General features: G+C 59.7%; 52 protein-coding genes, 1 tRNA gene and 4 pseudogenes (2 of these 57 running past the window's edge). 28 read left to right on the top strand and 29 right to left on the bottom strand.

All coding sequences use genetic code 11. The annotated features are described in order from the left end of the window. Positions 1–979 carry the 5' portion of an FAD-dependent monooxygenase gene (locus A4G99_RS03985; RefSeq protein WP_066142283.1) on the bottom strand. 188 nt of this gene lie to the left of the window's left edge, so 979 of the gene's 1,167 nt are visible here — the first part of the coding sequence; the start codon lies at positions 977–979; its stop codon lies beyond the left edge, outside the window. A gap of 117 nt (positions 980–1,096) precedes the next feature. Between A4G99_RS03985 and A4G99_RS03990 the strand changes: the two genes are divergently transcribed. The 6 genes from A4G99_RS03990 (at position 1,097) to A4G99_RS04015 (ending at position 6,949) form a co-directional block, all read left to right on the top strand. Then, positions 1,097–1,762, top strand: a complete 666-nt coding sequence (locus A4G99_RS03990; RefSeq protein ID WP_066139723.1) for a helix-turn-helix domain-containing protein — start codon at positions 1,097–1,099, stop codon at positions 1,760–1,762. A 123-nt stretch (positions 1,763–1,885) separates the two neighbouring features. Continuing rightward, positions 1,886–1,958, top strand: a tRNA-Gln gene (locus tag A4G99_RS03995). Between the two features lie 379 nt (positions 1,959–2,337). Beyond that, the gene (locus A4G99_RS04000; protein WP_066139726.1) at positions 2,338–3,588 is read left to right on the top strand and encodes a glycosyltransferase family 2 protein; all 1,251 of its coding nucleotides are present in this window, start codon (positions 2,338–2,340) and stop codon (positions 3,586–3,588) included. After that, positions 3,585–4,754 (top strand): glycosyltransferase family 4 protein, encoded by a 1,170-nt coding sequence (locus A4G99_RS04005; protein WP_082837698.1) that lies wholly within the window; start codon positions 3,585–3,587, stop codon positions 4,752–4,754. Before A4G99_RS04000 ends, A4G99_RS04005 begins: the two co-directional genes overlap by 4 nt. Continuing rightward, on the top strand, positions 4,729–5,778 hold the full coding sequence (locus A4G99_RS04010) for an NAD(P)-dependent oxidoreductase (RefSeq protein ID WP_066139729.1): 1,050 nt from the start codon (positions 4,729–4,731) through the stop codon (positions 5,776–5,778). The genes A4G99_RS04005 and A4G99_RS04010 overlap by 26 nt, the downstream gene beginning before the upstream one ends. A gap of 4 nt (positions 5,779–5,782) precedes the next feature. After that, complete coding sequence (locus A4G99_RS04015) at positions 5,783–6,949, top strand: glycosyltransferase (protein ID WP_066139732.1); 1,167 nt, start codon at positions 5,783–5,785, stop codon at positions 6,947–6,949. Here the strand turns inward: A4G99_RS04015 and A4G99_RS04020 are convergent. The 7 genes from A4G99_RS04020 to A4G99_RS04050 form a co-directional block, all read right to left on the bottom strand. Further along, complete coding sequence (locus tag A4G99_RS04020) at positions 6,919–8,700, bottom strand: hypothetical protein (protein ID WP_066139735.1); 1,782 nt, start codon at positions 8,698–8,700, stop codon at positions 6,919–6,921. The genes A4G99_RS04015 and A4G99_RS04020 overlap by 31 nt on opposite strands. Positions 8,701–8,846: 146 nt before the next feature. Then, a complete protein-coding gene (locus A4G99_RS04025; RefSeq protein ID WP_066139736.1) occupies positions 8,847–10,373 on the bottom strand; it encodes a flippase in 1,527 nt (508 codons plus the stop codon). Next, positions 10,370–11,791 carry a right-handed parallel beta-helix repeat-containing protein gene (locus tag A4G99_RS04030; RefSeq protein ID WP_066139740.1) on the bottom strand — a complete coding sequence of 474 codons (1,422 nt, stop codon included), beginning with the start codon at positions 11,789–11,791 and terminating at the stop codon, positions 10,370–10,372. Before A4G99_RS04030 ends, A4G99_RS04025 begins: the two co-directional genes overlap by 4 nt. Before the next feature lie 372 nt (positions 11,792–12,163). After that, on the bottom strand, positions 12,164–13,789 hold the full coding sequence (locus A4G99_RS04035; protein WP_066139743.1) for a right-handed parallel beta-helix repeat-containing protein: 1,626 nt from the start codon (positions 13,787–13,789) through the stop codon (positions 12,164–12,166). 333 nt (positions 13,790–14,122) lie between these two features. Continuing rightward, entirely contained in the window at positions 14,123–14,500 is a 378-nt protein-coding gene (locus tag A4G99_RS04040; RefSeq protein WP_066139746.1) for a hypothetical protein, read from the bottom strand. Positions 14,501–14,562: 62 nt separating this feature from the next. Beyond that, entirely contained in the window at positions 14,563–15,051 is a 489-nt protein-coding gene (gene cgi121 / locus A4G99_RS04045; protein WP_066139749.1) for a KEOPS complex subunit Cgi121, read from the bottom strand. Next, positions 15,048–17,306, bottom strand: coding sequence for an ATP-dependent DNA helicase (locus tag A4G99_RS04050; protein WP_066139752.1), 2,259 nt, complete (start codon positions 17,304–17,306; stop codon positions 15,048–15,050). The genes cgi121 and A4G99_RS04050 overlap by 4 nt, the downstream gene beginning before the upstream one ends. A gap of 123 nt (positions 17,307–17,429) precedes the next feature. Between A4G99_RS04050 and A4G99_RS04055 the strand changes: the two genes are divergently transcribed. Then, a complete protein-coding gene (locus A4G99_RS04055; protein ID WP_066139754.1) occupies positions 17,430–18,182 on the top strand; it encodes a nucleoside phosphorylase in 753 nt (250 codons plus the stop codon). A gap of 67 nt (positions 18,183–18,249) precedes the next feature. Continuing rightward, positions 18,250–18,492 (top strand): ferredoxin, encoded by a 243-nt coding sequence (locus tag A4G99_RS04060; RefSeq protein WP_066139756.1) that lies wholly within the window; start codon positions 18,250–18,252, stop codon positions 18,490–18,492. A 137-nt stretch (positions 18,493–18,629) separates the two neighbouring features. Here A4G99_RS04060 and A4G99_RS04065 read toward each other — a convergent pair whose 3' ends face one another. Further along, a complete protein-coding gene (locus A4G99_RS04065; RefSeq protein WP_066139759.1) occupies positions 18,630–20,126 on the bottom strand; it encodes a Cdc6/Cdc18 family protein in 1,497 nt (498 codons plus the stop codon). Between the two features lie 1,771 nt (positions 20,127–21,897). On the opposite strand from A4G99_RS04065, the gene A4G99_RS04070 reads away from it, so the two are divergent. The 6 genes and pseudogenes from A4G99_RS04070 (at position 21,898) to A4G99_RS04090 (ending at position 25,480) form a co-directional block, all read left to right on the top strand. Beyond that, on the top strand, positions 21,898–22,539 hold the full coding sequence (locus tag A4G99_RS04070; protein WP_007982151.1) for an Era-like GTP-binding protein: 642 nt from the start codon (positions 21,898–21,900) through the stop codon (positions 22,537–22,539). 5 nt (positions 22,540–22,544) lie between these two features. Then, the gene (locus A4G99_RS04075) at positions 22,545–22,931 is read left to right on the top strand and encodes a DUF2073 domain-containing protein (RefSeq protein ID WP_066139761.1); all 387 of its coding nucleotides are present in this window, start codon (positions 22,545–22,547) and stop codon (positions 22,929–22,931) included. 53 nt (positions 22,932–22,984) lie between these two features. Then, a pseudogene (locus A4G99_RS29755) lies at positions 22,985–23,092 on the top strand (hypothetical protein); the annotation flags it as partial. A gap of 285 nt (positions 23,093–23,377) precedes the next feature. After that, the gene (locus A4G99_RS29760; RefSeq protein ID WP_394337444.1) at positions 23,378–23,809 is read left to right on the top strand and encodes a Zn-ribbon containing protein; all 432 of its coding nucleotides are present in this window, start codon (positions 23,378–23,380) and stop codon (positions 23,807–23,809) included. Between the two features lie 65 nt (positions 23,810–23,874). Continuing rightward, on the top strand, positions 23,875–24,321 hold the full coding sequence (locus A4G99_RS04085; protein ID WP_082837699.1) for a hypothetical protein: 447 nt from the start codon (positions 23,875–23,877) through the stop codon (positions 24,319–24,321). A gap of 382 nt (positions 24,322–24,703) precedes the next feature. Then, positions 24,704–25,480 (top strand): hypothetical protein, encoded by a 777-nt coding sequence (locus tag A4G99_RS04090; protein ID WP_066139767.1) that lies wholly within the window; start codon positions 24,704–24,706, stop codon positions 25,478–25,480. A gap of 133 nt (positions 25,481–25,613) precedes the next feature. Here the strand turns inward: A4G99_RS04090 and A4G99_RS04095 are convergent, their stop codons facing one another. Continuing rightward, positions 25,614–27,293 (bottom strand): ammonium transporter, encoded by a 1,680-nt coding sequence (locus tag A4G99_RS04095; RefSeq protein WP_066139770.1) that lies wholly within the window; start codon positions 27,291–27,293, stop codon positions 25,614–25,616. Positions 27,294–27,671: 378 nt separating this feature from the next. Next, positions 27,672–28,655 carry a porphobilinogen synthase gene (gene hemB, locus A4G99_RS04100; RefSeq protein WP_066142290.1) on the bottom strand — a complete coding sequence of 328 codons (984 nt, stop codon included), beginning with the start codon at positions 28,653–28,655 and terminating at the stop codon, positions 27,672–27,674. Between the two features lie 156 nt (positions 28,656–28,811). On the opposite strand from hemB, the gene A4G99_RS04105 reads away from it, so the two are divergent. Together A4G99_RS04105 and A4G99_RS29765 are read left to right on the top strand one after the other, a co-directional pair. Continuing rightward, the gene (locus tag A4G99_RS04105) at positions 28,812–29,462 is read left to right on the top strand and encodes a DedA family protein (protein ID WP_223301790.1); all 651 of its coding nucleotides are present in this window, start codon (positions 28,812–28,814) and stop codon (positions 29,460–29,462) included. 333 nt (positions 29,463–29,795) lie between these two features. After that, positions 29,796–31,860: pseudogene (locus A4G99_RS29765) on the top strand (S9 family peptidase). Between the two features lie 302 nt (positions 31,861–32,162). Here A4G99_RS29765 and A4G99_RS29770 read toward each other — a convergent pair. Both A4G99_RS29770 and A4G99_RS04120 read right to left on the bottom strand, forming a co-directional pair. Further along, positions 32,163–32,378, bottom strand: a pseudogene (locus A4G99_RS29770) (hypothetical protein). A gap of 53 nt (positions 32,379–32,431) precedes the next feature. Next, a complete protein-coding gene (locus A4G99_RS04120) occupies positions 32,432–33,223 on the bottom strand; it encodes a S26 family signal peptidase (protein ID WP_223301714.1) in 792 nt (263 codons plus the stop codon). 83 nt (positions 33,224–33,306) lie between these two features. Here A4G99_RS04120 and A4G99_RS04125 point away from each other — a divergent pair, with 83 nt between their 5' ends. Together A4G99_RS04125 and A4G99_RS26970 are read left to right on the top strand one after the other, a co-directional pair. Further along, a complete protein-coding gene (locus tag A4G99_RS04125) occupies positions 33,307–34,818 on the top strand; it encodes a DNA-directed DNA polymerase II small subunit (RefSeq protein WP_066139775.1) in 1,512 nt (503 codons plus the stop codon). A gap of 274 nt (positions 34,819–35,092) precedes the next feature. After that, complete coding sequence (locus A4G99_RS26970) at positions 35,093–36,400, top strand: twin-arginine translocation signal domain-containing protein (RefSeq protein ID WP_150123035.1); 1,308 nt, start codon at positions 35,093–35,095, stop codon at positions 36,398–36,400. 94 nt (positions 36,401–36,494) lie between these two features. Here A4G99_RS26970 and lpdA read toward each other — a convergent pair whose 3' ends face one another. Beyond that, positions 36,495–37,919, bottom strand: coding sequence for a dihydrolipoyl dehydrogenase (gene lpdA / locus A4G99_RS04140; RefSeq protein ID WP_066139778.1), 1,425 nt, complete (start codon positions 37,917–37,919; stop codon positions 36,495–36,497). A gap of 140 nt (positions 37,920–38,059) precedes the next feature. Here lpdA and A4G99_RS04145 point away from each other — a divergent pair, with 140 nt between their 5' ends. Further along, on the top strand, positions 38,060–38,416 hold the full coding sequence (locus A4G99_RS04145; RefSeq protein WP_066139781.1) for a hypothetical protein: 357 nt from the start codon (positions 38,060–38,062) through the stop codon (positions 38,414–38,416). A gap of 43 nt (positions 38,417–38,459) precedes the next feature. Here A4G99_RS04145 and A4G99_RS04150 read toward each other — a convergent pair whose 3' ends face one another. The 4 genes from A4G99_RS04150 to lipA form a co-directional block, all read right to left on the bottom strand. Continuing rightward, on the bottom strand, positions 38,460–40,022 hold the full coding sequence (locus tag A4G99_RS04150) for a 2-oxo acid dehydrogenase subunit E2 (protein WP_066139784.1): 1,563 nt from the start codon (positions 40,020–40,022) through the stop codon (positions 38,460–38,462). Between the two features lies 1 nt (position 40,023). Continuing rightward, positions 40,024–41,019: an alpha-ketoacid dehydrogenase subunit beta gene (locus A4G99_RS04155; RefSeq protein WP_066139787.1), complete on the bottom strand. Its 996-nt coding sequence runs from the start codon at positions 41,017–41,019 to the stop codon at positions 40,024–40,026. A 3-nt stretch (positions 41,020–41,022) separates the two neighbouring features. Then, positions 41,023–42,144: a pyruvate dehydrogenase (acetyl-transferring) E1 component subunit alpha gene (pdhA, locus tag A4G99_RS04160; RefSeq protein ID WP_394337439.1), complete on the bottom strand. Its 1,122-nt coding sequence runs from the start codon at positions 42,142–42,144 to the stop codon at positions 41,023–41,025. A 411-nt stretch (positions 42,145–42,555) separates the two neighbouring features. Next, positions 42,556–43,494, bottom strand: a complete 939-nt coding sequence (gene lipA / locus A4G99_RS04165) for a lipoyl synthase (protein WP_066139791.1) — start codon at positions 43,492–43,494, stop codon at positions 42,556–42,558. Between the two features lie 177 nt (positions 43,495–43,671). Between lipA and A4G99_RS04170 the strand changes: the two genes are divergently transcribed. Then, complete coding sequence (locus A4G99_RS04170; protein ID WP_066139794.1) at positions 43,672–43,998, top strand: DUF378 domain-containing protein; 327 nt, start codon at positions 43,672–43,674, stop codon at positions 43,996–43,998. A 94-nt stretch (positions 43,999–44,092) separates the two neighbouring features. Continuing rightward, entirely contained in the window at positions 44,093–45,499 is a 1,407-nt protein-coding gene (locus A4G99_RS04175; protein WP_066139797.1) for an MATE family efflux transporter, read from the top strand. Positions 45,500–45,737: 238 nt separating this feature from the next. Here A4G99_RS04175 and A4G99_RS04180 read toward each other — a convergent pair whose 3' ends face one another. Further along, entirely contained in the window at positions 45,738–46,115 is a 378-nt protein-coding gene (locus A4G99_RS04180; RefSeq protein WP_066142297.1) for a gamma-glutamylcyclotransferase, read from the bottom strand. Positions 46,116–46,236: 121 nt separating this feature from the next. Between A4G99_RS04180 and A4G99_RS04185 the strand changes: the two genes are divergently transcribed. Next, the gene (locus A4G99_RS04185; protein ID WP_066139800.1) at positions 46,237–46,908 is read left to right on the top strand and encodes an alpha/beta hydrolase; all 672 of its coding nucleotides are present in this window, start codon (positions 46,237–46,239) and stop codon (positions 46,906–46,908) included. Between the two features lie 148 nt (positions 46,909–47,056). On the opposite strand, the gene citZ is transcribed toward A4G99_RS04185, so the two are convergent. The 5 genes from citZ to A4G99_RS04205 all read right to left on the bottom strand — a co-directional run bounded on the left by citZ (position 47,057) and on the right by A4G99_RS04205 (position 50,398). Continuing rightward, positions 47,057–48,196, bottom strand: a complete 1,140-nt coding sequence (citZ, locus tag A4G99_RS04190; RefSeq protein ID WP_066139803.1) for a citrate synthase — start codon at positions 48,194–48,196, stop codon at positions 47,057–47,059. A gap of 171 nt (positions 48,197–48,367) precedes the next feature. Next, positions 48,368–48,829 carry a RidA family protein gene (locus tag A4G99_RS04195; RefSeq protein WP_066139806.1) on the bottom strand — a complete coding sequence of 154 codons (462 nt, stop codon included), beginning with the start codon at positions 48,827–48,829 and terminating at the stop codon, positions 48,368–48,370. A gap of 95 nt (positions 48,830–48,924) precedes the next feature. Beyond that, positions 48,925–49,074, bottom strand: coding sequence for a hypothetical protein (locus A4G99_RS25685; protein ID WP_190303682.1), 150 nt, complete (start codon positions 49,072–49,074; stop codon positions 48,925–48,927). 116 nt (positions 49,075–49,190) lie between these two features. Further along, positions 49,191–49,724, bottom strand: a complete 534-nt coding sequence (pyrE, locus tag A4G99_RS04200) for an orotate phosphoribosyltransferase (RefSeq protein ID WP_066139809.1) — start codon at positions 49,722–49,724, stop codon at positions 49,191–49,193. A gap of 110 nt (positions 49,725–49,834) precedes the next feature. Beyond that, on the bottom strand, positions 49,835–50,398 hold the full coding sequence (locus tag A4G99_RS04205) for a CDP-2,3-bis-(O-geranylgeranyl)-sn-glycerol synthase (protein ID WP_066139811.1): 564 nt from the start codon (positions 50,396–50,398) through the stop codon (positions 49,835–49,837). A gap of 126 nt (positions 50,399–50,524) precedes the next feature. Here A4G99_RS04205 and A4G99_RS04210 point away from each other — a divergent pair. The 5 genes and pseudogenes from A4G99_RS04210 (at position 50,525) to A4G99_RS04230 (ending at position 53,839) form a co-directional block, all read left to right on the top strand. Then, a pseudogene (locus tag A4G99_RS04210) lies at positions 50,525–51,354 on the top strand (proline dehydrogenase family protein). A 51-nt stretch (positions 51,355–51,405) separates the two neighbouring features. Then, positions 51,406–52,059 carry a DUF502 domain-containing protein gene (locus tag A4G99_RS04215; RefSeq protein WP_066139814.1) on the top strand — a complete coding sequence of 218 codons (654 nt, stop codon included), beginning with the start codon at positions 51,406–51,408 and terminating at the stop codon, positions 52,057–52,059. Positions 52,060–52,151: 92 nt separating this feature from the next. Continuing rightward, complete coding sequence (locus tag A4G99_RS04220) at positions 52,152–52,544, top strand: DUF6276 family protein (protein ID WP_066139816.1); 393 nt, start codon at positions 52,152–52,154, stop codon at positions 52,542–52,544. A 48-nt stretch (positions 52,545–52,592) separates the two neighbouring features. Beyond that, positions 52,593–53,018, top strand: coding sequence for an HIT family protein (locus A4G99_RS04225; RefSeq protein WP_066139820.1), 426 nt, complete (start codon positions 52,593–52,595; stop codon positions 53,016–53,018). 44 nt (positions 53,019–53,062) lie between these two features. After that, positions 53,063–53,839, top strand: coding sequence for a ParA family protein (locus A4G99_RS04230; RefSeq protein WP_066139823.1), 777 nt, complete (start codon positions 53,063–53,065; stop codon positions 53,837–53,839). A 33-nt stretch (positions 53,840–53,872) separates the two neighbouring features. On the opposite strand, the gene A4G99_RS04235 is transcribed toward A4G99_RS04230, so the two are convergent. After that, positions 53,873–54,388 (bottom strand): hypothetical protein, encoded by a 516-nt coding sequence (locus tag A4G99_RS04235; protein ID WP_066139826.1) that lies wholly within the window; start codon positions 54,386–54,388, stop codon positions 53,873–53,875. 168 nt (positions 54,389–54,556) lie between these two features. On the opposite strand from A4G99_RS04235, the gene A4G99_RS04240 reads away from it, so the two are divergent. After that, positions 54,557–55,435: a transcription initiation factor IIB family protein gene (locus A4G99_RS04240; RefSeq protein ID WP_066142300.1), complete on the top strand. Its 879-nt coding sequence runs from the start codon at positions 54,557–54,559 to the stop codon at positions 55,433–55,435. Here the strand turns inward: A4G99_RS04240 and A4G99_RS04245 are convergent. The 4 genes in view from A4G99_RS04245 to A4G99_RS04260 are tightly spaced (at most 26 nt apart) and all read right to left on the bottom strand, a layout consistent with a single transcriptional unit that may run on beyond the window. Further along, complete coding sequence (locus tag A4G99_RS04245) at positions 55,417–56,079, bottom strand: P-loop NTPase (protein ID WP_066139829.1); 663 nt, start codon at positions 56,077–56,079, stop codon at positions 55,417–55,419. The genes A4G99_RS04240 and A4G99_RS04245 overlap by 19 nt on opposite strands. Further along, positions 56,076–56,753, bottom strand: coding sequence for a hypothetical protein (locus tag A4G99_RS04250; RefSeq protein ID WP_066139832.1), 678 nt, complete (start codon positions 56,751–56,753; stop codon positions 56,076–56,078). Before A4G99_RS04250 ends, A4G99_RS04245 begins: the two co-directional genes overlap by 4 nt. 26 nt (positions 56,754–56,779) lie before the next feature. Next, the gene (locus A4G99_RS04255; RefSeq protein ID WP_066139835.1) at positions 56,780–57,610 is read right to left on the bottom strand and encodes a hypothetical protein; all 831 of its coding nucleotides are present in this window, start codon (positions 57,608–57,610) and stop codon (positions 56,780–56,782) included. Continuing rightward, positions 57,607–57,671: the 3' end of a hypothetical protein gene (locus A4G99_RS04260; RefSeq protein ID WP_066142302.1), read on the bottom strand. Its footprint extends 274 nt past the window's final position; the window shows 65 of its 339 coding nt (coding positions 275–339); its start codon lies off the right edge, out of view — the gene reads right to left on this strand; the stop codon is at positions 57,607–57,609. Before A4G99_RS04260 ends, A4G99_RS04255 begins: the two co-directional genes overlap by 4 nt.

Consider the following 57,671-nt stretch of genomic DNA (forward strand, 5'->3'; position numbering starts at 1 on the left):
CCTGTTCGATAAACTTCGAGTCGGTGCGGGTCAACTCGTCCGCGAGAACCGCCGCCGATTCCATCGCCATCGACGCACCGACGCCAGCGGTCGGCAGGATTGCATGTCCGGCATCGCCGATCAGGACGACACGTCCCTTGGTCCACTCGTCCATGTGGAGGTCGTAGAAATCGTCGTGCCACATCGTCGCCGGATCGTCTATCTCGTCGAGAATATCCGGAACCAGGCCGCTCATATCGTCGAAAGTCGTTCGAATCCTCTCGATTCGTTCGTCGACCGGATCCGGTGTTCCTTCCGGCGCGGTGGCGGCGAGGAAGCACGCCAACTTGTCTTCGGTCGGATACAGTCCGACGAACCGTCCCGCGCCCCAGTGTTCCTGTACCTCGCCCGTCGTCGCCATCGAGGGATCGACCCAGAACGCCCACCCGGTCATGTCGTGGTAGGTCAACTCCACGTCGCCGAACACCAGTTCCCGAACTGTCGAGTGAATACCGTCGGCACCGACGACGAGGTCGTACGTTCCAGTCGTGCCATCGGTGAAGGTGACGTCTACTCCGTCGGCGTGTTGGGCGACGTCCGTGACGGTCGTCCCCATCCTGATAGTCCCCTCCGAAACGGTCGTCTGTAACACGTCGATGAGGTTTGGTCGCCAAACGAGGAACGTCTCACCGTACTCGTCCGCGAGGCTCCCCATATCGTACTCGTGTAGCTGTTCTCCGTTGTGATTGAATACGTGGTACTCCTCGAACTGGTCGGCGTCCCCGAGGAGTTCGTCGTATTTACCGAGTCCCTTCAACACGTTCGACCCTGCGGGCCACAGGCTGAGCGTGTAGCCGAGGCCGCCGTAGTTTTCGGACTTCTCCACGACGTCGGGCGAAAATCCTCTCCCTTCCAACAGTCCCGCCAGCGTCAGCCCGGCGATTCCACCACCAACGACGAGAACTCGCATGTCGGTACCGTATCGTACATCTGTTGTCATCGTAACGACGGGTACGAACTTGGGAATCGTCGGTCTGTTCTCTAGCATGCCACCGATCTTTATAAGAGATAGTCGTCGATATCGAACCGTCACGGGGAACGAATAGATGAGGGAGACATGAGGTATGCAACAGTCGTCGTTCGGTGGGATGCGGGCGACCTCCATCCGCTCGACGATGCGGTGGCAAACGCATCGGACGTTACCATCGAGACGACCTACTACATCAACCCGGTTCGTGGCGGGACGTACGCCGAGCTGAGCCGACTTCGGGGGGACTCAGCGCGGATACGCGAACTGTTACGGAAAACACCGGAGGTGTTGGACTTCGACGTTCCACCCGGAAGCGACGGCATCACGTACACCCACTACGAGTCCTCGCCGCTCATGGACGCACTGTTGGGTGTGCTGTTCGATCACGAAATCGTCCTCGAATGGCCGGTCGAATTCGTCGATACCGGCACCGACCGAGGCGTCCGGGTCACGTTCTTGGGAACGGAACGCGCACTGAGTGCCGCACTGAACGACGTTCCTCCCGACTTCGGAATCGAACTCGAACGGATGGGCGAGTACTCGCCATCGATTTCCGATCCGGTCGCAACGCTCACCGACCGCCAACAGGAGGTGTTGGCGGTGGCAGTCCGAGAGGGCTACTACGAGATGCCACGGGAAACGACGCATCGAGAGATAGCAGACGAACTCTCGGTCGCTCCTGGAACGATCAGCAAACAGTTACAACGTATCGAGATGACGTTGATTTCGTCGCTCGTGGCCGCGAGTCGGTAGATTCGTTGCCGAATCGACGTCCATGATAGCAGGATGCAACGCTCGGCCGGGTTCGAAACACTGAAATACGGAACTGTGCTACCGTTGAATGCAGATTCAGCGACCAAGTCGCTGGACGACAGCAGTCCCATGGGGTAGTGGCCAATCCTGTTGCCTTCTGGGGGCAACGACCGCGGTTCGAATCCGTGTGGGACTACTCGAAATTTTACGATTTCCTTTGTAAGAGCGACCGCTGTATCGTCGATAGGATTTCAAACACGTCCGATCTACGGTTTCGACTGGCGAATATCGAAACCGCCGTCAGAGAGCCGGTATCACGCCGGATAATACCATTATTAACCGATTTCTTCTCGGCAACAGCTAAAAGCAGGGTCGGAAGCGCGGTTTCACGTTTGACTCCCTACGGAAAGCGAACCTTATCCGCACCGCTTCCAGCCTAAGTCGAAACAACATAGAGGGAAACCGATGTTTCTATGATAGACGATACTACACGTTTATACGCCGTTCTGTTGGGTTACTCACTGCTCATCGCAAGCAGGCGTCAGTTCGTACTTCGTGATAGCGATGGAGGAAGAATGACAACTGATGTAGAAGATAATTCGACAAGTTTTGGAGAGGAAGATATCGGAGAGGATTCCGACGAGCGGACGGAGAGCAACGAGACGGTGCCCGTTCTCAGCGTCGTTCTGCCGACGAAAAACGAGGAGGACGGTATCGCGGAGAGCATCGCGCAAGCGAGGGAGGCCATCGCGGAAAGCGGACTACCCGGCGAAATCATCGTCAGCGACAGTTCGACCGATAGAACGCCGCAGATAGCCCACGAGATGGGTGCGACCGTCATCAGTCCGGACAAACCGGGATACGGCTACGCCTATCGATACGCGTTCGACCGCGCTCGTGGTGAGTACATCGTCATCGGCGACGCTGATAACACGTACGACTTCACGGAGTTGTCGAATCTGCTCCCGCACGCCGTGAACGGAAGCGCGGACATCGTTTTCGGAAGCCGTCTCTCGGGGACGATAGAGGACGGTGCGATGCCCTGGCTCCATCAACACATCGGTAACCCCGTGTTGACGAAGTTCGTGAACACCTTCTACGATGCGGGGATTTCCGACTCACACAGCGGATTTCGCGTCATTTCGCGTGATGCGCTCGAACAGCTCGAACTGAAAACCGACGGCATGGAGTTCGCCACCGAGATGGTCGTCGATGCGGGGTCGAAAGGGCTGAAGATGAAGGACGTACCGATAACGTATCACCGGCGAACCGGCGAGACGACGCTCAACACGTTCCGCGACGGCTGGCGGCACGTCAAGTTCATGTTGCTGTACGCGCCCGGCTATCTACTGTCCATTCCCGCGCTCATCATCGCTCTCTTTGGAGTCGTAATCACCGGATTTTCGCTGTCCAACACTCACTTCGTTGGCACTGTTCTCGGTCGATCGATCGACCTCTTCTTCGGCCTACAGATGCTGTTGGTCGGGAGCGTGCTGACGGTCGCCGGAACGCAGATCGGGACGCTCGGAATATTCCTCGCCGCGACTACTGTCGGGGACAGGTTTCCAAAGGATACTGCGACACAGTGGATGAGCCAACGGTTAGACCCGGATTACGGGATCTATTCGGGACTCGTTCTCACGCTCGTCGGAATTGGACTACTTTGGAACGCCGTCCTCGGCCGAAATGTAGGAGATCCGAACAGTCTCGCCATCAGTGAGATACAAGTCGTGTGGTTGCTAGTCACCATCATCGGCGTCCAGATGCTCGCAACGGGGTTTTACGCTCGAACGCTGCTGGCGAGGGAGGGGGTGTTCGAGACGTGAGTTCGACCGCCAGCGAGGACGGCCTGAAAATCGCGTACGTGTACGACGCCGTCTACCCCTGGGTGAAAGGTGGCGCACAAAAGCGAGTCTGGGAGATTGCACGGCGGATGGCCGACGACCACGACGTCCACCTCTACGGCATGCAGTACTGGGACGGACCGTCGATCATCGAACGGGACGGAGTGACTCTGCACGGCGTCTGCGAGCCAGCGGACCTGTACGCCGGGGAGCGGCGCTCGATTCCACAAGCCCTGTACTTCGCGGGACATCTGACCGTTCCGCTGCTCCGCGAATCGTTCGACGTCATCGACTGCCAGTCGTTTCCGTACTTTCCGTGCTTCTCGGCGAAGGCCCACCAACTCCTTCGGCGCTCGGCGTTCGTCGTGACGTGGTACGAAGTGTGGGACGACTACTGGTACGAGTACCTCGGTCGGAAGGGGGTGTTCGGCAAAACGGTCGAGCAGGCGACCACGAGGCTCCCGCCGACGATAATCGCCATCTCGGAGTTCGTTCGCGGGAACTTGGCGACCATCGGGAGAGACGAGGGAGTCAACGTCGTTCCGAACGGTATCGACTTCTACGGCGTGGACGCCGTCGAACCGGCCGGAAACGACTGGGATATCCTGTACGTCGGTCGATTATCGAGCCACAAAAACGTCGATCTGTTACTCGACGCCGTTCTCGACGCCGAAGCACGGCTCGGTCGGCAGCTCGATTGTGGCATCATCGGTGACGGACCGGAGAGCGAGCGGTTGCGGGCCTACGCCCGTGAATTGGGTCTCTCGGGGAGTGTCACGTTTCTCGGATCGGTCGAGTCCGACGAGGAGGTTATCGGGAACTTCAAGGATGCGCGCCTGTTCGTCCTGCCGTCCACGCGGGAAGGCTTCCCGAACACGATTCTGGAGGCCAACGCCTGCGGTGTGCCGTCGATCGTCGTCGATCACGAAGACAACGGGGGGACAGCAGTCGTCGAAGACGGGGTTACCGGAAGTATCGTCGATTTCTCCGCCGACGCGCTGGGAAGGGAAGTGGCGACGCTCGTTGCGGACGACGAACTGCGTCGCCGGATGAGCGAGGACGCTCGCGAGTTCGCCCGTCGGCACGACTGGGATCGAATCGTCGCGGAAATGGAGACAGTGTATGACAGAACAATCGCCAAACAGTGAAGGGGGAACAGGGGAAGAAAACAGCGTACTGGTAACGGGAGGTGCGGGATTCATCGGGTCACACGTCGCCGAACGCCTGCTCGAATCGGGGTGGGACGTCCACGTCGTGGACAACTGCTTTGCGGGAAGCAGGGACCTCGTTCCCGACCGGGCAACGTTGTACGAGGTAGATATCCGCTCCGACGAATTCCGTCGTCTCGTGCGGGGGGTCGGACCGCGACGGATCGTACACCTCGCCGCGCTCCACTACATTCCGTACTGCAACGAGCATCCCGAGGAGGCGTTCGACGTGAACGTCATTGGGTCGCGGAACGTCTATCGCGTCGCTCGCGAAATCGACGACCTCGAATCCGTGGTCTTCGCGTCGTCGGCTGCAGTGTACCCGCCGGGCGACGCGCCGAACCGGGAAGAGGACGAGGTCGAGCCGATAGACATCTACGGCCAAACGAAGCTCGTCGGCGAGGACCTCCTCGAACTGTTTGCGAACGATATGGAAGACGAGAATGTTTCCTGCGTCGCGGCACGGTTGTTCAACGTCTTCGGTGACGACGAGACGAACCCGCACCTCATTCCGGCAATTCTCGATCAGCTACGGGAGGGGGACCGGACGCTGACCCTCGGAAATCTCACGCCGAAGCGTGACTTCGTCCACGTGAGCGACGTTGCGAACGCGCTCGTCGCGCTCTCGGACGGATTCGATGGGACCTATCGTGCGTTCAACGTCGGTACGGGAACCGAATGCTCGGTCCGTGAGGTCGTCGGCTACGTCGGCGGGCTACTCGGCGAGGACATCGAAATCACCCAAACCGAGCAACGAACTCGCAAATCCGACCGTCAGCATCTCTGTGCGAACGTCGAGCGTATCCGGACCGAAATCGGATGGGAACCACGGCTGTCGTTCGTGGACGGGCTGGACGACTTGCTGGAACGCGAACCGATACCGGCCGGAGCGGGAGAGCCTGTCGAGCGGGAGGGAGAAGAAAAGACGGCACCCGATATCGAACCAACTGAAAGAGAGCGATAGCGGAATGCGAATACTACAGACTCCGCCGCGATATCATCCGTTTATCGGAGGTGTCGAGGAGTACGTCGCCACGCTCTCACACCAGTTGGTCGAGCGTGGACACGACGTGACCGTGCTCTGTGCGCGGTCGGATTCGAAGACTCCGGTCGAGGAGGTCAAAAATTCGGTTCGAATCCGACGGCTACCGGTGGCTGGCCATCTGGCAAACACGCCGATAACGCCACACTTTCCGCGTGCGGTGTACGAGGAGGCGGCCCGAGCGGACGTGATACACACCCACATGCCGACGCCGTGGAGTGCCGATTTGAGCGCGTTGGTCGGTGCCGTCACCCGAACGCCGACGGTGCTCACGTACCACAACAACGTCATTGGAACCGGAGTCGCGAGTGTGATGGCAAGCGCGTACAACAACATTCCGCTCCCGACGACGCTTCACCTAACCGACAGCGTCATCACTACACAGCAGTCGTACCTTCGGCGGGCACGCCCGTTGAAATCGGTTCGTTCGAAAGTCGAGTGCATCCCCAACGGCGTCGATATTCGTCGGTTCCGACCGATGTCCGTCTCATCGGAAGCGAAGCGGTCGCTCGGATTCGCGTCCGATCGTGACAACGTGCTCTTTCTCAGCGCGCTGGACGAATATCATCGGTACAAGGGTCTCGACGTGTTGTTAGCGGCGATGGCGTCGCTCGCTGAAACCACGGAAATGCCACCGAAACTCGTCGTCGGCGGTGACGGTGTTCTTCGGGCCGAGTACCAAGCCGAGGCACGGCAACTCGGCATCGACGATCACGTTCGATTCGTCGGACGTATTCCGGATGCCGAACTGGTGACAGCGTACAACGCGGCGGATACGTTCGTCCTCCCGTCGACCGATCCCGATCAAGAAGGGTTCGGCCTCGTCCTCTTGGAGGCGCTTGCGACCGGAACGCCGGTCGTCTCGACGGACATCGTCGGTGTAGCGAACGACATCGAATCTGTTGGTGTCGGGAAAGTCGTCACACGTCACGACCCGAACGCGCTTGCCGAGGGAATTCGGGATGTACTCGACTGGGAAGACGATCCGCTGTCCGATCGTTGTCGGTCGCTGTGTGAAGAGCGGTACTCGGCACGAACGAATGCGGAGCAGGTGTTGAGCGTTTACGCCGACCTCGTCGAAGCGGAGCGCTGAGACTGTGACGGTCGGCAACCGCGGTCGATTCGGAATACCGTGAACTCCGGTTGCCGAACGACCGGGGTGAATAGTGGACTACGGTCGAACTTCAGGTACGCGGAGCGATTTATCGGCTTTCGTTGGTAGTTTTCCACGTAGATTACCTGCGTAGATACTTCTCGATTAAGGATGAAATAATCAGCGCCGTACGACCGCATCTCCTCGCAAGCCGCCGTCGCGTTCGTTCCGTACCAGACGTCGACGAGGCCCTGTCGGTCGTAATCGTCGGTGTTACGGTAGACGATTTCGTATCTGTCCATGCCGACGAGATACGCGCCTGTTTTCAAGTCCGTAAAGATGGGGTCGCCGCGCTCGACGCCGTTCTGATGCATTCCGTTCACGAGTTTGTCGTAATCGCCACGATACGGAAACGTCCAGACACCGGGGATAACGAGCAAGTTTCCGACGACCATCAGCGCGATGATGACGTATCCCGTCACGTGGGCGAAGCGAGCGATTCGGTCGCGGGAGGGAGAGATTCGTGCTGGTAGGGAAAAGTGCGGAACGCGGGATCGAAGGGAGTACCCGGAGTGATCGGCGACGAAACGCGGGATGTAGGGGATGTAAGTCGGAACGCTCCCGGGGAGGGAAAGCGAATCGAGTTCGCCGACGGCGACCAGCAGGCCGGGAATCGAAGCCTCGAAGAAAATCCGCGTCCAGAAAAAACTCACCGAGAGTCCGGCGGGGATGTACACCACGAGGACGCTGTAGAGCCACAGCATGCGCTCGTCGAGGAGAAACTGGCTACCCTCACGGGAGAGCGCACGGAATGCGCTGACGGCGCTAACGAGCGCCACGGGGACGAGGATTATCATCACGTACGGCGGCCACGAGAGCAAAAACGGGACCGGACGAACGGTACCGAAGCCGAACCGACTGCCGATGACGCCCAGCGTGTTACTGAAATCGAACCCCGTGAACTCGCCGCCGGAATGCGAGAGTCGATCGCCGTGAAGCGCGAGGAGGATCAGCGGGCCGACGACGGTTCCGAGGACGACGTCCCGCCGCGACCCGTCGCGTCGCCAGCGAAGCACGCCGATGACGAAGATGAATGGAAGGAGCAACAGGGAACGAGGGAGGTAGAACATCGATGTGAGCGCGAGAATACCTGCGCTGGTCCAAAACCAGCGCCCGCCCTCACGACTCCAGCGAATCGTCGTGTAGAATCCAAGCAGGGTGATGGGAAACGAAAGCCCTCGCGCTTCGGTGATGTAGAGGGGCGAATAGTCAGGCATCAGGAAAATAGCCGTCGCGCACAGGGTTCGATAGCGGGTGTCGTCGGTGTACAGCGACGCGAGAAGGTAGCCGACGACGAACTTCACGAGCGGCGTCAGCAGGAAGAATCGCGTCCAGCGATGGACGAAATCCAGTCCCGTGAGTGCCGTGAGACCGCTCGAAAGATACGCCGCGGCGGGCGTATCGATATCGACGCAGATCTTCCCCCAGTACGGGTCGTAGTTGCCGACCGACGAGACGTATCCGCAGGTCGGTAGGTGGAATCCGTGCGAGAGAAGCCACTCCTCGATGTACCACAGCGAGTACGCCCACGGGTCATCGAGCGGCGGGACGAGCATCGCCTTGACGACGACGGCGAGACAGGCGGCGAGCAGGAGACAGAGACCGAGTCGCTCGCGCCACGAGAGCGGATGAATCCGCTGATCGTACGCATCCCGTGTTCGCCGTCGAAGCGTTGTGAGTATTCGCTTCATCGTCTACCGATATCGGAGGAGCGTCGTTTCGCCGGGAGCGATTGACGACTGCATGGGTAATGAAACGGCAACTCGTTACGGACCGGTAGGCTGTCGTTGTGTGGTGGTTTCGTCCGCCGACCGTGACAAAGACACTCATTCTCATATCATCCGCGCTCAAGCAGATCGAACAGCGGCTGCAAGTTGATCGGAATCGTGCTCGTGTACTGTCGCAGTAAGGTCATGTCCTCCGTTTCGAGTCCACCTACAGCGAAGAACACGATGAGGTGAACGGCGTAAAACCCCATTCCCGCAAGGAGCACCGTTAACAGCGACGACCGAATCCACGACCCGAAGGCGACGTACAGCAGGGCGAAAAGGACGGTCGTGGATACCGTGACGCGAACGAGTGCACTCGAAATCGCGTGAAACTCCCGAACGAGGTACAACCGCACCGCCGAAGCGACGTTAAGCGCGGCATACGTCAGCGCAGTCGCTGCCGCGACACCACCGATACCGAACGACGAAATCAACAGGAAACCGAGCACGACGTTGGCGACGAGGGTTCCGGTCGTCGTCCAGAAGATAAACCGCGTGTCGCCGATGGCCGTCAGCGCCGCGCGGGTCATTCCGGTCGCCACCTCGACGAAGAAACCGACGACGACGATGGCCAACACCAGTCCGCCGGACGCGTACGCATCGCCGAAGAGGGCGGTCATTATCGCCTCGGGAAAGCCGACGACGAACAGGAAGATGGGAAGCGTGAGGACGACGACCCACTTCGCCATCAGCGTGTAAAGACGCGACATCTCCTCGGTGTCCGCGTCCTCGTCGTCCAGTTGCGAGAAGATGGGCAGGAAGAGCGCCGAGAACGACCAGACGAAGAGGAGCATGATTCGGCCGGTCGTGAATGCCGCGTCGAATACTCCGATTTGAGCGGGGGAAAGCGAGTATCCGATGATCATGTCGTCAGTCGCCTGAATGAGTTGCCACGCCGCCGTTGCGATGACGAGCGGGACCGAAAACCGGAGCAGTGGACCCGTGTGTTCGGAGAGACGGGTGAAGGTTCGCTGTGTCGACGAGAGCAAGTCGGTCTCCCGCACGAGAATGAAGATGGAGAGACCGGCGGTAATCGCGGTCCCGAGCGCCCATCCGGCGGCCGCTCCGACGATACCGTACCCGAGGTAGATGCCAGCGACGGCGAGAACGATGATGGCGCCTCGGAGCACGACGTTCTGCACGAATGCGATTCGGGACGCGTCCCCGATTCCGCGAAAGCCGCCGAGAGACAGCCAAACGACAGACTGGAACGGAAGCGCGAGGGCAAAGAGGATGACGACGGGAACGGCGCTCGGAACGAGAAAGAGACGCGAAACGATACTCGAAAGAAGTGCGAGCGCGACTGCCGCGCCGACCGCCGTAGCGAAAGCGACCTCCACGGCGGTCAGGAACACACTACCGGAATCTTCGGCGCGGGGAATGTTCCGCGCGACGCCCTCTTCCAACCCGAGACTGGTGAGGAGAACGAGCAGTTCGAGAAGCGACACGCAAAACGCAAGGATACCGTAGCCGCTGACGCCGAGGAGTCGCGCCAGCACGATACGGGTCAAGAAGGCGATACCCATCCCCAGCACGTTTCCGACGAGGATGATGAGTCCCCCGCTGAAGAGTCGCCCGTAAAGTCCGCTCTTCATTGTTTCTCACAGAATCGTCCGGATGGGTGTTTCTTCCGGACGCATTCGGTCACGAGGTGATTTCCGCTCGACCGGATTCGACGGACGTTTTCCGCGTTACTCCTGGAGACGGTGTTGACGACGCGGTTGTCGCCCGATTCGAGGAAGACGAGTCCATACTGATTCCCGGAGAGGACCGTTCTGAACATTCGATTCGGTCCCGAGAACCGGAATTTGACGCCGTTCGTATTGTTCCGGACAACGACGTGAACGAGATGGTTTTTCCCGGCTTGATCGAGCAGAACACCGTCGTCGTTCGAGTTCGCAACGTCGTTCACGAGTCGCGTCCGTTCGCTTCGTTCGAGGACGAATCCGGCCTCCCCGTTGTCGTTCGACGTACTGTTGCGGACTACGTTGTGGCTCGCGCGGAGGAGTCGGAGACCGGACTCACGATTTCTGGTCGTCGTGGTTCGTGCGAAGATATCGTTTTCCACTTCGATGCCGACGATTCCGTCAGTGTTGTTCGTCGCCGTCGTTCCGACGACGGTGTTGTTCAGCGCGCGGTTTAAGAGGAGACCGTCGAACTCGTTGCTCTGGACGGTGTTGTCTCGAAGAGAGTTTCCGTTGGCTAACTGGAGGACGATTCCGTCCTCGTTGTTCGATACCATGTTCTCGGTGACCGAGGTGTCGGTAGAACGGTCGATGAGGATTCCCTCGTTGTCGTTGCTCCAAACCCAATCGCCCTCCACCTCGACGACACTTGATTCGAGGACGACGATGCCCACATCGTTCATATCGGCGACGGTATCGCCGATGGTCACGTTTCCGACGTTCGACGCAAAGATACCTGAATCACCGTTTCTTCGGGCTGTGACGTTCCTGATGACCGAATCTTCCGAAAGTCGGATTCGAAGGCCGTCCTCCCCGTTGTTCCCGACCACGTCGTTGGTGAGTCGAACGTCGTTCGAATAGGTTTGTGCCACTCCGTACTCCTGATTGTCACTAACGGTACTGCTGTCGAGGTGCGTTCCGTCAGAGTACTCCAGTTCGACGCCGATTTCGTTTTCATTACTTTCGAGGTTAGAAATCGTCGTGTTCGTCGAGTTCTGGACGAACAGCCCGGTCTCGTTGCTACCGGAGACCGTCGTTCCGACGATGCGAGTCCCCCCGTCCGATTCGAGGTGGATGCCGTCGGTCTCGCTCCCGGAAACGGACACGTTTCGAATTTTCGTTCGAGCCGTCTCCAAGGTTCGAACGCCGATGTCCGTGTCGGATACTGAAACGCCATCGAGGGTGTTGGCGGTGGTTTGGTACAGTACGATGCCCTCGCCCCAATTCCGGACGCCGAGATCCTCGATACGGACGTTCGAGGTGTTGACGAAGACGCCGAACGAGTTCGGAATCGGGTGACGGACCGACGATGTCGTGACCCTCCCCACGTATCGTGACGTGGGTGGCGCGAACGTCTAGACAGTGGTCGGCATCGCTCTGTACGTCCGTCGTCAAAACGTACTCGCCGGATTCGTCGATGACGGTGCACGACGAGATAGAGTGTGTACTCGTCGGTTGATTCGGTGAGGTTGCGGTCACAGCGGTGACTGCCGCCTGCCCGGCGACTACCAAACAGATGAGGAAAACGAGCGTGCCCAGTCGATTCATCGTCCGGTTCACGCTCCGGACGGGAATGAATGACCCCAACGGTTCAGCGATTCAGTCGTGAACTATCGTCGTTTGTGTCGCCCAGCTGAATAGTAGGGACGCGATACAGACGTGATATTCATCGTTACTCACCGCTGCTTGTCCACGTCTCGTTATTCGTCGTTCTCGAAGAACCGAGGGATGGGCGGTTTGATGTCCGCGTACGAACTCGTTTGGTGCTCTGCCCGATCGAAATGAAATCCACCCCCTTCGATGTTGTTCGCCTGCGTGAAATTATTTGATCCGGTGAGTTTGAACGAGTTCGTCGTGTTTCCGTACACGTCACAGCCGACGATCGTCCAGTGGTTCGAATCGCGGATGGACAGAATCGGCGGCCCGTTACAGCCGTGGATGATGGAACTCGTGACCGAGACGTGAGAGGAGTTCAAGCCGTACACACCGGCCTGCGTCGGTCCATCGATGATCGCGGAGATTTGGGCGTTTGTCACCGAATCTAGAGTGATTCCGTACTGTCCCCCCTCCGCATCGATGGTCGAGCGAATGAACGCGTTCGAGAAACCTTGGAGGCGCACGCCCGATTCCCGGAAGTTCCTGGTGAGTGAGACGATTTTTAGGTCGTTTCCACCAGCGGTCAAGTTGATGCCGTGATTACCGACGTTCGTTATCTCGGTGTTAATGATGGTCGCTTCCATCGGGATGATAGAGTTGATGCCATCCTCGACGACGTCGTCGATGATCGAGTTGATGGACAATGATCGGCCGCGACCCTTGGCCCGCGGTGAGTTATTCACGAGTTGGATACCGTGTCCCTTGCAGGCGATGATTGCCGCGGTTATCAGGATGTCGTCTATCGAGATAGTCGAATCCGCCTCTTCTTCGATGTGTAGCTTGAGACCGTTGGCGTGAATCGGACTGCTCAAAACGCCACCAGTGACCGATACCCGGCCGACCGAGCGATTTATCGCCCCGACGGCGATGCTGTCGTCGCCGGAGACGATTATCGGTCCCGTAATCGAAACACGGCTACAGTCGTAAGTGTGAATCCCGTCGAGTCCGCCCGCGTCCGACGGGTTCGCGATCCGATTCGTGTACGTCAGTATCGTCGGTTGAAGGAACTGCACCGAGTCCACGTCCGTGATTCGGAACATGAAGTTGGTGTTGTAGAGTCCGGTGACGGAGTTGGCCCGAAAGCTGGACCCCCCAGTGACGCGAACCTCGTCCTGTTTCATGCTGGGAAAATCCTGTTCAGGTCTGTTTCCATTGATGAAACCACCGGAAAGAGTCAAGCTCGCAGAATCAGACAACTCGAAGTCCAGCATGTGGTCGTTCGTTCGGGGCGCACGTTTCAGCGTGTGACCTTCGATGCTGATTTCCAGTTTGGATTCGATTCGAGCGGAAATCGCGCTCGTGAGCGTGATGTCGTCGGTAACGATGACCGTTCCCCCGCTGTGTACCGCGTCCTGTAGTTCGCTCTCGGTCGAAACCGTTCGCGTCCCGCCTAAGGACGTCGACTGGATCGTGCCGACCGAGAGTGATTCGAAGGTCGGCGACCGGCCGGACGACTGCAAGGGTCGCCACTTTTCACCATCACCGACGAATTCGTTTTCCGTATCCGTCGCGAGAAATTTTGCGCCGAGTTTAGGTGCATACGACCCTCGCATCTCTTCGTTGTCGCGTATCTCGACATCGCTGTCGAGCCGTTCGAAATTTTGATTGAGCGGAACGTGCCAGTCGGTTATCCCGGGTTCCGGCGTGTTGTACCGATGATTATCGGTCACAATTTACCCTGTCCGTATCCGTCTCGTCCGTATCCGAGTTCTCGCGACCCGATCATCGACCGAGACTCCAATTTCGCGGTATTCAAAAGTAGTCCAGTTGACGATGCCGCGATCAGACGACAAAACGTTCTGCGGTCAATAGCTTCCAACTGCGATGTTCGTGCCCTCATATCCCCCACCTAGAGACAGGGTTCGCTATCAACACGGAAAACAGTTGTTTCTATTTCACTTTCGGTGATGGACGGTATCCGCAGGTAAAAAACCGAATACGGTCGGTTCGGTCACGAAGCGTTCTCCGATTACCCCTTCGTTTCAACTGGAACGTTCGACAGTTTACCCCTGATCGACGTTCGATTCCGAACTCGTTTCCCCGTCGTCCAACTCGCGTAGTTCACGTTCCTCGTTGTACTCCGTCATGCCACCGGCATCGCCCGATATTTCGTTGTACACAGCCTCTCGTACCTCTTCTGGCGATTCGAAGCGCTCGTCCACGAGTCGGTCGAAGACGCTTCCGAGCGTTTCGGTCTCGTTCGGTAGGTCGAGCGGTTGGTCGCCGTATTCGGTCGCCAACTCCTCGCTCGTCGTCGGATACTTGTGTTCTCCGAGCATTCGACCCGCGTCGCCCAGCATGTCTTCGACGCGCTCGACCCGTTCGCGCTGTCGGTCCCGCGCACTGTCCTGTACACGTTCGGCGTCGTGGTCGTCGGGCATACGAAGCGGTACACGGCGACGTTTGAAATTCATATTGGCCATCGAAATCGGCCACCGTCAACCTACTTCTCCACTTCGAGCAAAGCAACTCGTTCGCAGACGAGGTCGGCGAGGTCGGCAGTCGTCGTCGCTACTTCCCGTTCCGAAATATCGAAAAATTCGAACACGGAGTCGCGGGTCGCGGTTCCGAGCGTCTCTACGGGAGTCACCAATTCGGAGACGGCATCCGCGGCGGGTCGTTCCCGCTCACCATCGACCACGACGACGACGCGTTGTTCACCCTCCGAGATACCCATCGCGAGCGCCTGATTGATCTGGCGACGGCCCGCCGCGTACAGGAGGATTTCGACCGATCGGTCGTGAGCGACGTTCTCGCCGCGTTCGAACGAGCGGTTCGCGTGGTCCACCGCGGATTGGAGATGTGCTCTTCCGGCGACGTAGTCTGCGTCGAAGGCCTGAACGGCACAGTCGAACTCGTCGCCAATCGACCCGAGGCGGGCGACGAAGTCGTTTACGTCCGTGATCGTCACCCGTCCTTCGACCAGTTTCATTCGAAATCACCGAGACTCTGCTGGCCGCTGTCGTTGGCCGCCCGAGTGCTCGCCACCGCGGTTTCCGTGTCGGGTTCGACGTCGTCCAGCGATGGGTCCTGTCGTCCGACGTTTTCGAGGATGCTTTCGGCCGTCTTCTTCCGGCCGCGGAGCGCACCGAGGACGACCGATTTGTCCGCCTCGCGGAGGTCAGCCCGCGACTCGATACCCGCTTCGTACAGCCGACGGGCGCGTTTTCGACCGACGTTTCGGACGCCAGCGAGGTCGAGCAGTTCCTCCTCGACACCGTACTCGACGCGTTTTCGCGCCTCCCTGACGGCGGTCGTCGTCGCGGATGGAATCCCCTCGGCATCGTCGCGCTGGAGTTCTGCGGCCAATCGTTCGGCCGCATTTAGCAACCACTGTGCCGTCTCGACCTTGCCGCGGATGTCGCCGGGGCCGATGGCGTAGCGCTCGGTAATGCGGTCTTCGTCCAGTTCGCTCGCCCAGTCTTCGAGCAGGCGGGCGGTCTTCAGCGCGGAAAGCCAGTCCTCGAAGGCGTTGTCCTCGAACTCCGAGGGCATGTGTCCGAGGAACTCGGGTTCGCGCTCGTAGGCGATTTCGGTGTATCGTTCGCGGTCGCCGGAGCGCAGATAGAGTTGATACATGTCCGGCGTACGCGAGACGAGGTGGTACAGACCGAGGGCGGTCGGTTCGCCCTCCGCCTCCCGGAGGCCGTCGATGATTTCGGCGGCACTCATCGGGTCGAGATACAGTTGCGAGACGCGGTGGCCGAGTCCGGTCGCACGCAGTCGGTCGTCGCGTTGGAGGAAGCCGTTCCGTTCGAGATAGTCCAACACTCGCTGGGTGACGGTTTCGAGTCGGCCCGTCTCGTCGGTTTGGGTCGCATACAACGTCCGTTCGAGGAAGTCCAGCAGTTCCTCCTCCGTCCCCGCGAACCCGGACGCGACGGTGGCGAGAATATGGGTTCGGAGCGCGGGTTCCGCCGCGAGTTTGGAGTGGACCGGTTCCGGGTCGGCCCAGACGTACTGATCGAACAGTTCCTGCAATTCGTCGTGACTCTTACTGATGAGCACCGCTTCGCCGTGCGGATCGAGGCCGGGACGTCCCGCGCGTCCGAACATCTGGTGGACTTCGAGCACGTCGAGCGGTTGCATGCCGCCGATGTCGCCGTCGTAGCGACGCCAGTCGCGGACGATGACGCGCCTGCTCGGGGTGTTCACCCCCGCCGCGAGCGTCGGCGTCGCGCTGATGACCTTGATGAGTTTGTCGCGGAACGCGTCTTCCACGAGCGACCGGTGCTCGCTGGCGAGTCCCGCGTGGTGGAACGCCGCTCCGCTCTCGATGGCAGTGGCGAGGTCGTCGCTCGTCTCCGTGTCGCTCACGTCACGGATTTGATCGGCGATGTCGAGGAGTCCGCGACGCTCCTCGTCGGTCAGATGGGTCTTGGTCACGTCCGCGAGCCGTTTCGCCGACGCCTCCGCGTTCCGACGGGAGTTGACGAACACGAGCGACGATCCGCCGTCTTCGAGCGTGTCGCGGACGAGTGCGGCGGTTTCCTTCTCGTTTCCGCGCGCCAGTTCCTGTTGTGTCCCGTCGTCGAAGTGGAGCGCCTGCCCGTAGAGGACGCCCTTTCGAAGGTCTATCGGACGCCACGTCGAGTCCACGAGGGTTGCGTCGAGCCATTCGGCCATCTCCTCGGCGTTACCGACGGTCGCCGACAGCGCGACGGTCTGGAGGTTCGGGTTGACGCGTCGAAGTTTGGCGAGCGTGACTTCGAGCGTCGGACCGCGGTGAGCGTCGTTGACGAGGTGGACTTCGTCGGCGACGACGCAGGAGAGGTCGTCCACCCACTTCGCGCCGTTCCGAACGAGCGAGTCCACCTTCTCGCTCGTGGCGACGATGATGTCCTTCGAGGCGAGCCAATCGCCGTCGCTGTCGTAGTTGCCGGTGGAGACGCCGACGGAGATGCCGTACTGTTCGAACTCCTCGAACTCCTCCTTCTTCTCGCTGGCGAGTGCGCGGAGGGGAACGATGTAGAGGGCTTTGCCGCCGCGGGCGACGCTCGAAAGCATGGCGAGTTCAGCGATGAACGTCTTGCCGCTCGCCGTCGGAATGCTGGCGACGATGCTCTCGCCGTCGGTAATTCCCGCCTCGACGGCCTCCCCCTGTGGTGGGTAGAGTTCCTCGATTCCTTGCGCCTGAAAATGTTCGGGAACGCCGTCCGGCAAGCCCGTCAAATCGGCGACGTTCACGCACGCTCACCCTGCGTGCGCGGTGCGAGTCCGGTCATTACCATCGTTTGGCGCGTCTTACCGTTTAAACTGTCGGGTGCGTACGGTGCGAAGGTATTTTTCAATTCGCTATACAGTTGAGATATGAAAATCCCGAATTACGGCGACAAGTACGATGCTCCGGCGCTGTTCTCGCCGGAGGATGCGGTTGACGCTCATGGCGGAGCGTTGCCCGACATGCCGAAAGCGGTCATCCTCGGATTCGAGGACGAGTTGCGTTCGGCGGCGGAGAACCGGGCGACGGAGAGCGTGAATTACGTTCGGAGTCAGGAACTGCAACTGCTGGACGAAAACGTGGGATTCATCGGGGGGTTCGGTATCGGCCCGACGGTGACGGGAATCGTCGCCGAAAACGCGATTGCGGCGGGAGCCGAAGTCGTTTGCATTCTCTGTGGCTGTGCCGGATTGCAGACGGACATCCCACTGACGGACGCGATTTTGCCGACGCGCGCGATCCGCGACGAGGGAATCTCGTATCATTACTTGCCGGGCGATGAGCAGGTAGAATCGACGCCGGAGCTGACCGATCATCTCGATTCCGCGCTTGCCGCGGCCGGAATCGAGACACACCGCGGACCGACGTGGTCGATGGGTGCGATGTACCGCGAGACGATTCCCGAAATCGAACACTACGCGAACGAGGGTGTTCTGTCGCTCGGCATGGCGGAGGCTTCCCTGCTCGCGGTTGCGGCGTATCGGGGCGTCGATGCGGGTGTCGTCCACCAAATCGGAGACTATCTCACGGCCGACGAATGGGTGCCGAATTCCGACGAACAGTCCACCCTTCCATCGATGCTCGATCCAACGATTGAAGCGCTTCGAAGGTACGTTTCGTGAGGGGTATTTCACCGTTCTCGAAAGCCGCTCCGTCATCCCTTTGAGGGCACACATCGGAGGAGTACGTATGAAGATCGAATACGACCGGAACACCTGTACGGGAATGTTCCAATGTACCGCGGAATGGGATCAGTTCGTGGAAAACCGCGAGGAAGGCAAAGCCGATTTGCTCGACAGCGAAGAAGAGGAGGAAGGAATCTTCGTCCGCGACGTTCCCGAGGGGGCGGAGTTCGACGCCGAGATGGCCGCCCGTGTCTGTCCCGTGGACGCCATCAAGGTGTACGACGACGACGGTGAACAGATCGTCTGATACCGACGGACGGTCACTAGTTAGTTAGAAAATAAAACGATCGAAGGGGAGTGTTTCGAGTGGAAACGAGGGGAGTACGGCGAGATATTCGTGCAGTCGAAATTTTTGTACCGCGAGATTTGACGGCGGTAGCGGGGTTAGCTATCGAACCGTGCCTGTTGCATGAACGGTTGGATGTCGTCGATGTTGCCGAGTCGTGAATCGGACTGGAGGACGGCCTCCGTTTCGTCGATCGGGACCGAGAGGCTGATTTCCTTCGTCCGCCCGTACCGACCCTTCGAAACGACGACGGCGTTGACGATACCGAGCATGTCGAGTTCGCTGATGAGGTCGGTGACGCGGCGCTGGGTGAGGATGTCGGCGTCGATCTCTTCGCAGAGGTGTTTGTAGACGTTGTACACCTCGCCCGTGTTGATGTTGTGGACGCCGTTTTTCTCCAGCGAGATGGTCGAGAAGAGGACGAGTTTCGACTGAGTGGGAAGGGTTCTGACGACTTCGACCACACGGTCGAGTTCGATCTTGTCCTGTGCCTTCCGGACGTGCCCTTCCTCCACGCGCTCGGCCTGATCACGCTCGGCGAGTTCGCCCGCCGTTCGGAGCAAGTCGAGCGCGCGGCGAGCGTCACCGTGTTCCTGTGCGGCGAACGCAGCACACAGCGGAATCACGTCGTCCGAGAGGGCGTCCTCCTTGAACGCCACTTCCGCGCGGTGCTGGAGGATGTCCCGGAGTTGGTTCGCGTCGTACGGCGGGAAGACGATTTCTTCTTCGCCAAGGCTGGATTTGACGCGGGGGTCGAGGAAGTCGGTGAATTTCAGGTCGTTGCTGATACCCATGATCGACACCCGCGAGTTGTCGAGTTCCGAGTTCATCCGCGAAAGGTTGTAGAGGGTATCGTCGCCGGATTTCTCGACCAGTTTATCGATTTCGTCCAGCATGATGACGACGACGCGTTCCTGATAGTCGACGGCCTCGAAGAAGGTGTTGTACACGCGGTCGGTCGGCCACCCGGTCATCGGGACGGGTTCGATTTCCTCTGCGTCGGCTTCGAGTTCCTCGATTCGATCCTCGATTTCCGTCAGCGACGAGAAGTCGATGTTTTCGAGTTGTTGGGACTCGGCAGCGACGCCATCGCGGATATCCTGTAGCTCTTCGATTCGGCCCTCGATTTCGGCGAGGTTGTTCTCGATGAACTTGTTGGCGAGTTGTGCGAGGACGCGATATTGCGTGTCGGTTATCTCGCAGTTGATGTACTCGACCTCACAGGGAACCTCGTATTTCTGTGACGTGCGTTCCAGTTCCTGACTGACGAATTTGGCACTCGCTGTCTTTCCGGTACCGGTCTTTCCGTAGATCAGGATGTTCGATGGTGTCTCACCGCGGAGTGCGGCGACGAGGATGGTCGCCATGCGGTTGATCTGCTCTTTTCGGTGCGGTAGTTCGTGTGGCGTGTAGGAAGGCCGAAGCACTTCCTTGTTCTCGAAAATCGGCTCGCCACTGAGCAGGTCGTCGAACAGGCCGTGGTTTCCGTCTTCGTCCGAGTCGTCCAAGACGACATCGTCCAAATCGATACCCTCGAAACCACGACTCGTGTGGCCGTCTCGTTCGTTCGGCGAGTCTGTATTCTCGTCTGACATACGTCGGCTGTGTACCCCTTTGTTTCCACTGGAATTGCACGCCGTGCGGAGAGAGACGGGAGGAAGCGGGGAATAGCGTCCCGATTTACTTCCCGGAGAAGCAACAGCGCGTCCAGTTGATGCAGATGAAAAAGAGGTACAGCACAGTACTAAAATCTTTCTCATCGATCGAATGATGAACGAAAAAGGGTTTTTTGCACGTTTCACGCTGAAACGGCATCGTTTCGGCTCGAATTACCGGGACCAGAGAAAGAAGAATTGATAGCTTGATGAGAATAGTTGGGAGGATAGATCGGAAGGTTAGATCGAAAAGATAGATCGGAAACCAAGATTGAAGAAGTAAACGGAGTGGAAGAAGTGAAGTTGGGACAAATGTGGTTGGAGAGAAGGGAGTAGAGAGGAGGAGAGTGGAAGGTATGGGCGTGGGGTGGGAGATGATTGAGGTTGAGGGATGGTTTGAGGTTGAAAAAGAGGGTGGGTGCTGAAAGAGGGAGGATGCTGAACGGCGGAACGGGGTCGGCGGGTCGGTTGGAAGGTACAAGGAAAGATAGCGATACCGAGCGGACAATTCGAGACTCCCTTTCGGAATCAGTGTTCGTACCCGTACGTTTCGACTGGAGAGGGAAGGAAAATTGGAGGAATGGGATCGATATCGGAGATAGTCGTGGAGAACAGTATCGAATTCAAACGGTGATGGATCGCGATCCAAACCGCAACCCCTTTGTTTCGGGTGGAACGCGGAGAGGGATCGAGTGGCAAGGGGAGAAAGTGTCAATAAGCCGAATTTACCTGGTAGGGTCGGATGGATCGGAAGAGGGTGAAACACAGCCCATGACCAATGATAACACGTGGCTTTGCACCCCCCCACCCCTCTGTTTCGGGTGGAACGTGGTCGAAGGTGGGTGGGGGGAGGGGCTAGTCTAGAACGGGAACCTTTATTACAACGTCTAGCTAACAATATCCGCAAACTAGATACTTTACTTTTCTAGAGGAGGGTATTCTTTGTAAGTTACCGGCTTCTGACACCCCACCACCCGGCTTTTCCCGTTTCCACCTGAAACGAAGGGGTGGGGGTGTCCGACATCCCATTAAACAACCGTCATTTTGGCACTCTCTTCGGTACACTGTTTCACCGAGATGCCAATCGGGACCAGCCGTTCTCTCGTCCTTTCCGTCCTCGTGGCCATTGCCAGACCTCGTCCAACGGTACCATGGCACACTATACTGCAATCAGTCGAATGCCCACGCCCGAGTCTTTTGCCGACCTGAAGAAAGGTTTACTACTAGAGGTTCACCATCAATCGACTTCGTCCGGACCACGTACATCACTCCCACAAATATCGCAACCCCTCTATTTCCAGTGGAAACCACATCCCGTAGACGAGTTTCCGATGTCAGAGGTTTCGTGATAGCAATACGATGTGCCGTTCATTTCCCACGCGCGGGAATCACTATATTTAGAATATCATTTGATCCCAATTGAGAGAAAACTGTTCGATCGGAATAGTTTTTGTCTGGACAGAAAATCAACCATTCCGGCAGTTCGCGTCCGTCGATTCTATCGTTTTTTGTTCGCAATCCTCTTCCCGTCGTGCCCTTTTCACACCATTTCTTTCCCACTTCCGTGGGTGAATTGTGTCAAGAGTTGTCTGACATAGGTTTAAGTGAATGGCGTAAAGTTCTACGCGCAACAGCCCCGTACGTCCGGCTCAATCTCGACAACGGTTTGTCTAGAGCGACTATCCGACACTGGGGTCTGGGAGCAAAAAGGATGGGATTGTTTACTGGTCTCAGGCAAAGTATTGCACGTGTGACCGACAAGCTCTTCTCGTCAGAAGAGCCAAAACGGATCGGTATCTATGGACCGCCAAACGCTGGAAAAACGACGCTCGCCAACCGCATCGCCCGCGATTGGACTGGCGACGCCGTCGGTCCGGAAAGCCACGTTCCACACGAAACACGGCGCGCACGACGGAAGGAAAACGTCGAAATCGAACGCGACGGTCGGAAAGTCACCATCGACATCGTAGACACGCCGGGTGTCACGACCAAAGTCGATTACGAGGAGTTCCTCGACCACGATATGGACAAAGAAGACGCCGTCCGTCGTTCCCGCGAGGCGACCGAAGGCGTCGCGGAAGCGATGCATTGGCTCCGCGAGGATGTCGACGGCGTCATCTACGTTCTCGATAGCTCGACTGACCCGTTCACGCAGGTGAACACGATGCTTATCGGTATCATCGAAAGTCAGGATCTGCCGGTGCTTATCCTCGCGAACAAAACCGACCTCGACGATTCGAGCGTCCAGCGGATTCGCAACGCGTATCCGCAACACGAGACGATTCCACTCTCCGCACTGGAGGGTGATAACATGGATGAAGTGTACACGAAGATCGCGGAGTACTTCGGGTGATCTCAATGCCAGAAGTGAAAAATTCAGACGACGGCGTCCAAGTCGACCTCATCGGTGGTGAGCGGATGGCCGGGAAAACCAGTATGGAGAAGATCCGGATGATACTGGACGGTGTCCGTGATGGAAATATCGTTATCCTAGAGGAGGGGCTCTCCCCCGACGAGGAGAGCAAGCTCATCGAGGTGACGATGACCGAGATCAGCCCCGACGAGTTCAGTGGTATCGAAATCGAGACCTACCCTCGCTCGAAGACATCCGACGGTGGCTTACTCGGTCGGTTGATGGGTCGTGAGTCGACCGATTCGAAACTCACGGTTATCGGCCCCGCAAACCAGATCGAGACGCTTCACAAGGACGAGAATCTCATCAGCGCGCTCATCTCCCACAAATAATGCCCCACAAGTGCACGAACTGTGGACGGACGTTCGCTGACGGGTCCAAAGAGATGTTGTCCGGTTGTCCCGATTGTGGTGGTAACAAGTTCCAGTTTCAACCGTCGAGATCCACCTCGCCTCCAGGCGAAACGAAGGCCTCCACGACGGGTTCGAACCCGAAGGCTGCGGCGGCTACCACCGACAATTCGACGGTAACCGACGACTCGACCGCCGACACTCGATCCGAGACGGGCGCGGTCAGCCGCGCGACGAGTACCGTCAAAGGATGGGTCGGTTCGCGTAACCGCTCTGAACCTTCGGATTCAAGCGCTAACGAGCGACAACAGGGGCAACCCGAACGCGAGCAGAAACCCTCTCAGCCGAGTGCGTCCGCACGTTCGACGCCACCTCAAAAATCGCCGACCGATTCTCCGTCCGATTCGTCAACGGATTCTCCGTCCGATTTGCCATCCGATTCCCCGACCGATCCAACCGTCGATTCGTCAACGGATTCCCCGACCGATTCGCCAGTCGATCCGCCAACGGACTCTCCGGCCGATTCACCAGTCGATCCAACCGTCGATTCGAGCGAGGATCGGGCACAGGCGAGTGCCCGTTCCGAAATCGTTCCGGAAGACGAACTCCCGGAGCGTCCAGGTTCTGACGGAACGGGGACGGTCATCAAACCGCCCGAGGACGACGACCAACCGAGTCTCGATGAGCTCCGGGAGGAGCTCAACAGTCAATTCGAGAGCATCAAGGTGGTCGAACCGGGCCAGTACGAACTCAACCTGATGGAACTCTACGAACGCGACGAGTACATTATCGCCATGCGGGAGAACGGTCGCTACGTCATTCAGGTTCCCGACTCGTGGACCGGCCCGGTCGATAGCTGATTCTATTTAACGGCGTGCAATAGCAGGGATGGCGCCTTTGGACGGGCGTGATGGACACTGCTTGTATGAATCCATCCAAGCAACTCGCTCGGAGTCTCCTCTCGGAGTCGAAAGCGTACGGATACACGTTGACCGTTTGGGGCGGCGGCGCGATACTGATGAATCAGTACGGCTCACCGCGAATTCCGGAAATCTTCTGCTACGTCGCCGGTGCGCTGATCGCGTTCGGTATCTTGGCGAGCGTGACGTTCGAGAACCTGTTTTCCGACCCGAACTCGGATCACGACGAACAACTAATCGTCGCCTCGATGGTCCACGTCGTCGCGACGTTCGGCAACTTGCTGTTGGCCTACGGCATTTTGGCGGCACTCAATCCGGGATTCCCGTCCGACTGGGGCTTTTTCATCCTCGGATTTTGGGGGACGCTCTGTTACAACCTGCTGCTTCTCCTCGAATCCGGGTTCGCCCGTCTCGTTACCTCGACGGTTGCGAACACCGAAGTCGGCACGTAAGGCGTACCAAACCAGCGAACTTTTTTCAAAGCAACTACCACACTATTTCCCAACTACCACACCTTCCCCTCAATCATCACACCATCCCCTCAATCACCACATCAACCTTCCCGCTCCACTCGAAACGATGGGCCGTTCGATTCGTTCTCACACCCCACTCGTTCGCCGCATGTTCGTTTCTCGTGAACCCGACACAGAGACGGAAATCGACGCGATTGACGACGATCTGGAGTGGAAATGAAGGGGTACCGCGCCGAGTAGCCAGATTTTAAGCGTTCGAGTGGAAACAAACGGGTATGAACACTCCGACAAAAATCGTCCTCGGTACCGTCCTTTTGGCGATACTACTCTCGATCGTGCTCGTCGCACAATACGCGGCGTGATGTTTCGCGAACGTCCCATTCCCCAAGACGTGACGGCGGTGCGGGAGGAGTATGCACCGAACGCGCTCGTCTTGGATTGCGAACGCGATTTCGAGACGCTCCCGATTCCGGCGCGGGACGACCTCGCGCTCCTGACGGACGAACTGCGCCCGTTTTCGGCACCGGACGAGTGGCTACCCGACGACGCTCCCGAGCTATTGCGCCGCTTCGCCGGAAACGACCTCGTGGTCAGCATGCCCGGCGACGGAAGCGTGGCGTGGACCCACCAGACCGACCCACACGTCGTCTTCGTGAAAGCTCGGGTGCAAGGGTCACCCGAGGAGTTCATCGATTTCCTGCTCGCGGAGGCGCTGGTCGAAGTCGGTCTCGACATGCCCGAGCATTTCCTCGAATTCTTCGAGGAAGAGTACGCCGAATTCGCCGACGCGGTTCCGCTCGACGCGGCGAGCACGTACCAACTCGCCGTCGCTCTCTGTGATGCGTACGTCGGTTTGCACACGCGGGAGGTGTTCTCCGATTGGGACGACTCCCACCCCCGTTTGTTCGAGGCGTGGCAGGACGCGGGCCAGCGAATCGAACCGCGACTGGAAGGCATTACCCGCGAGGTGGCGATGGGACGAACTGATTTTTCGGACGCCGCCGAGTTCGCGTGTAGCGCCGTCAAACACGGTATCGAACCACCCGCTCCGTTCGCCGTCTTCGACACGCAGGCCTTTCGCGAACACGGTGCGTCCTTCGCCGTGAAATGGGCCGAGAAAACGTTCGATTCGGAGTAACGAATTCGACCGATTTCGCTCCGTGGTTTCGGTTCGAGGGATTTTATCCCGTATCCCATTCGAAAAATCCCAACTCGCGTCCTCCCGTTTCATCGCTATCTTCTATCTTTCTCCCGTTTCGTCGCTATCCTCTCTACACGGCATCCTGTCCCTGTTTCCCCGTCCGAACTTGATATGCGTCCTCTACGGGGAGGATGAATACCTTCCCGTCTCCGGGTTCGCCGGTGGTTGCGGCGTCACGAATCGCCTCGGCAACCTCTTCGGCGGGGATATCGGCGACGACGCACTCCACCTTCACCTTTTGGTGTAAGTCAACGACGTACTCCTCGCCGCGCCACTGACCGAGTTTGGCGGGTTGGTTCCCCCGCCCGCTGACGTTCGTGACGGTGAGGCTCGGGGCACCGACTTCGGCGAGTCCCCGTTTCACGTCTCCCAACTTGTCGGGGCGAACGATGGCCGTAACGAGCTTTATCTTTCCGCCGTTCGGTCGTCCACCATCCGTGCGGAGGCTTTCGGGAACGACACCGTGCGTGCCCTCGTGACCGAACTCGGGATAGGTCTCGACACCGTGTTCGCTCGCGTCCAACCCTTCCTTCTCGTGGTGCGGAGTGACACGCGCCTGACCGAGCTTTCGTGCACCGCCGAAGACCACTACGGTCGCTCCGACGATCCAAAGACCGATCACCGCAATGCCGGTCGCTTGCACCGCGAGTCCCGAGAGCACCGTTCCGAGGCTGAAACTCTGCCAGGTCCCGACTGCGACGAACGGATACACCAACGTCCCGAGGATACCGGCCGATCCGTGGACCGGGAACACCGCACAGACGTCGTCGATCTGGAGCCGTTTTTCGACGAACTCGAACACGAACGGGAGTTGCGCACCCGCCAGCAGGCCGACGATAATCGCGCCCGGCCACACGATGTCGTCGGCAATCGCCGTGATACCGACGAGTCCGGCGAGCAAGCCGTTCGCGACGTAGAGCGTATCCACCTTTCCGGTCCGTATCAGGGATACCGCTCCCGCGCCGAGCGTCCCCGCTCCCATCCCGAGCGTCGTGACGAGCGCGACCCGTCCGACCGTTTCGAACGCGGCCAGCGAAATCGTCCCGTTTTCCACCGAAAACACCGTCGCGGCGGTGCCGACGTTGAACCCGTACCATCCGAAGGCGAGGATGAGCGTTCCGAGGGCCGCGAACGTCACCGAGTGACCCGGAATGACGTTCGCGGTTCCGTCCTCCTCGAACCGACCGAGGCGCGGACCGATGATCCACGCGGCGGTCAATCCGGCGAGGCCACCCATCCCGTGAACGATCATCCCTCCCGCGAAGTCGTGAAACCCGAGCGACGAGAGGAAGCCACCCGCCCACGTGAATCCGACGACGACGGGATAGAAGACCCCCGCGAGAAGGATGGTGTAGCCCACGTACGTGCGGAGCTTACACCGACCCGCGACTGCACCGCTGACGATCGTCGCGGCGGTCATAGCGAAGACCGCACCGAACAGCCAGTCGACCCACGTATTGACGTCGGTCGGCGCGAGGATGGCGGCGAACTCACCGACGACCGACCACGCTCCGGTCGCCCCGGTCAGATGACCGACGATACTCGAAAGTGCCGCCCCCAAGAGAAAGAAGGTCATCACGCCGACGCTCCACGTCAGGAGGTTTTTCGTCAACTGGTTGGCGACGTTTTTCGAGCGAACCTGACCGGCTTCCAGCATGGCGAAGCCAGCGTGCATGAAGAAGATGAGGAAGGTCGCGATGAGCACCCAGAGGAGGTTGATTCCCTGTGCGATTACTTCGAGGTCACTCATCCGTACCCTCTGTCGGGATGATGACGAGATCGTCTGGAAGACTGTCCAGGAATACCGAATATTCTTGCCTGTCTGTGTTCTGTGTCATGGTACAACAGAGCAGGAGTATTCCATATAACGTTGGTTGTCAAAATATTCGAATTATATCCGCCTCAATTGGACAAACGTCGCTCTTATTATCGCATACAATCGATTTAAGGTTGTAAGACGGTCGGAAATTGGGTACTCGTTGTTCCACTTCTGGACAAACGTTTCACGACGATTCAATATTTGCCAGCCGTTTCCGTTCGCTTCGACTCCCTTGATGCGCGTGAGATTTGGGGTTATTCGCTCGAAAACGTACTCTATCGCGGCTTCAGGGGTTTCGGGAGTCGTCGTCTACGCGAGTTCGTCGGCGATGTCTTCCGCGAAGTACGTCAGAATCAGGTCCGCACCCGCGCGTTTGATCGAAAGCAGGGATTCCAACGCCGTCTCCTGAAGGTTGAGCCACCCCTTCTCGCTCGCGGCGTGCAGCATCGCGTACTCTCCGGAGACGTTGTATGCGGCGACCGGATGGTCGTACTCCGCTCGAATGTCCCGCACGATGTCGAGGTACGGCAGTGCGGGTTTGACCATCAGGATGTCCGCACCCTGTTCGACGTCGAGTTCGACTTCGCGCATGGCCTCGCGTGCGTTGGCCGGGTCCATCTGGTAGTGCCGTCGGTTCCCGAACGCGGGAGCACCGTCCGCAGCGTCACGGAACGGCCCGTAAAACGCCGACTCGTATTTGGCGGCGTAGCTCATGATGGGGACGTCCGAAAAGCCCGCCTCGTCCAACCCAGTTCGAATCGCGCCGACCATTCCGTCCGTCATGCTACTGGGGGCGACCATCTCCGCGCCCGCCTCCGCGTGCGAGACGGCGACCTTTTGCAGTAGGTCGAGCGTTTCGTCGTTTTTCACCGTGAGTCGCGGGTCGTCGGCGGCGTGGTCCTCCACGATTCCACAGTGGCCGTGGTCGGTGTACTCACAGAGACAGACGTCGGTGATGACCGTCGCGTCCGTCTCGTCCGTGATCCGGCGCGTCGCTTCCTGCACGACGCCGTCCTCGGCCCACGCGCGACTCCCTCGCTCGTCTTTCGACTCCGGGATGCCGAACAGCATCACCGAACGGACACCGGTCTCCAGCACCTCCCGTACTCGTGCGACGCTTTCGTCGATCGGCACGCGCTCGTGTCCGGGCATCGACTCGATCTCGACTCGCTCGTCCGTCGTCGCATCGACGAACACGGGTGCGATGAGGTCGCTCGCGTCGAGGGTCGTTTCGCTGACCAACTCGCGGATTCCGTCACGACGAAGCCGACGTGGACGGTCGGTGAGGTCCATATCCATGCTACCGGCGGAATCCCCAAAACCGCGTCGCTCCGGGACGGGTCACAACGCATTTAGCCCATCCCGTCAATATGCGGTTTGATGCATATCGCCTCGCTCGTCGCGGTCGAGACGACCTACCCGTCCCTCCTCATGCTTTCCGTCTTCGGTTTGGCACTGATGTCGTTCACCACGGATCGTCGGTCGGTTCGAACGTTCGTCGCCGATTATGGCGTTTTCCTGCTCGCCGGTGGATTTGCGCTCACGGCAGTTGCCGGAGTCCTTCTCTTCCTGTTCGGCGACAAATCGCTCGCGAAACAGTGGCTCCACCAGTACGGTCTGTTCGCCCTGTTCTTTATCTTCATCCTGGAAGGGGCGATGATGCTGTACTTCGCGCCGAGCGAGAGTCTCGTTCCCATCGGTGTCACGCTCCTGCCGGCCTCGTCACACGACTACACGACCATCGTGACCATCCTTCTAGTTGCCGTCGTCGGCGCAACCATCGGCCAGTACGTGCTCTTCTCGCTCGCCAAGCGCGGCGGCCGGGAGTATCTGCTCGAAAAACCGTGGTTCCGTGTCAGCGAATCCTCGCTCAACAGGTTCGACGGTTGGTTTCAACGATGGGGCCGCGTCGTCGTTCCCGTCAGCAACGCGCTTCTGTTCACCCGTGGGATGCTCACGGTCCCTGCCGGATTCGCGGAGATGGACGACTGGGAGTTTATCGTCCTCTCGGCGCTCGGAACGCTCATCTTCGAATCGTGGCTCGCCGCCCTCGCGCTCTACATCACCAAAACCGACCTCCCCAGCTTTCTCCACTTCTGACATAGCAGTCAACTCGTTGCTATTTTCTGTCCACAGACCCGACAATTGTCACTCGCGCTGAAACACACCGAGTGAACCGAGGCTGATTAGATATCGTCCCCGTCGTACCATGGCGATAGACCTAACAGTACTGAAAGCGTATCTTTATCTGCGCCCGCGTACCGTTTGTCGCGTGCCATGCTACGAGCGCCGCGTGGGCGCACTTTCTCGGAAATAGTTCCCGTCGAGCATCGCTTCTTTCCATACGGTTCCGTCTTCGTTACCGACGAACGTCTCCCCCATTGTGGTATTTCGAAGCGAAAGTATATTCGTCCCGGATTTCGAGAGAGGGATATGGAAACGATACGTGCCACCGAGTATCACGACCTCGTTAGCGTGGATGATCCACAAGTTTCACCTGACGGCGAGCGAGTCGCGTTCGTCCGTTCCGTTCCGAAGGATGACGAGGAGTACGAGGCGACGGTGTACGTCGTTCCGCTCGGGGGCGACGAACCGACGCAGTTCACCATCAGCGAGGGCGTAGACAGCACCCCCCGTTGGAGTCCGAGCGGTGACCGACTCGCGTTCGTCAGCACGCGCGGTGCGGACGACGACCGACCGCAACTGTGGGTGATGCCCACGGAGGGCGGCGAGGCCCGACAGGTGACGGACGTGGTGGGTGGCGTCTCGCAATTGGCGTGGTCGCCCGGCGGAACGAAAATCGCGTTCGTCCAGTCGAGCACCGAAGACGACCGTGAGGAGGGGCGGGACATCTCGCTCGATGGCGAGGAGTACGAACCGGAAACGCCCGACCCACGCGTCATCGACCGGAAAATCTACCGTGCAGCGGAGAGCTACTTCGACGGCAAGCGGAGTCACGTCTACCTCGCGGACTTGGACGACGATTCCGTCGCACGGGTCACGGATGGTGACTTCGACCACGTGGGACCGGAGTGGGGCGACGAGACGACGCTGTACTTCGGTGCGCGGCGCGAGGGCGACCCGGACGACAACATCATCGTCGATATCGTCGCCTACGACACCGACGCCGAGGAGGAGGAGGAGGAGGAGGAGACGCTCTTCCAAACCAGCGCGTGGGGCGCATCACTGACCGCGACGGCAGACGGTCGAATCGCCTACGCCTTCTCGCCCGAGGATAACGCGACGCTTCGACAGACCGAACTCAAGGTGTTCGACCGGAACTCCGGCGAGACGGTCACGCTCACCGAATCGTTGGACAGAACGCTCGCGATTGAACCACAGTGGAACCCGGACGAGGAACTGGTCTACTTCGGCACTCCGGATCAGGGAGATCAGGTCATCTGGCGCGTCTCGGGAGACGGAAGCGACGACCCACAGCGAGTCGTCGGCGACGGGCATATCACCGACTTTTCGATCGGTTCCGACGCCCTCGCGTACACGAAATCCGAATGGGACCACCCCGGTGACCTGTTCGTCTCGACACCGGGCGGGGCGGAAACCCATCGTCTCACACGCGCGAACGCCGACTACCTGAACGACCGCGCGGTCAGCCAACCGGAGGAACTCAGTTTCGAATCCGACGAGGGCACCGAGATTCAAGGCTGGCTTCTCACGCCGCCGGACTTCGACGCCGACGAGCAGTACCCCTTGGTCGTCGAGATTCACGGCGGCCCGCACGCGATGTGGTCCACCAGCGGAACGATGTGGCACGAATTCCAGGCGCTCGCCGCCGCGGGCTACGTCGTCTTCTGGTCGAACCCGCGCGGTTCGACGGGCTATGGCGAGGACCACATGGCCGCCATCGAGCGCGACTGGGGCGACACGACGATGACCGACGTGATGGCCGGGGCTCGACCTCGTCGCGGAACGCGACTACGTCGACGAACACGAGATGTTCGTCACCGGCGGCAGTTTCGGCGGCTACATGACCTCGTGGATCGTCGGGCACACCGACCGGTTCAAGGGTGCCGTGAGCCAGCGCGGCGTGTACGAACTCAGCAGTTTCTACGGTTCGACTGACGCCTTCAAGCTCATCGAGTGGGACTTCGGGACGACGCCGTGGGAGGAACCGGAGTTCCTCTGGGAACGCTCCCCGGCCGCATACGTCGAGAACGTGACGACGCCGACCCTGCTCATCCACAGCGACAACGACTTCCGCGTCCCGGTGAACAACGCCGAGATGCTGTATCTCCTGCTCAAGAAAAACGACGTGGAGACGCGCCTCGTGCGCTACCCGCGCGAAGGCCACGAACTCTCACGCAGCGGCGAACCGGGCCACATCGTGGACCGTCTGGAGCGGATCGTGCGCTGGTTCGACGGCTACTCCGAGTACAGCGACGCGCCGAAGGCGCTGGAACGCGGCGACGACGGCCTATCCGCCGCCGAGGAAGACGAGGACGAGAACGGAGAAACCGGGTCGGATACCGAGGACGAATAACGACAACCGTTGCCGTACTGTGGTGCGTTTCGTCCGGGGATATAAACGCTCGAAATCGAACGCTTGCTGTCGATTTTTCACTGGAAACGAAGGGGTTCCAGCTACCGCCGATTGTCCCGATAACCAGCGATATCCCGATAACCAGCGATATCCCGATAACCAGCGATATCCCGATAACCAGCGATATTGCCATCTTCTTTCGACTATTGACCGCTCCCTATCGGTTCCGTGGTCGGCTTCGTCAGGAAATACAGCGGTTGTTTTCGACCGCAGTCGTCCGGTTTCGACACGAAAAGAAGGGGTTAGTCCACGATGATTTCGGAATCCTTCGGCTCGGCATCGGAACCCGGTTTCATCTCGTTTTCGTAGCGGTCTATCCAATCCGCGAAACATTCGGGACAGAGGCGCTGGCTGTCGATCTGTGAGCGGTCGACTGTCAATCGAATCGTTCAAGCCAGCGCGTCCTGCAACGGTTCTCGACAGTCATCACACGGCTCGGGGTCGCTCTCGTCGCTCATGAACGCTCAATGTTGCCCAGAGTATATAAAAATCGGCGGGAATCGGGCGGAAATCAGACGGCTGCCGCGGACTGCGATGCGTTCGTCGCCTGCTGGGGGTGCTGACTCGACATGGCTGGCGAGTAGCTGGTTCCGTCGTGCTGAGAGGCAGTCGGGTTCGGAACGGCCGCTTGGGAGAAGATCAAGCGAATCTGTCCCAGCCACGGAATCTTCAACTCGGCCGTGCCACGGATCCAGTTCGGTTCTACCGGGTCGCTGATGTTGTACACTTGGTCGTACGCGCCGTTGTTGTCCCCTTTCGTGATGAACCCGGCGTGCGGTGCGGGACAGTAGCGCAGTTGCTCGCAGTTTTCCGCACCGCCGATGTAGTTCTTGTTGGCCTTATCGTACCAGTTCTCGTTCTTGTTCACCCAGAAGCGAGCGCGGTGAATGACCGGCGTCCGATCGCTCTCTCCGAATCTCTTATAGATTATGACGTCCCCGTAATCGTTGAACTTCTTGTAGCCCGTCTGCTGGCCCTCCTGATAGGTGACGACGCCCGTATCGCCGTGTGCCGCACTCGGCGCGAAACGGTGTTGGTCCATGATGAAGATCAGGTCGCCTCGATACATCTGCGGCTGCATACTGCCGCTCTCGACGGCGACCATCGGCGGCCACACGCCGCTGACAGCGAACAGTATGAGACCGATAGCGACGACGACGGCGGCACTCTCCAACATCTCACGCAGAAAAACGACGGTCCCGTTGTCCGTTTCACGGAACCAGCGAACCCACGCCATCGGTCCTGATTCGTCCGGACCGAACTCCCGCATACCGTCCGACGACGACTCGTCTGGGGGACTCATTACGGCATGCTATTCTTTCACTGATTGTCAACCTTCTGGGTTGGTTCGCTACTCTTTTCCCCCGTCCGCGTCTCTGCAGATATGTGCCATTGGAAACCCCGGCTCGCATCGTTCAGGAACTCACGAGCCGCGGGTACAACGCCGATTTGGAGGCGGTCACGCTTCTCGCGTCCGCTCCCGACCCCGGAGCGGCAGTCGAACGTGCAGTCGAATCCGCCCCCGAGGACGCCCTGAAACTCTCCGTCGGACACGTCCGGAGCGTTCTCGATGCCCCCTCGTCAACAGATACCAACCCCTCCGCTTCAGGTGGAGCTTCGTCCATCGAATCGATAGCAAACGGGACGGATTCTCCAGTCGAAACGAAGGGGTCCATGTCACGAACTCTCACCGAGCAGTCGGTGGACATCGTCAACGACATGACGGGCGCGAGTACGGGAACCGGCGAATACGACGACTTCGTCACGGTGTTCCGCGACCGCTTTCAACGCCTCTCGGGAAAGCTTCGTGGCCGGGTGAACGCCCGCCCGACGAACGCCGTCGCCAGCATGCCCGGCGGCAGCGACGCCGCCATCGTCGGCATGATAAGCGACATTCGCTCGACGGCGAGCGGTCACTGGTTGGTCGAACTCGAAGACACGAACGGAACGTTCCCGTGTCTCATCATGAAGGACAAGGAGTTCGCGGGCGTCGTGGACGAACTCCTCTTGGACGAGACCATCGCCGTCGAAGGAACCCTCTCGGGTGACGCAGGTATCCTGTTCGTGGATTCGCTCCACTTCCCGGACGTCCCCCGAACGTATCGGCCATCGACCGCCGACCGCCACGTCCAAGCGGCGCTCATCAGCGACGTCCACGTCGGCAGCCAGGAGTTTATGGCCGATGCGTGGCATCGGTTCACGAGTTGGCTCCACACAGAGGAGGCCGAACACGTCGAATACCTGCTCATCTGCGGCGACATGGTCGAAGGCGTCGGTATCTATCCGAATCAGGACGAGGAACTCGACATCATCGACATCTTCGAACAGTACGAACAGTTCTCGGAGTATCTGAAAGAAGTCCCGGGCGACCTCGAAATCATCATGATTCCCGGCAACCACGACGCGGTTCGCCTCGCCGAACCACAACCGGGATTCGACGACGAACTCCGCTCCATCATGGACGTCCACGACGCGCGTATCACGAGCAATCCATCGACGGTCACCGTCGATGGCGTCTCGGTGCTGATGTACCACGGCGTCTCGCTGGACGAGGTCATCGCCGAGATGCCCGCCGAGAAGGCGAGTTACGAGGAACCGCACAAGGCGATGTACCAACTCCTGAAAAAGCGTCACGTCGCGCCGCAGTACGGTGGACACACGCGTGTCGCACCCGAGGACAAGGATTATCTCGTCATGGACGAGGTCCCCGACATCTTCCACACCGGCCACGTCCACAAACTCGGCTTCGGCAAGTACCACAACGTGCTCGCCATGAACTCCGGATGCTGGCAGTCCCAAACCGATTTCCAGAAGAGCGTGAACATCAACCCCGACTCGGGATACGCACCCATCGTGGATTTGGACACGCTCGACGTCACCGTTCGGAAGTTCGCGTGATCCGTTCGTCCTTCGATTTCCAATCGAAATGGAGGGGGTGGTGTCCATTCTCACACGCATCGATACACTTCGACGGACGTTCGAGCGGTGGTCGAACGACCGCTGAATGACCGTGGTATCGGCGAGACGATAGTCCCTCGTTCTGCCCGACCCGTCGATGCCAAACCCGTCTCTTGCCGCTTCTACCCGGGACGAACAGATGTCGGATGAATTTGGGTGAGACTTGCGAAAATGTTCTTTTGTTCATCTTCGGAAATAGTAATCGTCGCTAATCATGACTGCACCAGATTCGGATGAGGTAAGCGGGACGGGCGATTCGAGCGCGACATCACGTCGGCGATTCTTGGCGGGTGCCGCCGTGGCGGGTTCGGCGGTTGCACTCAGTAGTACCGCAATCGCGATGGAATCGTCGGCGGCGGTCACGTTCGACGATCAAACGACGGGAGGAACGTCGGTGACGGTCAAATCGGCGACGCTCCCCGAGGGCGGATTCGTCGCCATTCACGACGACCGCCTGCTCGACGGGAAAGCGCTGGAGAGCGTTATCGGCGTCTCCGATACACTCGACGCCGGGACGCACACCGACATCGAAGTCGACCTGTTCGACGTGGACGGCGCCGACTTCGACGAGAAGATGCTCGAAGATGACGGGACGCTCATCGCCATGCCGCACGTCGATTCGAACGACAACGGCGAGTACGAGTTCGTCTCGTCCGGCGGGAAAACCGACGGCCCGTACACGAAGGACGACAAGGCCGTTATCGACGACGCGACGGTCACCGTCGATGACAACCCGATGGCGTCGGTCACCTTCGACGACCAGACCTCCGACGGCACGATGGTCACTGTCGATTCAGCGATGCTCTCGGACGGCGGGTTCATCGCCATCCACGACAGTAGCCTGCTCGATGGTAAAGTCCTCGACAGCGTCATCGGCGTTTCGAGCTACCTCGAATCCGGGTCGCACGAGGACGTGTCCGTCTCCCTGTTCAACGTTCCCGGCAGCGACTCGGACATGTCGATGCTCGAAGAGGACGGGACGCTCATCGCCATGCCACATCTCGATACGGACGGCAACGAGGAGTACGACTTCGTGGAGAGCGAGGGCAAGGCGGACGGTCCGTACACGAAGGACGGCAAGGCCGTCCTCGACGACGCGAAGGTCACCGTCGAGATGGACACGAAGCCGACCGCGGACGTCTGCTTCCGCGACCAGAAGTCCAACGGCAAGCGCGTCTGGGTGAACGAGGCGACCCTCTCGGACGGCGGATTCGTCACCATTCACGACAGCAGTCTCCTCGACGGCAAAGTCCTCGATAGCGTCATCGGCGTCTCCGATACACTCGACGCGGGCATGCACGAGGACATCGAAATCTCGCTGTACGAAGGGGTTCCGGGCGGCGACTACGACATGGATATGCTTGAGGGCGACACTACTCTCATCGCCATGCCGCACCTCGATTCGAACGACAACGGTACCTACGACTTCATCACCTCGGAAGGGGAGATGGACGGTCCGTACACGATGGGCGGCAAGGCCGTCCTCGACGACGCGGACATTACGGTCTCTGACGGCTGCTAACCGCTGTTCACGAGCACTGACGTAGTAACCGGAAAAACAATCTCGCTTTTTTGACGGTCGTTCGGACGATGCCGACGATTCGTCTCGACTCCGCTTATCGATTCAGCGTGTGAATCGCGTGGCCGAGCGCGTTCTCGGCACACTCCATCACGGCTTCCGAGAGCGTCGGGTGGGTGTGAATCGTCGCGGCGAGGTCTTCGAGCGTCGCGCCCATCTCGATGGCCATCCCGAATTCGGCGATGAGTTCGGAGGCCTCCGGTCCGACGATTTGTGCGCCGAGGACGAACCCGCTCGGTTCGTCGGCGATGATGCGGACGAAGCCGTCGGAGTGGCCCGTCGTGAGCGCACGGCCGCTGGCTTGGAACGGGAACCGACCGACGACGGGTTCGAAGCCCTGCTCTTCGGCTTCCTCCTCCGTCAGACCCACGGTGCCGATTTCGGGGTCGGTGAAGACGGCGGCGGGCATGGCCTGATAGTCGAGCGCCGAGGGTTCACCGGCGATGACTTCGGCGGCGACCTGTCCTTCCTTGCTCGCTTTGTGGGCGAGCATCGGTTCGCCTGCCACGTCACCGATGGCGTAGATGTTGTCCTTCTCGGTTCGTGCGCGGTCGTCCGTCTCGATGAACCCCATCTCGTTCGTCTCGATGCCCGCGCTTTCGAGGTCGAGCGTGTCCGTCACGGGTCGGCGGCCGACCGCCACGAGGACTTTCTCGGCACCGAACTCCGAGACTTCGCCGTCCTCGTCCTCGGTCCTGACCGTGATACCGTCGCCCGACTCCTCCCACTCCTTTGCGGCCTGTCCGAAGTGGAAGTCGATTCCGAGTTCGTCGGCCTTCTTCTTCACGGGTCGTGCGAGGTCGTCCTCGTACGCCGGAAGCACCGAGTCGAGCATTTCGACCACGGTGACGTCCGAGCCGAGTTTGGCGAGGACGCCCGCCAGTTCCATGCCGATGTAGCCCGCGCCGACGATGACGATGCTCTCCGGAACGTCGTCCATCGCCAGCGCCATCCGCGAGTCGAGGACGTGTTCGCCGTCGAACTCGAAGCCGGGAATCTCGATCGGGCGACTGCCGGTCGAGATGATCGCGTGCTCGAACTCGACCGTCTCCGAACCCTGTCCTTCGCCCTCGTGGACGACGCGAACCGATCCGTCGTCCGCGAACTCGGCGCGCCCTTCCATCAGCGTGACGCCGTTCGCCTTACAGAGCTTCTCGACGCCGCCGGTCAACTGGGAAACGACGCCGTCCTTCCACTCGACCATCTCGCCGTAGTTCACGTCGAGTTTCGTGTATATGCCCATGTCCTCGGCGTGACTGGCGTCGTAGGCCAAGTCGGACGCCGTGATCATGGCCTTCGACGGGATACACCCGTAGTTCAGGCAGACGCCGCCGTAGGCGTCCTTCTCCACGAGCGTTACGTCGAGTCCGAGTTGTCCCGCGCGGATCGCGGCAACGTAACCGCCCGGTCCCGCGCCGATCACCAGCACCTCTGTTCCAGTCGAGATATCTCCGACGACCATTATCGGACTAGAGTAGGTACCGGGTAAAAAATCAGGTGGATTAGCTCCGAGCAGTAGACGAACGTGAGCAATCACCACGATTCCACGTCGGGTTCGACAATCCGGGTAAAAATTATACTCCGCTTATAACAACTGGTACTATGAACCGGCTTTCCCGCTACGCTATCGGTCTCGTCGTCGGAGCGGCCGTGACCGGCGGTATCGCGCTCCTCCAACCACGGACGCCCGAATCGTCGATTCTGCTCGCCGGAATCGCAGTCGTGTACACCGTCGGAACGGCGACGGCAATCCCGTACTGGTCGGCGCTTCGAACGAACGACGGTCCGAACTGGACTCAAGGTGCGTTTACCGGCGCATCGACCTTCGGTTGTCTCATGCTTCTGGACGGTGTCGAACCGACACCGAATCTCGCCGTGGCGGCCCTCGGCTTGGGACTTTCGTGGTTCGGATTCGTCGCCGGAGTCGTGTTCGAAAGCGGTCGTGAAACGTCCGTGTAGCTATCTGTAACTGCAAAAAACGTTCCAGCAGCGCCCGTTTTGACTACTCCAGCAGGAGCAGTCGCGGGTTGTGCAGGTATTCGAGCAGTTGGTTGGCGAACGACGCGACGACCGCGCCGTCGATGATGCGGTGGTCGATGGACATCGAAATCGGGAGCGTGTAGCGCGCTTCGACCCTGTCGGCGCTCGCGGTTTCACCGCTCGCACTTTCCGAGGCGCTTTGCGCCTCGCCTTCCACGACGACCGGCCGCTTCTTGAGTTCACCGAGACCGAGGATACCGACCTCGGGGTGGTTGATGATCGGCGTCGCGTACTCGCCGCCGATGGCACCGAAGTTCGTGATGGTGAACGTGCCGCCCTGCATCTCCTCGCGCGAGATGGTGCGGTCGCGTGCCTTCTCGATGAGTTCGTTCATCTCCGAGGAGATCTGGAGCATGTCCTTCTTGTCCACGTCCTTGAGGACGGGAACCATCAGGCCGTCGTCCGTCGCAACGGCGATGCCGATGTTGTAGTAGTTCTTGACGACGATTTCGTCGTTCTCCTCGTCCAGTGCGCCGTTGAGGTACGGGTAGTCCTTCAGCGCGGCCACGATGGCCTTCAGGATGAACGGCATGTAGGTCAGCTTGATGCCGCGCTCCTCGGCGACATCCTTGAGTTCGGCGCGCGTCTCGACCAGTTCCGTCACGTCGATGGAATCGTGGTGCGTGACGTGGGGCGCGGTGAACTTCGACTTCTGCATCTGCTTGCCGATGGTGCGCCGAATCCCGCGGTACGGAATGCGCTCCTCGCGCGGCCCGGTTTCGCCCGTCGCGACTGCGGCGGCGTCCGCGGCCTGTGCCTGCTGCTGTGCCTCGGCGTACTCCTGTACCGCTTCGGACGTGACGAACGCCTGTCCGTCGCGTTCCTCGGTGGACGGGACGGCGTTGATGTCGATGCCCTGCTCGTCCGCGAGGCGGCGCGTCGCCGGTGCGGCCAGCGTGCGCTCGCGGTCTGCCGATTCGACCTGTGCCGGAGGAGTCGCGGTGGTCGTGGTAGTTGCGGCGCTGCCACCGGTCGTTCCGGTCTCGGTCGTCGTTTCGGATTCGACAGATTCCGTTTTTTCCTCGGTTTCCGATTCCGTCTCGTCCTCGGCGGCCGCTCGAACGTCGTGTTCGCTCACACGACCGCTCGGGCCGGTTCCTTCGACCGACGCGATATCGACGCCGAGTTCGCGTGCGAGCCGTCGGGCACTCGGTGCCGCGAAGACGCGACCGTCCGGCGTTTCCGTCTCTTCGGTCTCCGGGACTTCGGACTCTTCGGCAGACTCCGTCGTCTCCTCGGATTCCGCGCTTTCGGTCTCGCTCGGAGCTTCCTCCTCCTCCTCTTCGCCCTCCACGTTGAACGTGAGGAGCACGTTGCCGACCGGAACGACTTCGCCTTCCTCGGCGAGTAGCTCGTTGACGGTTCCGTCGACGGGCGAGGGAATCTCGACGATGGCCTTGTCCGTCTCGACCTCCGCGACCACTTGGTCCTCGGTAACGGGGTCGCCTTCCTCGACCTGCCAGCTGACGAGTTCGCCCTCCGCAACGCCTTCGCCCACGTCGGGCAGTTTGAATTCGTGTACCATGTCAGAAGTTCACCGTGTCGCGGATGCCTTCCTTGATGCGCGTCGGCTCGGGCAGGTAGTAGTCTTCGAGGCTGTACAGCGGGAACGGCGTGTCGAAGCCGGTGATGCGCTCGACGGGAGCCTCCTGGTAGAGCAGAGCCTCCTCCTGAATCGTCGCCGCGATTTCCCCGGCGAGGCCGCCCGTCTTGGGTGCCTCGTGGACGACCGCCGCGCGGCCGGTCTTCTTGAACGACTCGACGATGGTGTCCGTGTCGAGCGGCGAAACGGTTCGAAGGTCGACGACTTCCACGTCGATTTCGTCCTCCAACTCCTCCGCGGCTTCCATCGTCGGGCGGGTCATCGCACCCCACGTGAACACGGAGATGTCGGTCCCTTCGCGGCGCACTGCGGCCTCACCCAGCGGAACCTCGTAGGACTCCGTCGGGACTTCGTCGCGGAACGCGCGGTAGATGAGCTTCGGTTCGAGGAAGATGACCGGGTCCGGGTCACGGATGGCCGAGGTGAGCAGCCCCTTCGTGTCGTACGGCGTGCTCGGCATGACGACTTTGAGACCGGGCTGGTGGCTGTAGAACGCCTCCATCGACTCGGAGTGGTGTTCCGGCGCTCGGATACCGCCACCGTAGGGCGCACGAACGACCATCGGGCAGGTGAATCGGCCGCGCGAACGCGTCCGAAGACGGGCCGCGTGCGAGACGATCTGATCGAATGCCGGGTACATGAACCCGGAGAACTGCAGTTCCGGGACGGGTTTCAGGCCGTAAGCGGCCATTCCGATGGCGGTTCCGACGATGCCGGACTCCGCGAGCGGCGTGTCGATGACGCGGTCGTCGCCGAACTCATCGTAGAGTCCCTCGGTGGCGCGGAACACGCCGCCGTTCTTCCCGACGTCCTCACCCATCACGACGACGTCCTCGTCCTGCTTCATTTCAGTGTACAGCCCGTCGCGGACTGCCTGCACGAGCGTGAGATTTTCCGATTCGGTAGTTGCCTGACTCATAATTTACTCCTCCAGAAGCGTTTCGTCTCCGTACTGCTCTCGGAGATGCTCGAACGATTCCATCTGTTCGCGAAGCCGCCGTGGCATCTCCGCGTAGACGTTGTTGAAGATCTCCACGGCGTCCGGGCGTTCGACTGCCTCGGCCGCGTCGATCGCGTCGGCAACGTCCTGTTTGACGCCCTCGTCGATTTCCTCGACGTCCGACTCGTCCAATCGACCCGTGTTCAGGAGGAACTTCTCCATCCGCGGGATCGGGTCCTTCTTCTTCCACTCCGCGACTTTGTCGTCGTCACGGTAGACGGTCGGGTCGTCGGCGGTCGTGTGGGCTCCGAAACGATACTGAACCGCTTCGATGAGCGTCGGTCGCCGCTCGCCTTCGTCGGGGTTCTTGGCCTTCTCGACGGCTTCCTTCGTCACCTTGTAGACGGCGAGGGGGTCCATCCCATCGACCTGGACGCCTTCGAAGCCGTAGGCCTGTGCCTTCTGGGCGATGGTCGCGCTCGCGGTCTGGCGCTCGCGCGGCACTGAAATCGCCCACTGGTTGTTGTTACAGAAGAAAACCGATGGGGTGTCGAAGACACCCGCAAAGTTCAGCCCTTCGTGGAAGTCTCCCTCGCTCGTCGCGCCGTCACCGAAGTAACAGAGGAAGGCTTTGTCTTCACCTTTGAGTTTCGAGGCCCACGCCGCGCCGGTCGCGTGCGGAATTTGCGTGGCAATCGGCACCGCGACGGTGAAGATGTTGGCGTCGTCCGGGATGTGGTTGCCCGCTTCGTGGCCCATCCAGTAGAGCATGGTCTGTTTGAGCGAGAGACCACGGACGAGTGCCGCACCGTGTTCACGGTAACTCGGGAACATCCAGTCGTCGTCGGAGAGCGCGGAAACGCTCGCGATTTGTGCGCCTTCCTGCCCCGAGAGCGGCGGGTACGTCCCCATCCGGCCCTGTCGGTTGAGGCTCACCGCTCGTTCGTCGAAGTGACGGGCGAGGCGCATCTGGCGGTACATTTCCACCAGTTCCTCGTCGGAGAGGTCCGGCACCTCCATCCCGTCCAGCACCGTGCCGTCTTCATCCAGTATCTGTACTCGGTCCTGGGGGTCTTGGTGTACGATGCTCACGATCGAACCCATCCTGACATATGCGAAAAAACTCTCGCACGCATTATAGGGTTTTCGTAATTAACTTCCCATAGGAATTCCTTCACACACTATTTCTGAAGATTTGTCTTCCGATGTGTAGTAAAATCTCCCATTTTCCCATTTCTATCCGAATTAAACTAGAATGCTGGACGTTTATGGTACCGGCCAAATTTACCAGCTGTACGGATATGTCCGTCGATGTGCTGTTTTGTACCTCATCTCCCACCTCATCCACCACCATTCGTAGCGAATCTCAGCAGCGAATCCCAGGGTACCTCTTTGCGGGTCTTTTTCCCCGCTCGTCATACCGAGAGGCCCTTCCGGGTCTCCCTCCCCGCTTCGTTTCCCCCGCTCGTTATACCGAGGCTCTTCGAGCCTCGTGGTTCGCGGTTACACCGCTCACTATACGGAGGCCCTCCGGGCCTCCCTCCTCGCTTGTTCCACACTCTTCCCGTCCCGGAGAATCGCATCGACGAACAGTTCGCCCGCCTTGTACGACGACCGAACCATCGGGCCGCTCGCACAGTAGAGGAATTCCAGTTCCTCCTCGGCGACCTCCTGCCAGGTTCTGTATTTCGCCGGATGTACGTACTCCTCGACGTCGAGGTGCATCCGTGATGGCTGGAGATACTGACCGAGCGTGACGATGTCGACGTCCGTCTCTCGCAGGTCCGAAAGCGCCTGATACACCTCGTGGTCGTACTCGCCGAGTCCCAACATCAGGCTCGTCTTCGTGTAGATATCCGACTCGCGCGTGACCTGTTCGAGCACGCCGAGACTCTGTTCGTACCCCGCTCGCGGGTCGCGGACGTGTCCTTGCAGGCGCTCTACGGTTTCGACGTTGTGCGCGATCACGTCGGGGTCCGCGTCGATTATCTTCCGAACGAGTTCCTCCTCGCCCTGGAAGTCCGGGATCAGCACTTCGACGAGGATTCCGGGATGGCGTTTCTTGATCTCTCGGATCGTCTGTGCGAAGTGTTCGGCACCTTGTCCTTCGAGGTCGTCGCGGTCGACGGACGTGAGTACCACGTAATCGAGACCGATTTCCGCGATGGCGCTCGCCACGTTCGCCGGTTCGTTCGGGTCGAGCGGTTCTCCGCCCCCGGTGTCGACGTCGCAGAAGCCACAACTGCGGGTGCACTTGTGACCCATCAGCATGAAGGTGGCCGTCCCGCCACCCTCGCTACCTCTTCCGCTCCAGCACTCCCCGAGGTTCGGGCAGTTCGCCTCCTCACAAACCGTGTGCAGATCGTGCTCCCGGAGCGTTTGTTTGATTCCCGTGAACTCCTGTCCCGACGGAGGTCGCATCTTCAACCAGTCGGGTTTGCGCCGCCCACTCATTACCAACGGGTTGGGTCCCCCACGACAAAAGGATAGGGTATCGTCCGGGGACCGTACGTATTTGGCTATCGTGTCCGTCTATCCTCCGTTTCCGGGATGGAAACGTTCGAATACCCGTGCACACCCGTGTGACAAGTAGCAAATAACAATGTCTTTGCTCTTCCTAGTTATTCCGCTATGGCTACGAATCGCGACACACAGTCCAGCGGCGGCATGCGGACGAACGGGTTGGATTGGTTCAGTATGCTCCTCGTCATCATCGGTGCGCTCAATTGGGGAATCCTCGGAATCACCGGTTTGACGGGCGCACGAATCAACGTCGTCCGTTGGGTGATGGGGCTATTGTTCTTACCCAACGTCGCTCAAATCGTTGCTGACCTCATCTACGTCGTCGTCGGTCTCGCGGGACTGTACTTCATCTACACCAGTTATAAAATCGGTCGTGCGAACAGACGGGCACGACAGCAGACAGCACAGCAGACGGAGCCACAACAAACCGAGTAACGATTTCAGCTCTCCCCGTTCTTCTTTTATATCCTTCTGCTGCAATATCTATAAATACTATCAAGATTTTATAACTCATATAACGGGATAAACCATGCTAAATGTTTCACGGGAGGAAATTACCGAGGGATCTCTGGTACGGGCCCTCCTCTTGCTCTCTGCACCGCTCATCGTGCAGAGCCTCGTCCAGGTCGTTCAACAGATCGCCGACATTTTTTGGCTTGGTCGGCTCGGAGAAAACTCGGTTGCCGCCGTCGGAATAAATTTCCCCTTAACGTCGTTCCTATTTTCGGTTTTCATGATCTCGTTCGTCGGAACACAGGTTCTCGTCTCCCAGCATGTCGGAGCGGACGAACAATCACTCGCCAGAAGGGCAGCGTTTCACGGCATATCACTCGGATTGGCCTTTGGTATCGCGCTTACCGCTTTCGTATTCGTATTCGGTAGCAGTTTCATCGATCTGTTCGGTGCCGAACCCGACGTCGCGTCGCAAGCCTTCACGTATCTTTTCGTCTTCTCGTTCGGTTTTTCGTTCATCGGGATGAGCGACTCCATCGAGGCGGGGTTTATCGGGTGGGGTGACTCACGCGCAGCGCTTTATATCAACGCCACGGCGGTCGTCGTCAACGTGATTCTCGACCCGATTCTGATCTTCGGTACCGGTATCCCGAACTTCCACGGATGGAACATCGCTGGCGCTGCGTTGGCTTCGGCCATCGGATACGGCTGTTCGTTCCTCTTGGGACTCGGCATGATGATTCGTGGCCGGAACGGGTACACGCTCACACGGAAATCGATGGTCGTTCGAGTGGAAAAGTACCGGGAGTTGTTGGATATTGGTATCCCCATGTTCGGTCAGCAGGCCGCTGGACAGGCCGTTCGCGTTCTCATTATCGGTGTCGTCACAGCCGTCGGTGGTCCGGCGTCCGTCTCCGCATACACCATCGGTGCAACCATTTCCAGCATCGCGTTCATCCCGGCTGGTAGCTTCAAACGAGCCGCTCAGAGCATCATCGGACAAAACATCGGTGCCGAGAATCCGATGCGCGCGAACAGGACGACGTGGGTCGGCGTCGTCGTCTCCGTGGTCGGCCTTTCGATAATCGGCGTGATTCAGTGGTTTATACCCGGTCTTCTGACGAACTTGTTCGTCCCCGATATTTCCCCGGCTGCGTACCAGCTCACGGTCGATTACCTTCGAATCCTCGTCTTCGGCTACTGGGCAATCGGCGCGATGAACGTCTTCAGTGCCGGGTTCAACGGTATCCGCGAGACCAAAACGACGATGATCGCCGATATGATCAAATACTGGGTGATTCGCCTCCCGATCGCTGTTATCGGTGTTTTCTGGCTTCACTACGACGTACATGCCGTCTTCTGGGCCGTCACCATCTCGAACTGCGTCGCTGCGGTTGGCTTCGGCGCGTACTACTACTACCGAACGACCGACGGTATGACCCAGCGCGCAGTGCGGGACATCAGTGGTTCCGTGGACGATTGAGACGCTCGTTTCACGCCGTTTCGACCGGGTTATTATTGTGTCGTCATATCGTCATCGCTCGCCGGTTGAAAGGGGAAAGAATGGGAGCGCGGAGCGTGTAACCGCGTCCGAAAAGAACCACCCAGACTACTTAAAGACACGGTGGGCAGGGTGAAAGTGAAATCAGTAGCAAGCAGGGAGGAGATTCCGTTGTCTGACGATTGGCAGACGCTGACGTCTGACGGTCGTCGTACATAAATCAAATGGTCGTTCGCACGTGTACATTTTCCTCCTCTATGAACCGCCGAACTCGGCTTTCAAACGTATCATTCCCCGGCCACGAAATCGTCTCTTCGACGTTTAGCTTCACCGGGTCACCCACGTACACGTTGATTCCGTCCTGAACCTGGACCCGACAGTAGAGACCGTGCGACACTCCTTCGTAGTTATCCAAGGCGTGGATGTCGCTCGTCTCTAGCAACCGCCCCTCCGTCTCGCCACCCGGCACGAGCGTCGGATAGCGCCCTTCGACGCGATGTAACCCGACGAGCGTGGCCTCTTCGACGAATTCGAACTGCTCGACTACGACCCCGACACGCTCGGGGTCGGTCAACGTCCCATAGACGAATACCCTCATGAGGTGGTCCACGGAGAATCGTGAGTTAGTCCTGCTGGCTAGCTTCGCCGTTCACGATGGTTACTGTCGAGATCGGAAAAAGGGAAAGTGGTAGGGTGATTGAGAACAATAGTCATCCCATATGACCGACTCGAATTTCGATACGACCGGTATCGATGGCCCGCACGCGGGGCAACCCGTCGTCACCTCGGGTGCGCCGCTTCCCGATGCAACGGCGGCGATGGTGCTGGTCCACGGTCGGGGTGCAACCGCTCGAAGTATTCTCGAACTCGCGAACGAGTTCGAGTACGACGAAGTTGCGTTCATCGCGCCACAAGCGGCACACAACACGTGGTATCCGCAGTCGTTTCTCGCACCGCTCGAATCGAACCAACCGCATCTCTCGTCCGCGCTGGAACTCCTCGGAACGCTCGTTTCCGACGTCAAATCCGCCGGGATACCGTCGGAGCGGACGTTCTTACTCGGGTTCTCACAGGGCGCTTGTTTGACGAGCGAGTTCGTCGCGCGGAACGCACGCGAGTACGGTGGCGTCGCGGCGTTCAGCGGTGGTCTCATCGGACCGGATGGCACACCACGCGAGTACGAAGGCTCGCTCGATGGCACTCTCGTCTACCTCGGCTGTGGCGACAGCGATCCGCACATCCCCGTAGAGCGTGTGCACGAAACCGAAGAGGTACTGACGGGATTGGACGGTTCCGTTACCGAGCGCATCTTCGATGGGATGGGACACGGCGTCGTCCAGGAAGAAGTCGCCCACGTCGACCGAATGCTCAACAGCCTTCTCAACGACTGACCGTCTCCTCGATACCGTTCATTCCGTATCGATTACGACCACCGTGGTTACTGGTCGAAGTTATCCATCCCGAAAAGGTACCCGCAAATCGGTAACCGGCGCGATATCTGCGCGATGTCTGCGCGTCGTCAGCGATCGTCGATCCGTCTTATCGCTCGTCGATGGGGACGAATTCGAGGTCCTTGTCGCCGGTGTACTTCGCACGCGGGCGGATGAGGCGGTTGTCGTCGTACTGTTCCAGCACGTGTGCGATCCAGCCACCGACGCGCGAGAGCGCGAAGATGGGCGTGTAGATGTCGATGGGGATTCCCATCTGGTAGTACGTCGATGCCGAGTAGAAGTCCACGTTCGGCGCGAGGCCCTTCTCCTCTTTCATGTAGTCCTCGATGGCGACGGACATCTCGTACCATTTCGTGTCGCCTGCGGCCTCGCCGAGTTCCTCGCTCTGCTCGCTGAGGATTTTCGCGCGGGGGTCCTTCACGTTGTAGACGCGGTGGCCGAAGCCAGCGACGCGTCGTCCCTCGTCGAGGGCGTTGTCGATCCACTCGGTGGCGTCCCGGTCGCTGTCGTCGACCTCCTTCAGCATCCGCATGACGTTGGCGTTCGCGCCGCCGTGAAGCGAACCGGAGAGCGTTCCGATTGCGCTCGTCACGGCGCTGTGTAGGTCCGCGAGCGTGCTCGCCGTGACCATCGCCGAGAACGTCGAGGCGTTCAGGCCGTGGTCCGCGTGGAGCACGAGCGCTTGGTCGAACACGTCCGCGAGCACGTCGTCCGGCTCCTCGTCGTTGAGCATGTAGAGGAAGTTCGCCGCGTGCCCGAGGTCGGTCCGAGGTTCGACCGGTTCGTCCCCGTTTCGGATGCGCGTGAACGCCGCGAGGATGGTCGGGACTTTTGCGGTGATGCGACGACCCTTCCGGAGGTTCGCCTCGCGGTCTGCCGGGTCGCTTTCGGCATCGTCGGGGTCGTACGTCGCCAGCATCGAGACGGCGGTACGGAGCGCTCCCATCGGTTCCGAGTCCGATTCGGCGAGTTCGCGGACGGTCTCCATGACCCCATCGTCCACTTCGCGCGCCTCGGACATCTCGTCGCTGAACGCGTCGAGTTCGTCACGAGTCGGCAGTTCACCGTGCCAAAGGAGATACAAGACTTCCTCGTAACTCGCGCCACGAGCGAGGTCTTCTATCGTGTAGCCGCGGTAGATGAGCTTTCCTTCGTCACCATTGATGTGACTCAGTGCTGACTCCGCAACGACAACGCCCTCCAAGCCTTTTTTAACCTCGTCTGCCATGTCATGATGATTCTCGGGGTAGGCGCAAAAGGATTATCTTTCGTGGTCGTTCCACCGAGACCGCCACGAGAGCTGTCACGGCGGTTCGTGAACGGATTTGTCTGGAGTGTTATGGATGTGACATTCGTGGCCGTTCGATTCGTCAGCGGTCGTTCAGTTCTTCATTGAACGTCACTCCGTTCTATCCGCACTGTTGGCGTACCCCGGCGGCGGTGGTAACTCGACCACGTTCGTTTCCTTGCGGTCGTGTGGAATTCTCGCTTCCAGTTCCGTTTTCAGCGCCGAATTTCCGCCAACGATGTCGCTCACGCCCACCATCACGGTTCCTGGAAGTTCCGGTGGCTCGAAGTGCTCCCGGCAGGCCGCACCGATTTCCCTCTCCGCCTCGGGGAGCAGGTCCTCGCGGACGTACCATCGTATCATCGTGGTGTCACCGAGTCGCCCATCGCAGTGCTCGCGGAGGAACCGGTCGAAAAACGATAGCACCCTCTCGGCTTGCTCTTTCGGCGTGTCGCCCGGTCCGATGACACCGTCCATCTGCACGTAGTCGTAGTCTTCGTGTCGCGTTTTCACCGCGGTTACGGTGACGGCATCGTCTCCCCTTCCCTTTCGTCTGAACACCGTCTTTTCCATGACGATGGTTACGAGCTAAAAAGTATAATATTTTGTCACCAATCGGTGCTATCCGCGTTTCGACGACGTGCGGTCGTTTCGGAGACGGTTCCGTTTCAAAACACGAGACGCAGCACGCCGATGACGACACCGGCGGCGACGAGACCCGCTCCCCAGAGCATCGAACCGCCGGGGGCGGCACCGATGAGAAACGAGACGATACCCGAGATGATGAGCGAGACGCTCGCGTGGCTTCGTAGTGACATGGGATTTCATTGGTGGCTCACTTAAAAAATCGGCTGGCACAATACGAAAGCAATTCAAGTAGGGCCGTCTTTCCTCGTCGGATTCTTCGGACGAAGCGACCCCTCTACCGAGTCGTTCACTCGTCCGAATCGCTTCCGGCGAGCAGGTCGCTCGCCGAGAGGAGCGCTTCCATCTCGACGTCCGCGTCGGCCAGATTCTCGCGGCCGCCTTCCTCCCGGTCAACGACGACGAGGATTTTGTTCACTTCCGCACCGGCGTCGCGCAGGGCCTCCACGGCGTCGACCGCGCTCTGTCCCGTCGTGACGATGTCTTCGAGAACGACGACTTCCTCGCCCTCGTCCAGTCGGCCTTCGACGAGGTTGGCCGTCCCGTACTCCTTCTGTTTCTTTCGAGCGATGACGTAGGGAGTGTCCGTCTCGACGCTCGTCACGGCCACGAGCGGGACCGCACCGAGGGCCACACCCGCCAATTTCGTCCCGTCGAGGCGCTCCGCGAAGGCTTCCGCGATGAGCGAGAGACAGTGTGGGTCGGTCTCGAAGAGGTATTTGTCCACGTAGTAGTCGCTCGTCCCGCCGTGGGAGAGTTCGAATTCGCCGTACTGGACGGCGTCCGCCGCACGCAAGGCCTCGATGAGTTCCTGATTCGCCATGTGCGAGTCGGGGCGGCGAGGCGGGTTAAAAGTAGTACTTTTCCGGCGCTCTCACGGTCGGTTCGTCCCTACCGGTGTTCGTTCTTGAGTCACCACGGTTCGTTCTTGAGTCACCACGGTTCGTTCTTGAGTCCGAGCGCGTACGCGATGCCGTTCGTCACGAGGTGGAGGAGCGGCGTCAACACGAACACGACGACGAGGACAGGGAGGTCGAACGTGTCGAGCGTCCACGTCGGCGCGGCGAGTAGGGTGAGCAGGAGCGACATCACGACGAAGTCGAGTTGGTCGATGCCCGGGAACGCCGCGCCGCGTTCCCGCCCCATCCGTCGCTTCAGGAACGACGCGGTCATGTCGCCGAGCATTGCACCCGCGGGCAAGGCGATAACGGCGGCGAGAGGAAATTTGAGGGGAAGCGTTACGCCCAGTGTGCTCGCGACGGGAGAATGAATCGCGTTGAGAATCAGCGCGAGTATCGCCCCGGCGACAATTCCCGCGGCCGTTCCGCGCCACGTCTTTCCGTCGCCGAGCAGTCGCTTGCCGTTCCACGTCCGTCCGCCGTCGATAGGCGCACCGCCGCCAGCGAGCACCGCGAAGTTGTTCGGTACGTAGGCGGGCAACATCGCCCATACCGCGACGACGATAGTTTCGAACACGTCCACGCCGGAACCAGTCATATCGGGATAGATACTCTCCGGGTCTTAAGTCTCCATGGTCTGGAGCGGAATCGTTGGCGGTGGATTCCGGTAGTTGCCGTGAGTACAATATACAATGATAAGGTACGGGGGCTCAAAGTACAAGCCATGATACCACCGATTGCCAGTCGGTTCGTGGCTGGTGAAACGCAGCGGAGGCGCTGGAATACACGCGGGATCTGAATCAGCGGAACGTTAGCGTTATCCTGAACCTCCTCGGCGAGCACTACCACGAACGGGGTCCGGCGGACGAGGACGCCGAGGTGTATCTTCAACTGCTCGAAGACATCGAGCGCTCGGACCTCTCGGCTTGCGTTTCGGTCAAACCGTCACAGGTCGGCTTGGACGTCGGTACGAACGTCTACCACGAGAACATGGAGCGAATCGCGGACGCGGCCGACGACACGTTCGTCTGGATAGACATGGAAGACCACACGACGACCGACGCGACCCTCGACATCTTCGAAGACCTCACCCGCGAACACGACGGTGGCATCGGCGTCTGTGTGCAGGCGAACCTCAAACGAACAGAAAAGGACCTCGAACGCCTCGCCGACCTCCCCGGCAAAGTCCGACTGGTAAAAGGTGCCTACGACGAACCGCCAGAACTCGCGTACAAGCAAAAAGAGCGCGTCAACGCCGCCTACCGCGAATATCTGGAGTTCATGTTCGAGGAATTCGACGACGGAATCGCCGTCGGAAGCCACGACCCCGCGATGATAGAGTACGCGAAGGAACTCCACGAGGAACACGGTACGGACTTCGAAATCCAGATGCTGATGGGTGTGCGCGACGACGCACAGTACGAACTCGCACAGGAGTACGAGGTCTGGCAGTACGTTCCGTACGGTGGCAAATGGATGTCGTATTTCTATCGCCGCGTGATGGAACGTAAGGAGAACCTGCTGTTCGCGGCGCGTGCTGTCCTCGGCAGATAGTCAAAAACGTTGCAACTAGTTTATATTCCTGCAACCAAACGCTACACCCAAATGTCTTCGTGGAAACGTGACGCCGCCAGCGGTCTCATCGTTTTGGCCCCCCTGTTGGTCTCTGCGTACATCATCGCGTGGCTGTTCATGAAAATCGCCGGGTTGCCGTTCCTAGTGGGTCTTAGCAGCTTCGAGTACTTCGGTGGTGCCATCACTATTCCCGGCGTTCTCGTCCGCGTCGGCATCGTCCTCGCCGTGTTCACCGCGCTCGTCTTCAGCATCGGCTATCTCATGCGGACGACGCTGGGAAGCGTGATGGAAAACACCATCGACGGCATCATGAATCGTGTCCCCGGCCTCCGCATCATCTACAACGCATCGAAGATGGCCGCCGAAACCGCTCTTTCCGACACCAACCAACTCCAGAAACCCGTCAAAATCGAGACGTGGAACGGTCTCCGCATGACGGCGTTCAAAACCGGGAAACAAGCCGAAGACGGCCGCGAACTCCTCTTCTTGCCGACTGCCCCGAACATCACGACCGGATTCGTCATCGAAGTCGAACAGTCCGAGATCACCGAGACGGACGAAACCGACGAGGACGCCCTCACCCGAATCCTCAGCGCCGGATTCGGCGAAAACAGCAACGAGGGGATTCCGATAAACGTCACCGACGAAGCGAGTGACAGACAAGAAACCCCGCCGTCGCCCTGAGTTCCACGACACCGTTCTCCCTTCGTCTCGAAACGTGACACTGTCGAGTAAAATCTGCCATCCTTTTGGGGATCGAACGAGTGTCGTTTCGTATGGAATGTCCCGAGTGTGATGGCGAGCGACGACCCTTCGCCGTCCCGTCCGACCTCCGTGAGAACGTTCCGTTCCGATCGGATACGGTCCTCCTCTGTACGCGTTGTCTCGCCTTCGAACCGACCGACGACGAAACGGAACTGGCGAACTACGCCACGATCAGCGACGAACTCCCGGACGACCCGAACACGGCCGCAGCGATGGCTCTCGCAACCGCTTTCCTCTCCTCGCTCGCGCTCCATCGTCAGCATATCGACGCGCTGTTCGACTACGTGGAGGCGAACGGGGTCGATCCGCTGCTCGTCCTCGACCGACTCGCTGACGACCCGGAACTACAACCGAACTTCGACATCGAATCGCGTCGCCAACAACTGCTCCAACTGCGGGACTGATCCCTTCAAGCCTCAACTTTCATCATCCCAACCCACAATTATGGAGATATGCCGAACGATTGCATCTTCTGTCAGATCGTCGCCGGAGACATCCCGAGTAAAACCGTGTACGAGGACGACTCCGTCCTCGCGTTCCTCGACGTGAACCCGCTCGCGCCGGGCCACACGCTCGTCATCACGAAGGACCACTACGAGACGTTGAGCGACCTCCCCGAGGATACCGCAACGGACCTCTTTTCGGCGCTCCACGAACTCACGCCCGCCGTCGAGACCGCAGTGGACGCCGATGCGAGTAACGTCGCGTTCAACAACGGGGAAGCGTCGGGACAGGAAGTTCCGCACATCCACGGACACATCATTCCGCGGTTCGAGGACGACGGCGGTAAGCCGATCCACGCAGTCGCGGGGGACCGCCCGGACCTCTCCGACGATGAACTGGACGAGATCGCCGCCGACATCAGCGGCAGTCAATAACTGTATCTTTTTATACCATTACGGATACATTTCGATTCGAACACGTGAAACGAACTGCCGCATTCGTCGGTGCGACCGGTGGAGCCGGGACCACACGCCTCTGTCTCGAAACGGCCGCCATCCTCTCTCACGTCGGACACGACGTGGTGATTCTAGATGCCGCCTTCGGCACGCAAGGGTTGTCCCGCCACGTTCCCCATCGTATCGACACCGACATCACTGCACTGCTGATAGACGACCACGGAACGGACGAGGAGTTCTCCGACGCGCTCATCGATCATCCGGTCGAAACCACGGGCCAACTCTCACTGTGTCCGGCGTATGCACCCTTCGAACGCATCGCTCGCGCCAAAACCGTAGACGCCGCTCAAGCGTTGGAAACACTCGTCGAACGGGCCAGCGACGACTTCGACCACGTCATCATCGATACCCCACCCGTCGCCGCGAATCAAGCTGTTGCGGCCGTCAACGCGGCTGACACCGTCGCCGTCGTCGCTCCGGCGTCCCGACGCGGAGCGGACGCCGTTCAGGGAGTTCGCGGCCGTCTCGCCGACCTCGGAACGGACGCGGACACAGTTCTCGCCAATCGCGCCGAATCCCCGGACGAGGACCATCTGGGGGATGTTCCGACGATTCCGACGAGCGACGCGACCGCAGTCGAATCGATTCCAGCGAGCGCGCCCGAACTCGACACCTCGTTTTCACCTGCAATCGTCGCCGCCACTGAAGTCGTGTTCGACACGTCGCTCGATGTCGAATTTCCGGAGGAGGGATTGCTCGACATCGACCCGGATGACTACCTTCCGGAGTCACTCCGGTAATAATTTCATCGTCGACGGATCGCCAGCGGATTCTCACAGCAAGTCGCCGACGTCGCTCATCGTCTCGGCTAACACGTCCCTCTTTTCCACACTGGCGTGTCCGTCGAACGCCAACGCGCCTTCGACCGTTTCCGCCGCTCCGTCCAACGGCTCGTGCGTTTCGATGAACGTCGCCAGTGCGAACTCGGTTTCGCTCGCCCCCGAGAGCGTGAACGCTTCCGACCGGGAGAGGTTCGCTGAAAGCCAATCCCGAACGAGTTCGTGACCCATCGACGAGAGTGGGGAGACCCCGTTCACGCCGAGCAGGTGAAGCGTCTTCGCCGCCGTCATGGGGGCGACGCCAGCACGACGAGCGCTTTCACCGACAGATGCTCCTGCAGCGTGTGCTTCCACGATGCATACCGCCATTTCCGTCTCGCACGGCAACGCATCACTGAACGCCGCCAGCCGATCGTGGAGGTCCCGCTCCGTGTCATCCACGGTTGCGATGCCGTGATTCTTCTGCTTGGCTGTGACCTCCAGCCCGGCGGCGATATCCGACAGCGCCATGTGTACTCCTCGTCCCTTCCTTGACTTTAATGTTTGTGACAAGTATCAAATTTGGTAATTGTGTCCCGCAACGTACCGGTAACCGGTACGTTCCTCCCGTCCAAATCGGGTTCGTTTCCCGAATTCGACGTTCGTTTAAATACCATCTCGGACGAAGTTTCACTTGTGATGAGTACGACACAACACCTCACTGAAGCGTGTCCCGAATGTCATAGCCGAGTCCGCACGCGCGGTTCGGAAACCGTCTGCACCGAATGCGGCCTCGTCGTCGCCGAGGACAACCTCGACCGGGGTCCGGAGTGGCGGTCGTTCGACGATGACGACACCGACCGTAAGCGCACTGGCGCGCCGCTCACGCGCTCCCGCCACGACCGGGGACTGACGACCGAGATCGGGTACAAAAACAGCAGCGTCCGGCTGACGGGCCGCAAACGACGCCGCGTGATGCGCATGCGTCGTCAGCACAACCGCGCCAGAATCTCCTCCAAGGCCGAGCGAAATCGCGTCTACGGCTTCACCGAAATCCGTCGGCTCGTCGGTGCGCTCCAACTGTCCGTGAACATCCGTGACCGTGCTTGCGTGCTGTTCGAATCCGCACAAGGCGAAGACCTTCTTCGTGGGCGCTCGATAGAGGGCTTCGCCTCTGCGGCGGTGTACGCGACGTGCCGAACGTCGGCCGTCTCCCGTACGCTGGACGAAATCGTCGAGCGTGCCCGCGCCGACCGCTCGGAACTGACCGCGGCCTACGACGCACTGAACCGAGAACTCGGTCTTCCCGTCGGTCCGATCGATCCGCGCGAGTACCTGCCGCGATTCGCCAGTCGACTCAACCTCTCGATGGTGAGCGAACGACGCGCCGAAACGCTCGTCACGAAGGCGGAACGGGAGAACCTCATTAGCGGTCGCAATCCCAGCGGCGTGGCCGCCGCGTGTCTCTACGCAGCGGCTCGCGACTGTGACGAACGTGTCACCCAACGTGCCGCCGCAGAAGTCGCCGACGTAACGCCCGTCACGCTTCGCTCGACGTATCACGACCTCCGGGAGTAAATCGCCCGTCCGAGTTCCGCGAACCGTTCTCTTGTATCGCTTTCCGGCGCAGCGGTTGCTACGGGGCGTCCGTGCCGCTGTGCGTCCGCAATCACACTCGATTCCGGCAGCGTCGTCACTGGCGCGCCGAGCGTCCGTTCGACGATTTCGGTCGGTGGATCGTCCCGCACTCGATTCAGTACGACGCCACACAGTCCCGCACCGAGTTCCCGCGCGAGCACCTTCGTTCGAACCGCGTCCGCCAACGCGAACCGTCGCGGAACCGTCACGAGGACACAGCTATCCGCCGCAACCAACGGAAGTCCCGCGTCGGCCGACATCCCTGCCGGACAGTCGATTATCACGTGGTCGTATTCGTCGGCGACCTGCTCTACCGCGCCGACGACCCCCGTCACGTCACATGCACGTGCTCCCGCCAACGTACGGCCACACGGGAGCATCGACACACCACCGACGGTCGAAACCGCCTCCAGTGGTTCCGCACGTCCGGCGAGTACATCGTGTAAATCCGGGCCGTGGCACGTCGGCAAGTCCGCCATTGCGAGGTCGGCATCGACCACAACACCGCCGAGTTCCGCTCCGAGATTCAACGAGACGGTCGATTTTCCGACGCCACCCTTGCCTCCCGTTACTGCCAAGATCATATCTTCCTCCCGACGGTGTGCGTCTCCCGTGCTGCTGCAATCCGTTCCCGTACCGTATCGACCCGTTTTGCAACCGAATCGAGCGTTCGTCCATCGGCTTCGAGTTTCCGTCTCAACTCCTGCTCACGAGTCCGATCGTTCACATCCTTCGCCCCCATTTTTCCCTCGTTGGCTTCGTATCGCTCCGTTCGCGTCTCGATACCCGACAGCCACGCCTCGACCTCGTCGGGGAGTTTCGTCGGGTGTGGCATCGGTACCACGTCCGCAGGCGGTCGAGCATCACCCAGTGCTCGGACGACACCCGTCGCTGTCGGTTCGATTTCTAGTTCCTCATCGATCATTCCTCGCTCCGTGTCGCTCGCCGACGGTTCCGTCCTCGGCGCTCGTTCGGTCCACACGATTTCCGCAGGCGGTGACTCTTGATTTGGGCCGGTCGCTACCGCGTAGCCAAGGGCGCGCCGTTCGTCCGCCGCGACGACACCTTCGAACCCGCCTTCGTCCCACCCCGCTTCCGGAACGCCGTTCCGTCGCGGCGGTCGTATCTCACCATCGAGCCGGTTCCCGATACGAATTCTCACGGGAACCGTCGTCGTGTTTTCGACCACCAGTTCGACCAGCGTGACGGTTTCGACCCTCCCGTTCTCCTCGTTTACCGTCCAGTGAAGCGTCACCATGCCCCGGGTTGGTCCCGTCTTCGTTCTTAAACCTGTAGTACGGGTGCATCGAGACACTCAGCGGCGCGTTTTGACGTGTCGAAGCGGTTACACGCCAGTACGATCGGTGCTCGAACTCGCGCCACGCGAGCGATTGCAAGCGCGGCAGTCACTGGATCTCCTTCGAACGTTCCCGGATCGGTCGTCCGCCCTCGTCCCGGAACTGCTTTGATCGCTGAATCGAACCGCTCGTGAGTCCGTCGAACCAAGTGACGACGGGCACTCCGTTCGAGGTTCTCCTTCCGGTCGTGGAGACGCAATCGTTGTTCCCGAGCATTCCTCGCGGCTTGTTGGCGTTTTCGGGCCGCTTCGAGGGTCTGCTCGGCGGCAATACGTTTCGTCTCCAGTTCGGCTAACTCCCGCGTCATCCTCTGGAGGTCGGATTCAGCGTCGTTGGAATCTCCCTCGACCTCCCGAAGGGCCTGTACGCGTCCACGAAGCGCCGCGACCTGTTCTCGCAACCTGGTTTCCGATCCGCTCGCGTCCGCGACCCGTCTCCGTTCCGCGCGGAGCGAGACATCGCCGATATCGAGCGAGCACATTCGTGCTTCGATGTGTGCTATCTCTTCGTCCTGCGGTGCGTTCATACCGATCGAACGGGCGGCGGCGGCCAATGCTGGTCGAGGACGGATCGACATCCCTGACTCGATACAACCGATGTACCGGTGTATCGGACCCGGGTCTCCACAGACAATACTGATTTCCCCCGTTTCGGTGCCCGACCGAACTGCCGCTACGATTTCCTCCGTCGCTACTGACTTTCCCGAGAGGTCGACTGCCCTTCCCCGAAACGTGCCGTTCTCCGTTTCGACGTTCATAATTCCGCGTTTCGCATCGCATCCGGCGACGGATGCTCGGTTCCCATGGAGAACTTCTCGT

Source organism: Haladaptatus sp. R4, assembly GCF_001625445.1.
Classification (GTDB): domain Archaea; phylum Halobacteriota; class Halobacteria; order Halobacteriales; family Haladaptataceae; genus Haladaptatus.

Coding starts and splice junctions, on each gene's coding strand:
- A4G99_RS03990 (WP_066139723.1), top strand. CDS start 1,097: ATGAGGTATGCAACAGTCGTCGTTCGGTGGGATGCGGGCGACCTCCAT.
- A4G99_RS04000 (WP_066139726.1), top strand. CDS start 2,338: ATGACAACTGATGTAGAAGATAATTCGACAAGTTTTGGAGAGGAAGAT.
- A4G99_RS04010 (WP_066139729.1), top strand. CDS start 4,729: ATGACAGAACAATCGCCAAACAGTGAAGGGGGAACAGGGGAAGAAAAC.
- A4G99_RS04015 (WP_066139732.1), top strand. CDS start 5,783: ATGCGAATACTACAGACTCCGCCGCGATATCATCCGTTTATCGGAGGT.
- A4G99_RS04020 (WP_066139735.1), bottom strand. CDS start 8,700: ATGAAGCGAATACTCACAACGCTTCGACGGCGAACACGGGATGCGTAC.
- A4G99_RS04025 (WP_066139736.1), bottom strand. CDS start 10,373: ATGAAGAGCGGACTTTACGGGCGACTCTTCAGCGGGGGACTCATCATC.
- A4G99_RS04040 (WP_066139746.1), bottom strand. CDS start 14,500: ATGCCCGACGACCACGACGCCGAACGTGTACAGGACAGTGCGCGGGAC.
- cgi121 (WP_066139749.1), bottom strand. CDS start 15,051: ATGAAACTGGTCGAAGGACGGGTGACGATCACGGACGTAAACGACTTC.
- A4G99_RS04055 (WP_066139754.1), top strand. CDS start 17,430: ATGAAAATCCCGAATTACGGCGACAAGTACGATGCTCCGGCGCTGTTC.
- A4G99_RS04060 (WP_066139756.1), top strand. CDS start 18,250: ATGAAGATCGAATACGACCGGAACACCTGTACGGGAATGTTCCAATGT.
- A4G99_RS04065 (WP_066139759.1), bottom strand. CDS start 20,126: ATGTCAGACGAGAATACAGACTCGCCGAACGAACGAGACGGCCACACG.
- A4G99_RS04070 (WP_007982151.1), top strand. CDS start 21,898: ATGGGATTGTTTACTGGTCTCAGGCAAAGTATTGCACGTGTGACCGAC.
- A4G99_RS04075 (WP_066139761.1), top strand. CDS start 22,545: ATGCCAGAAGTGAAAAATTCAGACGACGGCGTCCAAGTCGACCTCATC.
- A4G99_RS04085 (WP_082837699.1), top strand. CDS start 23,875: ATGAATCCATCCAAGCAACTCGCTCGGAGTCTCCTCTCGGAGTCGAAA.
- A4G99_RS04090 (WP_066139767.1), top strand. CDS start 24,704: ATGTTTCGCGAACGTCCCATTCCCCAAGACGTGACGGCGGTGCGGGAG.
- A4G99_RS04095 (WP_066139770.1), bottom strand. CDS start 27,293: ATGAGTGACCTCGAAGTAATCGCACAGGGAATCAACCTCCTCTGGGTG.
- hemB (WP_066142290.1), bottom strand. CDS start 28,655: ATGGACCTCACCGACCGTCCACGTCGGCTTCGTCGTGACGGAATCCGC.
- A4G99_RS04120 (WP_223301714.1), bottom strand. CDS start 33,223: ATGAGTCCCCCAGACGAGTCGTCGTCGGACGGTATGCGGGAGTTCGGT.
- A4G99_RS26970 (WP_150123035.1), top strand. CDS start 35,093: ATGACTGCACCAGATTCGGATGAGGTAAGCGGGACGGGCGATTCGAGC.
- lpdA (WP_066139778.1), bottom strand. CDS start 37,919: ATGGTCGTCGGAGATATCTCGACTGGAACAGAGGTGCTGGTGATCGGC.
- A4G99_RS04145 (WP_066139781.1), top strand. CDS start 38,060: ATGAACCGGCTTTCCCGCTACGCTATCGGTCTCGTCGTCGGAGCGGCC.
- A4G99_RS04150 (WP_066139784.1), bottom strand. CDS start 40,022: ATGGTACACGAATTCAAACTGCCCGACGTGGGCGAAGGCGTTGCGGAG.
- A4G99_RS04155 (WP_066139787.1), bottom strand. CDS start 41,019: ATGAGTCAGGCAACTACCGAATCGGAAAATCTCACGCTCGTGCAGGCA.
- pdhA (WP_394337439.1), bottom strand. CDS start 42,144: ATGGGTTCGATCGTGAGCATCGTACACCAAGACCCCCAGGACCGAGTA.
- lipA (WP_066139791.1), bottom strand. CDS start 43,494: ATGAGTGGGCGGCGCAAACCCGACTGGTTGAAGATGCGACCTCCGTCG.
- A4G99_RS04170 (WP_066139794.1), top strand. CDS start 43,672: ATGGCTACGAATCGCGACACACAGTCCAGCGGCGGCATGCGGACGAAC.
- A4G99_RS04175 (WP_066139797.1), top strand. CDS start 44,093: ATGCTAAATGTTTCACGGGAGGAAATTACCGAGGGATCTCTGGTACGG.
- A4G99_RS04180 (WP_066142297.1), bottom strand. CDS start 46,115: ATGAGGGTATTCGTCTATGGGACGTTGACCGACCCCGAGCGTGTCGGG.
- A4G99_RS04185 (WP_066139800.1), top strand. CDS start 46,237: ATGACCGACTCGAATTTCGATACGACCGGTATCGATGGCCCGCACGCG.
- citZ (WP_066139803.1), bottom strand. CDS start 48,196: ATGGCAGACGAGGTTAAAAAAGGCTTGGAGGGCGTTGTCGTTGCGGAG.
- A4G99_RS04195 (WP_066139806.1), bottom strand. CDS start 48,829: ATGGAAAAGACGGTGTTCAGACGAAAGGGAAGGGGAGACGATGCCGTC.
- A4G99_RS25685 (WP_190303682.1), bottom strand. CDS start 49,074: ATGTCACTACGAAGCCACGCGAGCGTCTCGCTCATCATCTCGGGTATC.
- pyrE (WP_066139809.1), bottom strand. CDS start 49,724: ATGGCGAATCAGGAACTCATCGAGGCCTTGCGTGCGGCGGACGCCGTC.
- A4G99_RS04205 (WP_066139811.1), bottom strand. CDS start 50,398: ATGACTGGTTCCGGCGTGGACGTGTTCGAAACTATCGTCGTCGCGGTA.
- A4G99_RS04215 (WP_066139814.1), top strand. CDS start 51,406: ATGTCTTCGTGGAAACGTGACGCCGCCAGCGGTCTCATCGTTTTGGCC.
- A4G99_RS04220 (WP_066139816.1), top strand. CDS start 52,152: ATGGAATGTCCCGAGTGTGATGGCGAGCGACGACCCTTCGCCGTCCCG.
- A4G99_RS04225 (WP_066139820.1), top strand. CDS start 52,593: ATGCCGAACGATTGCATCTTCTGTCAGATCGTCGCCGGAGACATCCCG.
- A4G99_RS04235 (WP_066139826.1), bottom strand. CDS start 54,388: ATGGCGCTGTCGGATATCGCCGCCGGGCTGGAGGTCACAGCCAAGCAG.
- A4G99_RS04240 (WP_066142300.1), top strand. CDS start 54,557: ATGAGTACGACACAACACCTCACTGAAGCGTGTCCCGAATGTCATAGC.
- A4G99_RS04245 (WP_066139829.1), bottom strand. CDS start 56,079: ATGATCTTGGCAGTAACGGGAGGCAAGGGTGGCGTCGGAAAATCGACC.
- A4G99_RS04250 (WP_066139832.1), bottom strand. CDS start 56,753: ATGGTGACGCTTCACTGGACGGTAAACGAGGAGAACGGGAGGGTCGAA.
- A4G99_RS04255 (WP_066139835.1), bottom strand. CDS start 57,610: ATGAACGTCGAAACGGAGAACGGCACGTTTCGGGGAAGGGCAGTCGAC.